Annotated in this window: 51 protein-coding genes and 1 pseudogene (2 of these 52 only partly in view); 20 read left to right on the top strand and 32 right to left on the bottom strand. The window is 62.7% G+C overall.

Annotation, left to right across the window (positions count from 1 at the left end; all coding sequences use genetic code 11):
* From HKK57_RS08645 to tssA, 13 genes are all read right to left on the bottom strand, one after another.
* A protein-coding gene (locus HKK57_RS08645) for an RHS repeat-associated core domain-containing protein (protein WP_169390029.1) crosses the window boundary here: on the bottom strand, nt 1-1,077 show its 5' portion. The gene continues 3,312 nt to the left of window position 1, outside the view; the window shows 1,077 of its 4,389 coding nt (coding positions 1-1,077); the start codon lies at nt 1,075-1,077; the stop codon falls past the left edge of the window.
* Between the two features lie 12 nt (nt 1,078-1,089).
* The gene (locus HKK57_RS08640) at nt 1,090-1,524 is read right to left on the bottom strand and encodes a DcrB-related protein (RefSeq protein ID WP_029289896.1); all 435 of its coding nucleotides are present in this window, start codon (nt 1,522-1,524) and stop codon (nt 1,090-1,092) included.
* A 15-nt stretch (nt 1,525-1,539) separates the two neighbouring features.
* Nucleotides 1,540-3,480 carry a type VI secretion system Vgr family protein gene (locus tag HKK57_RS08635; RefSeq protein ID WP_070994074.1) on the bottom strand — a complete coding sequence of 647 codons (1,941 nt, stop codon included), beginning with the start codon at nt 3,478-3,480 and terminating at the stop codon, nt 1,540-1,542.
* 156 nt (nt 3,481-3,636) lie between these two features.
* A complete protein-coding gene (gene tssH, locus HKK57_RS08630) occupies nt 3,637-6,300 on the bottom strand; it encodes a type VI secretion system ATPase TssH (RefSeq protein WP_169390028.1) in 2,664 nt (887 codons plus the stop codon).
* Entirely contained in the window at nt 6,293-7,336 is a 1,044-nt protein-coding gene (gene tssG / locus HKK57_RS08625; RefSeq protein ID WP_029289890.1) for a type VI secretion system baseplate subunit TssG, read from the bottom strand. Before tssG ends, tssH begins: the two co-directional genes overlap by 8 nt.
* Nucleotides 7,300-9,156: a type VI secretion system baseplate subunit TssF gene (tssF, locus tag HKK57_RS08620; protein WP_029289888.1), complete on the bottom strand. Its 1,857-nt coding sequence runs from the start codon at nt 9,154-9,156 to the stop codon at nt 7,300-7,302. The genes tssG and tssF overlap by 37 nt, the downstream gene beginning before the upstream one ends.
* Nucleotides 9,153-9,668, bottom strand: a complete 516-nt coding sequence (tssE, locus tag HKK57_RS08615) for a type VI secretion system baseplate subunit TssE (protein WP_029289885.1) — start codon at nt 9,666-9,668, stop codon at nt 9,153-9,155. Before tssE ends, tssF begins: the two co-directional genes overlap by 4 nt.
* Nucleotides 9,662-10,087: a hypothetical protein gene (locus HKK57_RS08610; RefSeq protein WP_029289883.1), complete on the bottom strand. Its 426-nt coding sequence runs from the start codon at nt 10,085-10,087 to the stop codon at nt 9,662-9,664. The genes tssE and HKK57_RS08610 overlap by 7 nt, the downstream gene beginning before the upstream one ends.
* Nucleotides 10,087-10,539, bottom strand: coding sequence for a type VI secretion system amidase effector protein Tae4 (locus HKK57_RS08605; RefSeq protein WP_104911204.1), 453 nt, complete (start codon nt 10,537-10,539; stop codon nt 10,087-10,089). The genes HKK57_RS08610 and HKK57_RS08605 overlap by 1 nt, the downstream gene beginning before the upstream one ends.
* An 80-nt stretch (nt 10,540-10,619) precedes the next feature.
* The gene (locus tag HKK57_RS08600; RefSeq protein ID WP_029289879.1) at nt 10,620-11,108 is read right to left on the bottom strand and encodes an Hcp family type VI secretion system effector; all 489 of its coding nucleotides are present in this window, start codon (nt 11,106-11,108) and stop codon (nt 10,620-10,622) included.
* A 175-nt stretch (nt 11,109-11,283) separates the two neighbouring features.
* Entirely contained in the window at nt 11,284-12,780 is a 1,497-nt protein-coding gene (gene tssC / locus HKK57_RS08595) for a type VI secretion system contractile sheath large subunit (protein ID WP_029289877.1), read from the bottom strand.
* A gap of 2 nt (nt 12,781-12,782) precedes the next feature.
* Entirely contained in the window at nt 12,783-13,289 is a 507-nt protein-coding gene (gene tssB / locus HKK57_RS08590) for a type VI secretion system contractile sheath small subunit (RefSeq protein ID WP_010207547.1), read from the bottom strand.
* A 54-nt stretch (nt 13,290-13,343) separates the two neighbouring features.
* Nucleotides 13,344-14,363: a type VI secretion system protein TssA gene (gene tssA, locus HKK57_RS08585; RefSeq protein ID WP_169390027.1), complete on the bottom strand. Its 1,020-nt coding sequence runs from the start codon at nt 14,361-14,363 to the stop codon at nt 13,344-13,346.
* Nucleotides 14,364-14,765: 402 nt separating this feature from the next.
* On the opposite strand from tssA, the gene tagH reads away from it, so the two are divergent.
* The 13 genes from tagH to HKK57_RS08520 all read left to right on the top strand — a co-directional run bounded on the left by tagH (nt 14,766) and on the right by HKK57_RS08520 (nt 32,235).
* Nucleotides 14,766-16,094 carry a type VI secretion system-associated FHA domain protein TagH gene (gene tagH, locus HKK57_RS08580; protein WP_070994067.1) on the top strand — a complete coding sequence of 443 codons (1,329 nt, stop codon included), beginning with the start codon at nt 14,766-14,768 and terminating at the stop codon, nt 16,092-16,094.
* A 43-nt stretch (nt 16,095-16,137) separates the two neighbouring features.
* Nucleotides 16,138-16,641, top strand: coding sequence for a type VI secretion system lipoprotein TssJ (gene tssJ / locus HKK57_RS08575; protein WP_029289868.1), 504 nt, complete (start codon nt 16,138-16,140; stop codon nt 16,639-16,641).
* A gap of 18 nt (nt 16,642-16,659) precedes the next feature.
* Entirely contained in the window at nt 16,660-17,994 is a 1,335-nt protein-coding gene (gene tssK / locus HKK57_RS08570; RefSeq protein WP_070994066.1) for a type VI secretion system baseplate subunit TssK, read from the top strand.
* A gap of 6 nt (nt 17,995-18,000) precedes the next feature.
* A complete protein-coding gene (locus HKK57_RS08565) occupies nt 18,001-19,290 on the top strand; it encodes a DotU family type VI secretion system protein (protein WP_032856783.1) in 1,290 nt (429 codons plus the stop codon).
* Nucleotides 19,287-22,787 (top strand): type VI secretion system membrane subunit TssM, encoded by a 3,501-nt coding sequence (gene tssM / locus HKK57_RS08560; RefSeq protein WP_169390026.1) that lies wholly within the window; start codon nt 19,287-19,289, stop codon nt 22,785-22,787. The genes HKK57_RS08565 and tssM overlap by 4 nt, the downstream gene beginning before the upstream one ends.
* Nucleotides 22,784-23,437 carry a type VI secretion system-associated protein TagF gene (gene tagF, locus HKK57_RS08555; protein ID WP_070994064.1) on the top strand — a complete coding sequence of 218 codons (654 nt, stop codon included), beginning with the start codon at nt 22,784-22,786 and terminating at the stop codon, nt 23,435-23,437. Before tssM ends, tagF begins: the two co-directional genes overlap by 4 nt.
* Nucleotides 23,438-24,157, top strand: coding sequence for a PP2C family protein-serine/threonine phosphatase (locus HKK57_RS08550; protein ID WP_029289857.1), 720 nt, complete (start codon nt 23,438-23,440; stop codon nt 24,155-24,157).
* On the top strand, nt 24,154-27,126 hold the full coding sequence (locus HKK57_RS08545) for a serine/threonine-protein kinase (RefSeq protein WP_169390025.1): 2,973 nt from the start codon (nt 24,154-24,156) through the stop codon (nt 27,124-27,126). Before HKK57_RS08550 ends, HKK57_RS08545 begins: the two co-directional genes overlap by 4 nt.
* A complete protein-coding gene (locus tag HKK57_RS08540; protein ID WP_169390024.1) occupies nt 27,126-27,830 on the top strand; it encodes an ABC transporter ATP-binding protein in 705 nt (234 codons plus the stop codon). Before HKK57_RS08545 ends, HKK57_RS08540 begins: the two co-directional genes overlap by 1 nt.
* Nucleotides 27,830-29,014, top strand: a complete 1,185-nt coding sequence (locus HKK57_RS08535) for an ABC transporter permease (protein ID WP_169390023.1) — start codon at nt 27,830-27,832, stop codon at nt 29,012-29,014. The genes HKK57_RS08540 and HKK57_RS08535 overlap by 1 nt, the downstream gene beginning before the upstream one ends.
* Nucleotides 29,007-30,719, top strand: coding sequence for a formylglycine-generating enzyme family protein (locus tag HKK57_RS08530; RefSeq protein WP_029289852.1), 1,713 nt, complete (start codon nt 29,007-29,009; stop codon nt 30,717-30,719). Before HKK57_RS08535 ends, HKK57_RS08530 begins: the two co-directional genes overlap by 8 nt.
* Nucleotides 30,720-30,802: 83 nt before the next feature.
* On the top strand, nt 30,803-31,732 hold the full coding sequence (gene tagQ / locus HKK57_RS08525) for a type VI secretion system-associated lipoprotein TagQ (protein WP_070994059.1): 930 nt from the start codon (nt 30,803-30,805) through the stop codon (nt 31,730-31,732).
* Between the two features lie 125 nt (nt 31,733-31,857).
* On the top strand, nt 31,858-32,235 hold the full coding sequence (locus HKK57_RS08520; RefSeq protein ID WP_029289848.1) for a hypothetical protein: 378 nt from the start codon (nt 31,858-31,860) through the stop codon (nt 32,233-32,235).
* Nucleotides 32,236-32,357: 122 nt separating this feature from the next.
* On the opposite strand, the gene HKK57_RS08515 is transcribed toward HKK57_RS08520, so the two are convergent.
* The 6 genes from HKK57_RS08515 to exbB all read right to left on the bottom strand — a co-directional run bounded on the left by HKK57_RS08515 (nt 32,358) and on the right by exbB (nt 39,348).
* The gene (locus HKK57_RS08515) at nt 32,358-33,758 is read right to left on the bottom strand and encodes an aminoacyl-tRNA deacylase and HDOD domain-containing protein (protein ID WP_070994058.1); all 1,401 of its coding nucleotides are present in this window, start codon (nt 33,756-33,758) and stop codon (nt 32,358-32,360) included.
* A 206-nt stretch (nt 33,759-33,964) separates the two neighbouring features.
* Complete coding sequence (recG, locus tag HKK57_RS08510) at nt 33,965-36,040, bottom strand: ATP-dependent DNA helicase RecG (protein ID WP_029289844.1); 2,076 nt, start codon at nt 36,038-36,040, stop codon at nt 33,965-33,967.
* An 8-nt stretch (nt 36,041-36,048) separates the two neighbouring features.
* The gene (locus HKK57_RS08505; protein WP_029289842.1) at nt 36,049-36,969 is read right to left on the bottom strand and encodes a hydrogen peroxide-inducible genes activator; all 921 of its coding nucleotides are present in this window, start codon (nt 36,967-36,969) and stop codon (nt 36,049-36,051) included.
* Between the two features lie 190 nt (nt 36,970-37,159).
* Complete coding sequence (locus HKK57_RS08500) at nt 37,160-37,906, bottom strand: TonB family protein (protein WP_029289840.1); 747 nt, start codon at nt 37,904-37,906, stop codon at nt 37,160-37,162.
* On the bottom strand, nt 37,903-38,328 hold the full coding sequence (exbD, locus tag HKK57_RS08495; RefSeq protein ID WP_029289838.1) for a TonB system transport protein ExbD: 426 nt from the start codon (nt 38,326-38,328) through the stop codon (nt 37,903-37,905). Before exbD ends, HKK57_RS08500 begins: the two co-directional genes overlap by 4 nt.
* A gap of 6 nt (nt 38,329-38,334) precedes the next feature.
* The gene (gene exbB / locus HKK57_RS08490) at nt 38,335-39,348 is read right to left on the bottom strand and encodes a tonB-system energizer ExbB (RefSeq protein ID WP_029289836.1); all 1,014 of its coding nucleotides are present in this window, start codon (nt 39,346-39,348) and stop codon (nt 38,335-38,337) included.
* A gap of 190 nt (nt 39,349-39,538) precedes the next feature.
* On the opposite strand from exbB, the gene HKK57_RS08485 reads away from it, so the two are divergent.
* Nucleotides 39,539-40,390: an NAD-dependent epimerase/dehydratase family protein gene (locus HKK57_RS08485; protein ID WP_169390022.1), complete on the top strand. Its 852-nt coding sequence runs from the start codon at nt 39,539-39,541 to the stop codon at nt 40,388-40,390.
* Between the two features lie 99 nt (nt 40,391-40,489).
* On the opposite strand, the gene HKK57_RS08480 is transcribed toward HKK57_RS08485, so the two are convergent.
* From HKK57_RS08480 to HKK57_RS08455, 6 genes are all read right to left on the bottom strand, one after another.
* Entirely contained in the window at nt 40,490-41,233 is a 744-nt protein-coding gene (locus HKK57_RS08480) for a hypothetical protein (RefSeq protein ID WP_092232125.1), read from the bottom strand.
* A 55-nt stretch (nt 41,234-41,288) separates the two neighbouring features.
* Entirely contained in the window at nt 41,289-41,669 is a 381-nt protein-coding gene (locus HKK57_RS08475; RefSeq protein ID WP_025130815.1) for a RidA family protein, read from the bottom strand.
* A 38-nt stretch (nt 41,670-41,707) separates the two neighbouring features.
* Nucleotides 41,708-43,813, bottom strand: coding sequence for a bifunctional GTP diphosphokinase/guanosine-3',5'-bis pyrophosphate 3'-pyrophosphohydrolase (spoT, locus tag HKK57_RS08470; RefSeq protein WP_029289828.1), 2,106 nt, complete (start codon nt 43,811-43,813; stop codon nt 41,708-41,710).
* A 60-nt stretch (nt 43,814-43,873) separates the two neighbouring features.
* Nucleotides 43,874-44,137, bottom strand: coding sequence for a DNA-directed RNA polymerase subunit omega (rpoZ, locus tag HKK57_RS08465; RefSeq protein WP_003176920.1), 264 nt, complete (start codon nt 44,135-44,137; stop codon nt 43,874-43,876).
* 167 nt (nt 44,138-44,304) lie between these two features.
* The gene (gmk, locus tag HKK57_RS08460) at nt 44,305-44,925 is read right to left on the bottom strand and encodes a guanylate kinase (protein WP_070994054.1); all 621 of its coding nucleotides are present in this window, start codon (nt 44,923-44,925) and stop codon (nt 44,305-44,307) included.
* 10 nt (nt 44,926-44,935) lie between these two features.
* Nucleotides 44,936-45,799: a YicC/YloC family endoribonuclease gene (locus HKK57_RS08455; RefSeq protein WP_029289822.1), complete on the bottom strand. Its 864-nt coding sequence runs from the start codon at nt 45,797-45,799 to the stop codon at nt 44,936-44,938.
* Between the two features lie 233 nt (nt 45,800-46,032).
* Here HKK57_RS08455 and rph point away from each other — a divergent pair, with 233 nt between their 5' ends.
* Together rph and HKK57_RS08445 are read left to right on the top strand one after the other, a co-directional pair.
* Nucleotides 46,033-46,755, top strand: coding sequence for a ribonuclease PH (rph, locus tag HKK57_RS08450; RefSeq protein WP_029289820.1), 723 nt, complete (start codon nt 46,033-46,035; stop codon nt 46,753-46,755).
* A gap of 23 nt (nt 46,756-46,778) precedes the next feature.
* Complete coding sequence (locus tag HKK57_RS08445) at nt 46,779-47,147, top strand: DUF4870 domain-containing protein (protein ID WP_029289818.1); 369 nt, start codon at nt 46,779-46,781, stop codon at nt 47,145-47,147.
* A 58-nt stretch (nt 47,148-47,205) separates the two neighbouring features.
* On the opposite strand, the gene HKK57_RS08440 is transcribed toward HKK57_RS08445, so the two are convergent.
* Nucleotides 47,206-47,985, bottom strand: coding sequence for an exodeoxyribonuclease III (locus HKK57_RS08440; RefSeq protein WP_029289816.1), 780 nt, complete (start codon nt 47,983-47,985; stop codon nt 47,206-47,208).
* A gap of 82 nt (nt 47,986-48,067) precedes the next feature.
* On the opposite strand from HKK57_RS08440, the gene pyrE reads away from it, so the two are divergent.
* Nucleotides 48,068-48,712 (top strand): orotate phosphoribosyltransferase, encoded by a 645-nt coding sequence (pyrE, locus tag HKK57_RS08435; protein ID WP_070994053.1) that lies wholly within the window; start codon nt 48,068-48,070, stop codon nt 48,710-48,712.
* Nucleotides 48,713-48,897: 185 nt separating this feature from the next.
* Here the strand turns inward: pyrE and argB are convergent, their stop codons facing one another.
* From argB to coaBC, 4 genes and pseudogenes are all read right to left on the bottom strand, one after another.
* Nucleotides 48,898-49,803 carry an acetylglutamate kinase gene (argB, locus tag HKK57_RS08430; protein WP_029289812.1) on the bottom strand — a complete coding sequence of 302 codons (906 nt, stop codon included), beginning with the start codon at nt 49,801-49,803 and terminating at the stop codon, nt 48,898-48,900.
* Between the two features lie 21 nt (nt 49,804-49,824).
* A pseudogene (locus tag HKK57_RS08425) lies at nt 49,825-51,231 on the bottom strand (phosphomannomutase/phosphoglucomutase); the annotation flags it as partial.
* 148 nt (nt 51,232-51,379) lie between these two features.
* Nucleotides 51,380-51,835 (bottom strand): dUTP diphosphatase, encoded by a 456-nt coding sequence (gene dut / locus HKK57_RS08420; protein WP_029289808.1) that lies wholly within the window; start codon nt 51,833-51,835, stop codon nt 51,380-51,382.
* A 5-nt stretch (nt 51,836-51,840) separates the two neighbouring features.
* A complete protein-coding gene (gene coaBC, locus HKK57_RS08415; RefSeq protein ID WP_169390020.1) occupies nt 51,841-53,049 on the bottom strand; it encodes a bifunctional phosphopantothenoylcysteine decarboxylase/phosphopantothenate--cysteine ligase CoaBC in 1,209 nt (402 codons plus the stop codon).
* A 131-nt stretch (nt 53,050-53,180) separates the two neighbouring features.
* Between coaBC and radC the strand changes: the two genes are divergently transcribed.
* Complete coding sequence (gene radC, locus HKK57_RS08410; RefSeq protein ID WP_029289803.1) at nt 53,181-53,855, top strand: RadC family protein; 675 nt, start codon at nt 53,181-53,183, stop codon at nt 53,853-53,855.
* 47 nt (nt 53,856-53,902) lie between these two features.
* On the opposite strand, the gene HKK57_RS08405 is transcribed toward radC, so the two are convergent.
* Entirely contained in the window at nt 53,903-55,495 is a 1,593-nt protein-coding gene (locus tag HKK57_RS08405; protein ID WP_169390019.1) for an ABC transporter substrate-binding protein, read from the bottom strand.
* A gap of 458 nt (nt 55,496-55,953) precedes the next feature.
* On the opposite strand from HKK57_RS08405, the gene rpmB reads away from it, so the two are divergent.
* On the top strand, nt 55,954-56,187 hold the full coding sequence (gene rpmB / locus HKK57_RS08400) for a 50S ribosomal protein L28 (protein ID WP_007920377.1): 234 nt from the start codon (nt 55,954-55,956) through the stop codon (nt 56,185-56,187).
* A gap of 11 nt (nt 56,188-56,198) precedes the next feature.
* The gene (gene rpmG / locus HKK57_RS08395) at nt 56,199-56,354 is read left to right on the top strand and encodes a 50S ribosomal protein L33 (RefSeq protein ID WP_003176906.1); all 156 of its coding nucleotides are present in this window, start codon (nt 56,199-56,201) and stop codon (nt 56,352-56,354) included.
* 80 nt (nt 56,355-56,434) lie between these two features.
* Here rpmG and HKK57_RS08390 read toward each other — a convergent pair whose 3' ends face one another.
* A protein-coding gene (locus HKK57_RS08390; protein WP_029289794.1) for a cupin domain-containing protein crosses the window boundary here: on the bottom strand, nt 56,435-56,709 show its 3' portion. The gene runs 88 nt beyond the window's last position; only the last 275 of its 363 coding nucleotides appear in the window; the start codon falls outside the window, past its right edge; its stop codon occupies nt 56,435-56,437.

Raw genomic sequence — 56,709 nt, 5'->3', positions numbered from 1 at the left:
GGGATGGGGCTGGATTTCGACGCACACTTCATACGGCACGCTCCAGCCGGTGCCGAACAGGCTGCCACGGCGTTCGTCGCGACTGTTGTAGAAGCGCTGCCAATCGATCGGCAACAGGCCGGGCAGGACGAAATCCAGTTCCTGGTCATCGCCCAGCACCTTGGCGCCGGTAGCCGCATGCACCGGGTTCGAGGAACCCATGGCCGCGTTGGCCGCTGCGCCCATGGCGCTGCTGACGGCCATCGACGCGGCACCGCCCGCCAGCATGCAAGGTAGTTTGCTGAAAAACTTGCCCTTGCCACCTTTGAGCATCAGCAGCACCGTCACTGCCAGCCCGACCCCCGGGGTCTTGCCGCTGCGAATCTCGCGTACCACCACCGAACCGCCGCCAATGGTGACGTTGGAGGAGATCAGCCCGGAGGACACCACCTTCGCATCGCAGGTGCTGCGGTCGCCGCTGCGCACGGCGGGCTGGCCGTTGATGGTCACCTTGTCCGAGCCTTCGGCCATGAACTGCGGCGGCATCGGTGGGTGCTTCATGCAAAGCACCAGGTCTTCCAGCTTGGTCTCCGTGCCTGGCGCAGGCGAAGCCACGGTGGGGCGCCACATCTGTGAGAAGAACTCGCCGGCCATGTCCAGGTAGCTGGCTTCTTCTTCAGGTGCCGGCATTTCCAGCTCGGTACCGGCCGGTGCCACATGGGAAACAACCGCCCCGGCCGCGCGGGCGGCGGGGATGTTATTGGTGAGCGTGTCGAAGGAGCCGGTGAGGATGTTAGCCTGCACCGTCGGTGGGAACAGCGCGTTGCCGATGCCCTCGCATAGATTGCTCAGGCCCTTGTCGGCCCCGCTCTTGCTCATCGCAAGGCCCACCACCACGCCGACCACCGCGCCCAGCAGGAAGCACCCCAACCCGCCCGTGACAACGGTGATCCCGGTGGCGGCCACCACCGCCGCCGTAGCCAGTGCGGTAATCGCGATGTTCGCCGCCACCTCCAGCACGCCGCCGAGAATGTCGGCCATCATCGAGGTGTGTTCCATCGCATCGCCCAGGCGTGCGGCCCATAACGCGTCAGACATGCAAGATGCCCATCACGCAGGCACGTCGAACGACAGCGAATTTTTGATAGTCGCCCAGTGCGCCGCTTCGGCATCGCCGAGCTTGTCGGCTTTCACATAGCTCAAGGCGAGCATCTTGCGCGTACCCGGCAACACCAGGGCGAGTTGATACTGGAACACCTTGTCATTGCCCTTGCTGAACTGGCTGCGCAACTCGATCCCTTCAACCTCCTGGGCAGCACCCAGGCGCACGGGCACGCTGGGCAGGCAGCGCAAGTCCTGCACCTGTTTTTCCAGGCGCTTGAGCTGGTCGTCGAAGTTGCTGTGCAAGGTTTCGCCTTGCGCCAGCAAGCTGCGGCTGACGATCAGTGAAGTCCCCAGCTCCGGGAACTTGAGGATATTGATCGTTGCGTCCTGCAGCTCGCCGGCGGGCAGTTGGAACTGGAATTCGTTGATGCGATACGTCATGGCAAACAGGTCTCGTCAGGAGCTTTTGGGCGTGGGGAACGCGGCTTTGATGTTGGCGTCGATGCTGGTTTTTATGCCCTGGCCATCCGGTGTGGCGCCAGGCCCGCCGCCGTTGTTGAGGTGCAGCACGCCGCCGGTGTTGAACTCGGCGTCGCCGCTGGCATAGAAGCTGATTTGCACGCCAGTGAGGTTGATCTGCCCGCTGGCGTTCAGCTCGAGGATGCTTTGCCCACACACCAGGCGCAGGTTTTCGCCGACCTCGATGACATAACTCTGGCTGATGCTGTCGGTCTTCTTCTGGCCCACCGAGAGCACGTCTTCCTGCTTGACGATGCGCAGGCGGTTGTTGCCAATGGTCACCGTCTCGTTGTGCCCGATGCTCTTGTTGCGGTCATGCCCCACCGAGTGGCTTTCATCCACCTCCACCACAATGTCCTGATTGCGCTCGGCATGGATGTACAACTGCTCCAGGCCCTTCTTGTCCTCCATGCGGATTTCATTGAAGTTCGCCGGGCTGCCGCCCTTGCTGGAGCGGCTTTTCATCCCGCTTTGGGTGGCGTTTTCCGGCAGGTCGTAGGGCACCGTCTGTTCGGCGTTGTACACCCGGCCGGTAATGATCGGGCGGTCCGGGTCGCCTTCGAGGAAGCTGACAATCACTTCCTGGCCGATGCGCGGGATCTGCATCGAACCCCAGTTTTTCCCGGCCCAGGATTGCGACACGCGAATCCAGCACGAGCTGTTTTCGTTGGACTGGTCGTGGCGGTCCCAATAGAAATGCACCTTCACCCGGCCATACTGGTCGGTCCAGATTTCCTCGCCCTTGGGCCCGACCACCAGCGCGGTCTGCGGGCCTTTGACGACAGGGCGATGGGTGTTGGCCAGTGGGCGGAAGCTCTGTTGGGCGTCGATGCAGGTCAGGCTGCTGTCGAACTGCGCCGACGCCGCGCCGCCGCCGGATTCCAGGCGTTCTTGGGTGATGTAGTAGCGCGCGGCAAGAATCAGGTATTCGCGGTTCTGGTCGCGGCGGCTGAAGCCGGTGAGGCTGAACAAATGACCAGAGCCCAGGCCCCGTGCATTGCCGCTGAACTCCACTTGTTCGTGCAGGGTTTGCAGGGCTTCGATGCGGGTACGTGCGTAGTGTTCGCCGTCTTCGCTTTTGACGTAGGTGCCGGGGTAGTCGTACAGCGGATAATCACCGGCGGTGTGCGGGCGGGGCATGGCCGAGCGCACGTCGATGCTGGCGCTGGGGCGCTGGAAGTCGTAGTCGTTGAGCTCAAGGGAACCCGGCTGGACTTGCTGCGCCAGGTGCCAGTTGTGCATATGGTCGCGTTCGCGCTGCTGCTCGTCCTTGGGGTAGTAGGGCACCGAGGTGTAGCCGGGCACCGTGGTGTGGGCGCCATAGGCATCGGCCAGCACCAGCACATGGCGATCCTGCTCGTGACGGAAGAAGTAGTAGATGCCTTCCTGTTCCATCAGGCGGCTGACGAAGTCGAAGCTGGTCTCGCGGTACTGCACGCAGTATTCCCACTCGCGATACGGCCGGCTCAGGGCGTCTTCGAAGTCGGAAAACCCGAGGTCGCGGAACACCTGCTTGATGATCTGCGGGATGCTCAGGTTCTGGAAAATCCGGCAGTCGGAGGTACGGCTCAGCAGCCACAGCCACGGGCGCAGCGTCACCTGGTAACTGGCGAACTGGCCTTGGTCGATGTTCTGGCTGCAGCGCGCGACGATCCCATGGAAATACCGCTCGCCACCGTCCGCCAGTTGCAGACCGACGCTCATCGGCTTGCCCAGCAACTGGTTGAGGTCGATGTTGGCGTCCAACGAGTTCAGTTGCAGCTCGTAGCTGAACAGCCGCCCCAGCTCTTCGCCGCCGCCCATTTCATTGAGCAGCAGCACATCCGGCCCCAGGGGGCTGGTGATCTTGGCCAGGCGTGAGGCTTGGTTGAAAAGCATGGGTTGTCCCGTAAATGTCTTAATAACTGAAGAAACCGAATCCAATGTGGGAGCGGGCTTGCTCGCGAATGCGGTGTATCAGTTGATACATCCGGTGACTGACTCACCGCATTCGCGAGCAAGCCCGCTCCCACATTTGGATAGCACTTCGTCAGGTTATTCGGTGTCGCTGAACTGGTAGTGCAATTCGTTATCCCGGCTGCCGATCCGCACCCCCGCCAGCGCCTTGCCTTCGAGCATGCGTGTGAGGAACTCGCGGCTCATGTCCGGCAGCAGGCTGTTGGTGAGGATGGTGTCGATCATCCGCCCGCCACTTTCGGTTTCGGTGCAGCGCGAGACAATCAGGTCGATCACCGTGTCGTCGTAATCGAACGCGACTTTGTGGGTGTTCTCCACGCGCTTCTTGATGCGGTCCAGCTGCAGGCGGGTAATCGCCTTGAGCATCACATCGCTGAGCGGGTAATACGGAATCGTCACCAGGCGCCCGAGCAGGGCCGGTGGGAAGATCTCCAGCAGAGGCTGGCGCAGGGCCTTGGCGATGTCTTCCGGGTCGGGCACGTTTGCCGGGTCTTTGCAGACGTGGGAAATCAGCTCGGTGCCGGCGTTGGTGGTGAGCAGGATCAAGGTGTTCTTGAAGTCGATCACCCGGCCTTCGCCGTCCTCCATCACGCCCTTGTCGAACACCTGGAAGAAAATCTCATGCACGTCCGGGTGGGCTTTTTCCACCTCATCCAGCAGCACCACACTGTAGGGTTTGCGCCGCACGGCTTCGGTCAGCACGCCGCCTTCGCCATAGCCGATATAGCCCGGTGGCGCGCCCTTGAGGGTGGACACGGTATGGGCTTCCTGGAACTCGCTCATGTTGATGGTGATCACGTTCTGCTCGCCGCCGTACATGGCTTCGGCCAGGGCCAGGGCGGTTTCGGTCTTGCCCACGCCCGAGGTGCCGGCCAGCATGAACACGCCAATCGGCTTGCTTGGGTTGTCGAGGCCGGCGCGGGAGGTCTGGATGCGCTTGGCGATCATCTGCAAGGCGTGGTCCTGGCCGATGATGCGTTTTTTCAGGTGCTGGTCGAGGTTTAGCACCGTCTCCAGTTCGTTGCGGGCCATGCGGCCTACCGGGATCCCGGTCCAGTCGGCGACCACCGAGGCTACGGCCTGGTAATCCACGGTCGGCAGAATCAACGGGGTTTCACCCTGCAGGGCACTGAGGCGCTGTTGCAGGTCCACCAGTTTTGCGCGCAACTCGTCGTTGCCGCTGTCGACAACGCCGGCTTTCTCGCGCAGGGTCGCGCGGGTAGCGAGCAACTCGTCCACCAGGGTTTTTTCTTCGGCCCAGCGGCTTTCCAGGCTAGCCAGGCGCTCGCGTTCGGCACTCAACAAGGCTTCGCTGTTGCTTTGGCGTGCGCCAATGGCGATGCCGATGGCATGCTCGCGGGCGATGATTTGCAGCTCGGTTTCCAGGGCTTCGATGCGGCGACGGCTGTCATCCACTTCTGCCGGCACCGCGTGCAGGCTGATGGCGACGCGGGCGCAAGCGGTGTCCAGCAGGCTCACGGATTTATCCGGCAACTGGCGCGCCGGGATATAGCGGTGGGACAGCTTGACCGAGGCTTCCAGGGCTTCATCGAGGATCTGCACCTGGTGGTGCTTTTCCATGGTCGAGGCCACGCCGCGCATCATCAGCAGCGCCTTGTCCTCCGACGGCTCGGCCACTTGCACCACCTGGAAGCGGCGGGTCAGCGCCGGGTCTTTCTCGATATGCTTCTTGTACTCGGCCCAGGTGGTGGCGGCCACGGTGCGCAAGGTGCCACGGGCCAGGGCCGGCTTGAGCAGGTTGGCCGCATCACCGGTGCCGGCGGCGCCCCCGGCACCTACCAGGGTGTGGGCTTCGTCGATAAACAGGATGATCGGTTTTGGCGACGCCTGGACGTCTTCGATGACCTGGCGCAGGCGCTGTTCGAATTCGCCTTTCATGCTGGCGCCGGCTTGCAGCAGGCCCACATCCAGGCTGCGCAGCTCCACGTCCTTGAGCGCTGGCGGCACGTCGCCGGCAACGATGCGCAGGGCAAAGCCTTCGACCACGGCGGTCTTGCCCACCCCGGCTTCACCGGTGAGGATCGGGTTGTTCTGGCGCCGACGCATCAGGATGTCCACCAGTTGGCGGATCTCTTCGTCACGCCCCACGATCGGGTCGAGCTTGCCGCTACGCGCCTGTTCGGTCAGGTCCACGGTGAAACGCTTGAGGGCTTCCTGCTTGCCCATGGCACTGGGGGCCATGGCGCCGCTGGCTTCGCCCGGCACGGCACCGGCATTGAAACCATCGCTGGCGCTCAGGGCGTTTTCCGGCGAATCACCGACATATTCATCAAAGCGCTCGCTCAGGGCCTCGGCCTTGATCTTGTCGAACTCGGACGACAAGCCCAGCAGTGCATGCCGCAGGCTCGGCGTTTTCAAAATGCCCAGCACCAGGTAGCCGGTGCGCACCTGGCTTTCGCCAAACATCAGGCTGCCGTATACCCAGCCGCGTTCCACGGCTTCTTCCACATGGGACGACAGGTCGGTGATCGACGTCGAGCCACGGGGCAGGCGGTCCAGGGCTTCGGTGAGGTCTCGGGCCAGCCGTGCCGGCTCGATGTTGAATTGGCGGATGATGCGATGCAGGTCAGAGTCCTGCAGTTGCAGCAACTGGTGAAACCAGTGGGCCAGTTCCACGTAGGGGTTACCGCGCAATTTGCAGAACACCGTGGCGGCTTCGATGGCCTTGTAGGCCACGCTGTTGAGTTTGCCGAACAGCGCGGCGCGACTGATTTCACCCATGCTCTGGATTCCTTGAGGTGGTGGCTTGATCGGCGTAATGCCGGGCCAGGATTAGGTCGTTGGCGTCTTGCCCGGGTTGGCCGAGCCAGGTGTTGAAACCCAACCGGAACTGCCCGTTGAGTTGCAACGGCGGCACTTGCGGTTGTTGAAGAATCAGGTTCAGGTCCCAGTCCAGTTCATGGCCCAGGTATTCGGTGACCCAGGCCACCAGCTCATTGAACGGCTGGCTGCCGGGCAACATGCCCATGTAGTCGTCGAGCGTCAGGGGGCCGAGGCGGATACGGAATTTGTGCTGGCGGTCCCACACATGGCTGCCCAGGCAAAAATCCACGCCCAATTGATTGGCACTCACGCTGACCCGGCTGCGCTCGGGCAGCTCCAGCCATTGGCCGACGTACTCTTCAATCTCCACCGGCAAGCCGAAATACTCGCTGAGAATTGCCTTCAAACCGTCCGGGTAGCGGGTTTGCGCCGAGAGGTGGCCGCTGTAGTGCAGTTTTGCGGTATCGGGGATCAGGCCCTGGTCGAGGAGGCTGGGCATACCGCGGCCGCTGAGCGCCGCCAGGCGTGCGGACCAGTAATCATCGTCGGGCCGGTCGTGGCTGACGGTCGGCCGCGCTTCGGCCCAGGCCCGATAAAACAGGGTCAACAGGCGGTGGTGGAATACATCCAGGAAGCGCTTGCTGGTGCTGTCGGCGTTGTTGCGCTGGCGTTCGCGCACGTATTCGGTGATGTGCAGCGGCAACGGCCCATTGGGGCCGCCGAGGCCGAAAAAGAACTGTTCCAGGCGCGCTGGCGTGCCGTCACCGCCGGGATTGACCGACGCCAGGGTGGCCGGGGCGAAGGTGCAGTCAGCCTGTTGCCCGAGGCGCAACGGGTCATCGGCCAGGCGCAGGGAATGCCCCAGGCGCGGCAGTTGGGGCGATTCGCACTCGATACGGCGCAGCGCCTGGAAGAAGTCATATTCCCAGGGCTCCTGATGCATCGCATCCAGGGTACTCACAGGGTCGGACGCCGTCCGGGCTTGGCTTTCCATCGCATGATCTCGCCGCGTTCGGTGGTACGAATCACCGTCTCGGTAAAACTGTTGATCGACACGTAACGCGCCAGGAATCGTTCCAACACTGCACCGAGCAGGAATACACCGGTGCCGCGGAACGCGTTTTCATCAAATTCCAGGGTGATTTCCAGGCCACGGCCAAACACGATCGGGCCGGGCATCGGCAGGCGCCGTGTCACCGCTTTGCTGCTGACCTCGCGCAGGCCCTCGATCTGCAATTGCAGGGCGGCGTCGTTGCTGTCGCCATACAGGCGCAGCAGTTCACGCAACGCCGCGGCACCCTGGCCTTCGCTCAGGGACAGGTAGTTGAGCGACAACTGGCTGATCAAGCGCCAGGCCTTGGCGTCATGGGCGTGGCTGGCGCGCGGGCGGCTGGGCCCGGCGACGCAGCGCACCGCCAGCACCGGGGCACTGTCGGCCAGGGTGAAGTCGGTCTTGCCGTTGCCCACGCTCATGAACAGTGGCAGATCGCGGTTGGTGCACAACGCGGTCACGCCCAATTGGCGCAGGTCGTGGCGGTAGGGCGCTTGCTGGCTGTCCACCAGGCTGACAAAGGTCTCGCTGCCCACATACGTGGAGCGCGGACCATTGCGCCGCTGGTCGCTGGACAGCACCCGCGGCTCGCGGCGCACGCTGTAGTAACTCTGGTCGCGGCCGTAGCGCGACGGATCACGCACGGCGTAGAACGGCAAAAAGGGTTGCTCCGGCCCGGTGCCGTGGCCGGTGATGGCGCTGAGGGAGTGGATCTCGAAGTCCATGGGCCGGGTGCGGTCGGCAATCACATGGTGTTCGTTGACCCGCTCGGACAAGTGAATCCGGTCCACCCGTTTGGGGAACAGGTTGATCGCCGGGGTGCAGAAGGGCACGAACTGCGCGGCGCCAACACTGCCTTCCAGGCTGGGATCGTGGCGGTCGAACAGCACGATCAGCTCCAGTTCCTGGCCATCGCAGCGTTGTACGGCGCGGCTCAGTTCGGCGAATTCGACGAACAGGTAGCGATGGGGCAGGGCGAAGTATTCCTGCAGCAAGCGGTAACCCTGGAAGGCTCGCGATACCACGGGCATCGCCGCATCGGCGTCGTCGAACCCGCGCGAACGCAGCGCGTCCTGTGGCAGGCGCTCCACCCAGTCACCGCCGGGTTGGCGCGCAAACACCGCGCACACATTACCCAGCAATTGCTCGTAGAGGCGGAACGGCTGCTCATCGGCGCCGCTCAGGTACAGCGGTAGATTGTCCAGGGCCAGGCTGTTGAATGGCAGCTCGGCGCCGGTGCGCAGGGTCAGGCGCAAACCGGCCTTGGCCTTGGGCTCACTGGCGGCCAGGCGCCCGAGCACGGCGGACGGGTTGCCAAAGTAATCGGCCTGGCTGACCTGCAACGGCCACAGCATCACCGGGTGGGCGGTGCGGTACTCGCAGCAGGTCTGGGTTTCGCGGCCCAGGGCTGCGCGCAGTACGGTATCGCGGGGTAATGGAAAACCGCTGGTCAGGGAGCCTTCATCGGGGTCGGCCTGCAACTGCACCACGGTCATCGATGGGGTCGGCGCCAGGTAGTGCGGGTAGGCGATTTCCAGCAGGTTATGGGTGAAGGTCGGGTACTCGGCGTCGAGTTTGAGCTGCACCCGGGCGGTGAGATACGCGAAGCCTTCGAGCAGGCGCTCGACGTACGGGTCGGCGCAGTCCATGCCGGACAGGGTCAGCCGACTGGCGATCTTCGGGTATTCCTTGGCGAACTCCGCGGCGCTCTCGCGCACGTGGTGCAGCTCCTGGTTGTACAGCTCCAGCAGGCGCGGGTTCATGGGCGCCTCCGCTGGTCGGCGTTGACCACGCGTACATGGCCAGACTCCAGGTCCAGGTCGGTTTGCAGCAGCAGACGCAAGGGCACCGGCTGGGCCCACAGGTCGCCTTCGATCTCGAAGCTCAAGGCGTTGTGGTTCATCTCGCCATGGGCCACACGCGCCTTGACCCGCAGGGTGTGGCGCAGGATGCGCGGCTCAAAGGTGGCAATTGCCTGGTAGATCAGGGCTTCCAGAGCATTGATATCGACGCTCGACGCACTGTTGCCCGCCAGCGCCGGCAGGCCGTAATTGATCACTGACGTTCCGGCCGGGGTGTGCAGCGTGGCATCGGCATTGAGCAGCGAGGTGGTATTGAGCAGCCACGCCAGGTCCCGCAGCACCGAGGCTTTGAGCTGGGTCAGGGACAGCACGCGCTTGTCGGCGCTTTCCTTGGGGTTGCTCGGCTCGTCGTCGGTCAACCGGTCCAGCAGGGACGGTTGCAGGCGGTCGCGGGTGGCGATTTCGGTTACCACGTAAAGGGCGCTACATACATTTTTTGGTCGCCACCCCAACCGCAGGATGCCGATAGGCTGACCGGTGCCACCTCCAGATGCCCTTGGATTTGGCGAATAGCCTGCATTTTGTTCAGGCAGTCGCGGCTCGGGGCAGGCATGTGCTCAACACGCCAGACTGAAAATATAGGGATACCGTTGAATGTCTCCACGCGCAATTTCTGATGCTCATCCAAGCTGAAGCTGCATGGCCATTCCATATCCAGTTTTGTACGGCTCTGATCAGGTTTGACTAACGTGCACTGACCCTGGTCATCGATCAGTTTGAGGGGCTGGCCAACAAATACAGCCTCGATCGTCGGCGGTTCGGTATGTTCGGCGCATGCGTTCAGACTGATCACGTTCATGGTCAGGCAGAGTGCGAGCAATGGTTTTTTCATTATGTGAGCTCCCAAAACCAGACAGCCCTGGAGCGGGAAAAGAGATCGCCGGTTTTGGTTATCCCTCGGTTCCATAGGTCAATATGATCGCCGGTACGGTTATCCAGGGACTCGCCGGATTGCTGGAAACAATCCTTGAAAAAGATAAGCCCGGTTTTGCCCATCAGCGTGCGACGGTCTTCGGCGGTGTTACCCAGGATGGCGGGTCGTCCTAGGTGCCGTTTCCACAGCCAATTAGCCAATGACTCGGCACCCCTGGCGTGTTCATGTGCACACTTGGGCTCGGTATAGGTGGATTTGTTGACCTTGACGGTCAGCTCGGCGTTGAGCACCAGACTCATGCGGATAGCACACTGATTGGCCCAAGGACCATTGCAAGGGGCTGCGTTTGGATGCGTTACCAAAAGATCGGAATACGCCTTCCACAAATTGATAAACGAAGGTTTGGCCATGACTCAGATACCGAAAAGAGGAAGGTCGAAATTCGAGCAAGCACCAAAACCCCCGGCGCGCTGCGCCAGGGGTCTTCGTATCAACGCTTGGTGTTGGAACGGATATTCCAGCCGAACTTGATCGGGCCGCCGTCCTTGGTGCCGTCGGCTTTCTGCGGCTGGTAGTCGACCATCACCTGGGCAAAGTTCAGGGTGACGTTTTCGGTCAGGCGATCATCGCTGCCCGAGCCGCCGGTGCTCAGGGACGTGATCAGCACTTCTTCAAGGTTGATGATCATGTACTCGACCTGGCTTTCGCCGCCGGCCTTGCGCACGGTCAGCTTGACCTTGTCGATGTGCTTGCCGCTGGCGCAATGCATCATCAGGTTAGGCGAAGCCTTGTCGACGTACTTGGTCAACGACAGGTCCTGGATATTCACCTTGCCCGCGCCGCCGCCACTGCCAACGTGCATGTTGCCGGACTGGGCCATGCCCCAGCTCCAGTTCAGTACGTCGATTTCGTCCTTGTGGGCCTTGTCCATGGACTCGCCCTTGATGTCGCCGATCTTGATGAAGATATCAACAGCCATGTTTTCTCCCTGTGTGGTCTGAGCCACGATATTTGTTTACGCCGCCGACCCCTGTAGGAGCGAGCTTGCTCGCGAAGGTCGTCAACGGTGACGCGGGCATCCTGAATGAACGCAGCGCCTTCAAGTTTTTCGCGAGCAAGCTCGCTCCTACAGGGAGCGAGCCAGTCCCGATTTTTTACGCGCTTTTTGCCGAAGGCAGTTTCGATACCAGGCGCAGCGACACGGTCAGCCCTTCGAGCTGGTAGTGCGGGCGCAGGTAGAACTTGGAGTTGTAGTACCCCGGGTTGCCCTCGACGTCTTCCACGATCACTTCGGCGGCAGCCAATGGGTGCTGGGCCTTGGTGGTTTCGGTGGAATGCGCAGGATCCCCGTCGACGTAGTTGAGGATCCAGTCCTGCAACCAGCGCTGCATCTCGTCCTTCTCTTTGAAGGAACCGATCTTGTCGCGCACGATGCACTTCAAGTAGTGGGCGAAACGGCAGGTGGCGAACAGGTACGGCAGGCGTGCAGCCAGGTTGGCGTTGGCGGTGGCGTCCGGGTCGTCGTATTCGGCCGGTTTCTGCAACGACTGGGCGCCGATGAACGCGGCGAAGTCGGTGTTTTTCTTGTGCAGCAGCGGCATGAAACCGTTCTTCGCCAGCTCCGCTTCACGGCGGTCGCTGATCGCGATTTCGGTCGGGCACTTCATGTCCACGCCACCGTCATCGGTGGGGAAGGTGTGAGCCGGCAAGTTTTCCACTTCACCGCCGGACTCCACGCCACGGATGCGCGAGCACCAGCCGAAATGCTTGAACGAGCGGTTGATGTTCACCGCCATCGCGTACGCGGCGTTGGCCCAGGTGTACTTGGAGCTGTCGGCGCCGTCGGTGTTTTCTTCGAAGGCGAAGGCTTCCACCGGGTCGGTCTTGGCACCATACGGCAGGCGCGCGAGGAAGCGCGGCATGGTCAGGCCGATGTAGCGCGAGTCTTCCGATTCGCGCAGCGAACGCCAGCCAGCGTATTCCGGGGTGGTGAAGATCTTGGTCAGGTCACGTGGGTTCGACAGTTCCTGCCAGGAGCCCATGCCCATCACGGTCGGCGATGCGGCAGCGATGAACGGCGAGTGCATGGCGGCGCAGACTTTCGACAGCTCGCCCAGCAACTCCACGTCAGGCGGCGACTGGTCGAAGTAGTAATCGCCCACCAGGCAACCGTAGGGTTCGCCACCGAACTGGCCGTATTCTTCCTCGTACATCTTCTTGAAGATCGGGCTCTGGTCCCACGCGGTGCCCTTGAATTTCTTCAGGGTCTTGTGCAGGTCAGTCTTGGAGATATTGAGCACGCGGATCTTCAGCTGCTCATCGCTCTCGGTGTTGTTGACCAGGTAGTGCAGGCCGCGCCAGGCGCTTTCCAGCTGCTGGAAATCCGGGTGATGGATAACCTGGTTGACCTGGGCGGTGAGCTTGGCGTCGATGGCGGCGATGATCGATTCGATCGACTTGATCGCGTCGTTGGATACCAGGTCCGTCTGCGCCAGGGCCTGCTCGGCCAGGGTGCGCACGGCGGTCTCGACGGCTTCGCGGGCACGCTCGGTCTTGGGCTTGAATTCTTGCAGCAGCAGGTTTGCAAACTCGCTGGCTTCTTGGGTGGTACCCAGGTTCTGGGCGCCTTCGCGGGCGGTATTGTCGGTCATGATTACTGGTCCCCAGCAGGTTTGGGCGCGCTCGCAAGGGCCTGCAGCAATGCCGGGTCCTTGATCGCTTTCATGATGATTTCTTCTGCGCCGGTCTTGCCGTCCATGTAGGTCAGCAGGTTGGCCAGTTGGGTACGGGCTTCCAGCAACTGGTTCAGCGAGTCGACCTTGCGCGCCACGGCGGCGGGGCTGAAGTCGTCCATGCTTTCGAAGGTGATATCCAGGCTCAGGTTGCCTTCGCCTGTCAGCTCGTTGGGTACGTGGAATGCCACCCGCGGCTGCATGGCCTTGAGCCGCGAGTCGAAGTTGTCGACGTCCACTTCAAGGAACTTGCGGTCCGCGACCGGCGCCAGAGGCTCGGCGGGCTTGCCGGCGAGGTCGGCCATCACACCCATCACGAAGGGCAGTTGGACCTTTTTCTCGGCGCCGTAAAGCTCGACGTCGTACTCGATCTGCACTCGAGGCGCACGGTTGCGCGCGATGAATTTCTGAGAACTTTGCTTCGCCACGTTGCTGCTCCTGGTCGCTTGAGCGACGGTGTTGTTACTGCAAAGCCTGGCGACTTACTCGCCGTCCGGGCCACGCAGGTTTTCAAATTGGGACATGCCGTCGGGAATCAGATTGCGCACGATGGCCGCAAAATCGGCGTGCACCAGGTTTTTCGCCCGGTTCAACAGCACCGGCAGCGGGCTGGAAGGCTCGTGCCGGGTGTAGTACGCAAGGATCCGGTCCAGGTCGCGCAGCACCTCGTCGCGGCTGGCGATCTCGCCAGCATTGCGGGGGGCTGCAGGGGCGCCAGCGTGTTCGACCGAGGCGTGGCTGTCGTCACTGACCACCTCGGGTTCACGGCTGTCGTCGCTCTGTGCAGTGAACTGGCTGAAAATCTGCAGGGCCTGCTTGAGCGGATGTTTCAGCGCGCCGAGGTCCACGCCCTGGGCGGAACCGACTTGCTCGCTGACGTATTTTTCGATGTTTTCACAGGCCGCACGGGCCTCGACCAGGGCGGCGTGGGTGGCTTGCAACGGCTCCGGGTCGCTGTCGAGGAAGGCGGCGGCCAGTTGCTCGGCACCGAGGTTCTCGCCGGGAAAACTTTGCAGGCCGCTGGCATTCAGGGCACCACGCAGGCTCACGGCGCCGAACGCTCGCGAGCGCGTAAGCACGCTTTCGCGCAGCAGGCGGATGTTCGTGTCGCAGGTCAATCCGGCGAGGGCATTGATGCGTACGGTGGGATCGTTGTCGTCATCGGCATCCAGGCGCGGATGCAGGTCGGCCCAGTACTGCTGGAGCAGTTCGCTGATCAGGGTGAGGGCGCTGGCCAGCCCGCCGACGCCTTGCAGGGCGAGGGAGCTTTGCAGCAAAAAATGGGTGATGCGCAGGTCTTTGCTGCGCTGCAGCAAGTCCAGGCTCCGTTGCTGGATGCTGCGCCAGTCTGGGGGCTCGGCGGGCAAAATAGCGTCGCCCATGCTGCGCTCGGGTTGACCCTGGGCAGCACGTTCCAAGTGCAGGAAGTCCGCGTCATATTCCAGGTCTTCGCCACACGGCAAAGTCGCGGAAACAGCGGTGAGCAGCAACGGCACATCCACTAAATTCGATCTCCATATCGGCCCTTTAGTCTCGGGCAGTGCATGCGTTAGTTGCGCGGTTTAGTTGCGCAATTTATCGGCATGTTTTCTTGGTCAGGCCAGCACATTGATTTCAATGTGCCACTACTTATCTTCAAGAAGTTGTGCATTTTTGGTGTAGTAGTTATGCGTTGTCAAGGTAAGCTATTCGCCCTGTGTGACAGATGTGCGGTGTTTAACATCCTATGCGACCCGTGGGTCAAAGTAGGCGCTGCCTGAGGATTTTTGTCACATTTGCCTGTTAAGATCAGCGATCATGCTGGTAAAAGCAGGCTTCTAAGGTTGTTTAAAGGATTTGTCGAGACGCGCTTGGGAAAGTATTTCCCTTGGCCGACCGCGCGTGAGGTTCAGCAAGGAGGCAAGATGTCACTGTGTTTGACTATCACTAGTTATCACAAGATCACCCCAGGTCAATGTCCGGAAAAGTCCATGGATAATGGAGTGATGGCTATTGGCCGCTCTAGTGAAAACGACTGGATATTGCCTGATCCAGAGCGTTTGGTCTCCGCGCAACATTGCGTTATTCAATACAAAGATGGCCGTTACTATCTAACCGATAACAGTACTAATGGTGTGGAATTGGTTAATGCCGGTATTCGTTTGCGCCGGGGGAACAGCGAGCCATTGCAAGATGGTGAGTTGATCCGGATCGGCGATTACGAGATCCAGGCACGGATTGATTGCGGGGTGAACGTGACAGGCTCCCAGCCTTTCGCCGCCGATGCCTCCAACAGTTTCGAAGCGCTCATGGGCCGCCAGGGTGCGGGGGTGGCCGCGCCGCTGCCAAGCACCCCGGTGATTGCGCCGCAGTTCCAGGGCGCGTCGTCGATGGATACGCTGCCGGACCTGTTCGATTTCCTCACACCAACGGCGGTGCCGCCGCCCAGCCAGCCTGACCATGTGCCGGCCGAGCAGCATGATTTTCGCCCGCCCGTCGCTGTTAACGTGCCTGTGCCCGAGAAGCCGGCGACCCCGGGCTCGGTGATTCCGGAAGACTGGGACCTGCTTGGCGAAACACCCGCGCCGCCGCTCAGCACGCCACCGCCCATCGCGCCGCCTGAACCTCCTGTGGTCGAGCGCCCGCTGCCGCTGGCAGACGCCACCCAGCCCGATTTGCTGCAAGCCTTCCTGCGCGGTGCCGGTCTTGATCACCTGCGCCTGGACAAGGCCCAGGCCGAGGCGCAGATGGAAAGTATCGGCCGCAGCTACCGGCTGATGGTCGAAGGCCTGATCGACGTATTACGTGCGCGCAGCAGCCTCAAGGGCGAGTTCCGCATGCAGCAGACGACGATCCAGCCGGTGGAAAACAATCCGTTGAAATTCGCCCCGAATGCCGACGAAGCGTTACTGCTGCTGCTTCGCCACGGCAACCAAGCGTTTATGGCGCCGGACCTGGCCGTGCGCGACAGTTTCGACGACCTGCGGGCCCACCAACTGGCGGTGATGGCCGGTGTCGAAGCGGCCATCAAACATCTGCTGACACGCTTCGAACCCGCTCAACTGGAAGAGCGCATGGGCAAGCCTGGCGGGCTGTCGAGCCTGTTCAACGGTTCGCGCCAGGCCCAGTACTGGCAACAGTTCACCGAGCTCTACAACAGTATTTCCCGTGAGGCCCAGGAGGATTTCCAGGACCTGTTCGGCCGTGAATTCAGCCGGGCCTATGAAGCACACAGCGCACGCCAGCGGCGCTGAAACTGGAACAACGGACAGCCACATACGTCATTGAGGACGCAGGATGATTTCCAGGTTTTTACTCGCGGCCGCCGGCCTGTTGCTGCTGACGGCCTGTGCCAAGGATGCTGCGCCGCCCGCGCCAGAGGCACAAATCGACACTGCCAGCGTCGAGCTGCACTTCCATGCCATCAGCGGCCTCAACCCCGGCACCACGGGCCAGCCAGCGCCGGTGCGGGTACGGATTTTCGAACTGAAAAACGCCGCGACCTTCAGTCGTGCCGATTACTTCGCCCTGGCGGATCGCGCCCAGCCGACCCTCGGCCTGGACCTGCTCGACCAGGATGAAGTGGTGATCCAGCCCGGCCAGCAATTGAGCCTGCAGCGCGACCTCGACCCGGCTACCCGGCAGATCGGCCTGCTGGTGGGCTATCGCGAACTGGACCGTGCGCAATGGCGCACGGTACTCAGCGTGCCGCCCCGCCAGGCCAGCGAATACCAGATCAGCCTTGATGTGCGCGCCGTACGTGCGCACCTCAGCGTTGCCCCATCCAGTCCTGCCCAATAAGAAGCAATCGGAGCCCCCATGTCCTGGAACAATCGCGTGGTCTGGTCGGAAGGCATGTTCATCGGAACGCAGCACTTCCAGCAGCATGACCGTTACCTGGAAAACCTGATCGATGCCCGCAGCCGTCCGCTGTCGGCCGGCGCCTGGGGGTTTTGCGAACTGCTGATCGACCAGGGCCTGCTGGCCCAGGGCAAGCTGGCGATTGTCTCGGCCCGTGGCCTGTTGCCCGATGGCACGCCGTTCAATATTCCCCAGGACGACCTGGCGCCGAGCCCGCTGAATATCGACGACAACCTGCGTGACGGCCTGGTGTACCTGGCCTTGCCCCTCAAGCGTGCCGGCGCCCGCGACACGGTAGATGAAGGCGAGCCCCTGGGCGCCGCGCGTTACCTGAGCCAGGTGCGCGAGGTGCGCGATGACAACGCACCCTTCGAAAACCGCGCACCGGTGGCCGTCGGTTCCCGTGCCTTGCGCTTGCTCACCGGCGCCGATGGCATCAGTGACTACGCCGCCATCGGCCTGGTGCGCATCAAGGAAAAGCGCGCCGACCGCGCCCTGGTGCTGGATGACAGCTACATCCCGCCGGTGCTCGATGTGGCGGCGAGCAAACCGCTGACGGCGTTTCGCAGTGAACTGCTGGGCCTGCTGCACCAGCGCGGCGAAGCCCTGGCTGGGCGCGTGGTGGCGTCGGGTGCCGGTGGCGCTTCAGAGATTGCCGACTTCATGCTGTTGCAACTGGTCAACCGCGCCCAGCCGCTGATCCAGCACCTGAGCCAGTTGAGCCCGCTGCACCCGGAGCGTTTCTTCAGTGAACTGGTAAGCCTGGCCGGCGAGTTCTCGACGTTCTCCACCTCGGGGCGGCGCCCTGAGGAATACCCGCGCTATCAGCATGACGACCTGGCCCTGAGCTTCGCCCCGGTGATGCAGGCCCTGCGCGAGGCGCTGTCGATGCTGATCGACAGCAAGGCCACGCCTATCCCGATTGTCGAGAAAGCCTACGGCGTGCACGTGGCAATGCTGGCGGATAAAACCCTGATCGACAGCGCCAGCTTCATCCTCGTGGTCCGTGCCGATGTGCCGGGCGAAACCCTGCGTGCGCGCTTCGGCCAGCAGAGCAAGGTCGGCTCGGTGGAACACATCCGCGACCTGGTCAACCTGCAACTGCCGGGCATCGGCCTGCTGCCGCTGCCGGTGGCGCCACGCCAGATCCCGTATCACGCGGGCTCCACCTACTACGAACTGGACCGCGGCAGCGAACACTGGCAGCAGTTGATCCACTCCGGCGGCTTTGCCTTCCATATCGCCGGGCAGTTCCCGGGCTTGAACCTGGCCTTCTGGGCGATCCGAGGATAATCCGCGATGCATCCCAATGATGACGACCGCACCCAGTTCATGCCGCGCCCGGGTGGCCGTGCGCCGGAGCCTGCACGCGCAGAACCGGCGCCTTTGTCGATGCCGGCGGCGCCGATCCTCACCGGCAAAAGCCAGGGCCTCAACCCCCTGGAAAGCGCCGCCGGCCCGTTGCTGGCGTTGCTGACACGCCTGCGCAACACCATCGCCCATCCCGCGCCATCGAGCCTGCGTGCGCAGTTGCTGGCCTACCTGCGCCAGTTCGAAGAACGCGCCGAGGCGGCCGGCGTGGCCCGTAACGAGGTACTGCTGGCGCGCTACGCGCTGTGCACCGCCCTCGATGAAGCGGTGCTGAGCACCCCCTGGGGCAGCGCCAGTGACTGGGGCAAGCAGAGCTTGTTGATTACCGTGCACAACGAAGCCTGGGGCGGCGAAAAGGTCTTTCAGTTGTTGGATCACTGCCTGCAAAGCCCGCGCGAGCGCCTGTATCTGCTGGAGCTGTTGTACCTGTGCATGTGCCTGGGTTTCGAAGGCCGCTACCGGGTGATGAACGACGGGCGCAGCCAGTTGGAAGCGTTGCGCGAACGCACGGCGGCGGCGATTCGCAGTGCCCGTGGCGAGCATGAGCGCGAGTTGTCGCCCCATTGGCGCGGCGTGACCGTGGCCCGTGATCGCCTGGCGCAATTCATGCCGCCGTGGATTGCAGTCGCCATCGGCCTGGCGTTGTTACTGGCGCTGTTGTTTGGCTTGCGCCTGAAGCTGGCGTCGGATGCCGAGCCGGTGTTCAAGAACATCCATGCCCTGGGGGAAATCCCGGTGCAGGCCATCGACCGCCCGGTGGCGCAGCCGAAAATCATCGAGCGCCCGCGCCTGGCGGGCTTTCTGGTGGAAGACATCAAGGCAGGCCGGGTCGCAGTGGAAGACGCCGTTGACCGCTCCGTGGTGACGATCCGTGGCGATGAGCTGTTCGCTTCGGCCAGCTCGAGCATTGTCGATGACTACCAGCCCCTGATGCTGCGCATCGCCGATGCCATCCGCAAGGTCAAGGGCCAGGTGCGCGTGACCGGGCATAGCGATAACCGCCCGATTGCCACCCTGCGTTTCCCGTCCAACTGGGCCTTGTCCGAAGCGCGGGCCAAGTCGGTACTGGAGATTCTCGCGGCCAAGACCGGCCAGGGCGAGCGTTTCAGCGCCGAGGGGCGCAGCGATACCGAGCCGGTGGCGACCAACGCCACAGCCGAAGGCCGTGCCCGCAATCGTCGGGTTGAAATCACCGTATTGGCGGAGGGCGTCGAGTGAAGGCGTTTTTCAGTTTCATGATTCGCTGGGTGATCCCTGTGCTGGGCCTGATTGCCCTGGGCCTGATCATCTGGTTTGTCGGGCCGTTGCTCGACGTGCTGGTCCCCGAAGGCCGGCGCTGGGCACTGATCATCCTGGTCTTCGCGGTGTGGATCGCCTACCGCGTGTTTCGCATCATCCAGGCCCGGCGCCAGGCTGGCGAAGTGATGCGCAGCCTGGCCGCCGAAACCCCGGTCGACCCCAACAGCGTTGCCACCGCAGAAGAACTGGCCACCCTGCGCCAGCGCATGGACGAAGCCCTGGCGTTGCTGAAAAAGGCCAAGTTGGGCGGTGACGAGCGGCGCAACCTCTACGAGTTGCCGTGGTACGTGATCATCGGCCCACCGGGCTCGGGCAAGACCACCGCGCTGGTCAACTCCGGGCTGCATTTCCCCCTGGCCGCCCAGTTGGGTGCCGGCGCGGTGCGGGGCGTGGGCGGTACGCGCAATTGCGATTGGTGGTTTACCGATCAAGCCGTGCTGCTGGACACCGCCGGGCGCTACACCACCCAGGACAGCAACTCCACGGTGGATAAAGCGGCCTGGCTGGGCTTTCTCGACCTGCTGAAAAAGCAGCGCGCCCGTCGCCCGATCGACGGCGCCTTTATCGCCATCAGCCTTTCGGACCTGCTGCTGGGCAGCGACGCCGAGCGCGCCGCCCATGCAGCAGCGATCCGCCTGCGCATCCAGGAGTTGTACACCCAGTTGGGTGTGCGCTTCCCGATCTACCTGATGCTGACCAAGCTCGACCTGGTGCCGGGCTTCATGGAGTTTTTCGACAACCTGAGCAAGGAAGACCGCGCCCAGGTGTGGGGCATGACCTTTGCCCTGGACGACGGCAAGCACAGCGACAGCCCGTTGGCCCATTTGCAAAGCGAATTCGCCGGCCTGGAGCAGCGCCTCAACGAGCGCTTGGTGGAGCGCCTGCAACAGGAGCGCGACCCGGCGCGGCGCGACCTGATCTACGGCTTCCCGCAGCAGTTCGGTGCCCTGAAGGATTGCCTGCAAGGCTTCCTCGAAGGCGTATTCAAGCCCAATGCGTTTGAAGAGCGCGTGCTGCTGCGCGGCGTCTATTTCACCAGCGGCACCCAGGAAGGCAGCCCGATCGATCGCCTGATCGGCGCCATGGCCCAGAGCATGAACCTCGACCGCCAGCACCTGGCGCGTCAGAGCGGCACCGGGCGCAGTTATTTCATCGAAAAACTGTTCAGCGCGGTGGCCTTTGCCGAGCGTGGTCTGGTGGGGGTCAACCCGAAGGTCGAGCGCCGTCGCAAATGGCTGGCCCGTGGCGTCCTGGCCGCCACCGTGGCGGTGGTGTTGGTGGTCAGTACGTTGTGGTGGGTGAGTTATCGCGCGAACCAGGCGTATATCGCCCAGGTCGACCACAAGGTCGCGCCACTGGGCCAGGCCGTGCAGACCCTGAGCCCGGCACAGCGCGAGGTGCTGGCCGTGTTGCCGCTGCTCAACGCGGTGAAGAACCTGGCGGGCGATTCGCCAAGCTGGTCCGAAGGCCTGGGCCTGTATCAGGGCGACATGCTCGAAGCCGAATCAGCCAGTGTCTATCGCAAGCTGCTGATCGCGGTGTTCGCCCCGCGGCTGGTAACGCGCATCGAAGAGCAACTGCACAGCGGCGGCAGTTCCGACTTCCTCTACGAAGGCTTGAAGGCCTACCTGATGCTGGCTGACAGCGAGCATTACGACCCGGACTTCATCAAGGCCTGGATCGCCCTGGACTGGGACCGCAACCTGCCACGCGACCTGCCCGCCGACCAGCGCCAGGCACTGACCGGGCACTTGCAGGCGTTGTTCGATCGTCACCCACCGAATGCGCGACTCGACCCACGGCTGATCGATGACTTGCGTCGGCAGTTGCAACAACTGCCGGTGGCCCAGCGTGTATACGACCGGGTCAAGCGCCACAAGCTGCCCGAAGGCGTGACGGATTTTCGCATCAACGAAGCTGCCGGCCGCGATGCCGCACTGGTATTCAGCCGCAAAAGTGGCAAGCCGCTGGGCGAGCCATTGAGTGGGTTCTTTACTGCCAAGGGCTATCGCCAGGGCTTTTTGCTGACCAGCCTGAACCAGGCTGGCACCCTGGCTGAAGAGCAGTGGGTATTGGGGAATGCACCGGCGGATCAACAGAACGTCGCCAGCCTTGCCGCCGATGTGCGGCGCCTGTATTTCCAGGACTATCAGCGCCAGTGGGACGCCTTGCTGGCCGATATCGACTTTGTGCCCATCACCAGCGTGGCCCAGGCGGCCGACGTATTGCGGGTGATTTCCGGCCCGACCTCGCCCCTGAAAAAGCTGCTGGTGGCGGTGGCCAAGGAAACCGACCTGCAGGCTGAAGAGCGCCAACTGGCTGCCAAGGGCGTGCCAGTGGAAGGGGGTGTCGACAAGCTCAAGGAGCGCCTCGGTAGCCTGCTCGGCGAGGCGCAACCGGCGGCCAGCGCGCCAGCCCTCAGCGAAGACCCGGTGACCGCGCACTTTGCCGAACTCAACAGCATCGTGGCCAAGAACGAAGGCGAGCCGGCGGCCATCGACGGCCTGTTGGCGGACATGAATGCGCTGTATGTGCAGGTCAGCGCCATGGTCGGTGCCAGTGGCGATGCCTTGCTCGGCGAAGCCAAGAACCAGGCTGCTGCCGCCGCCACGCGGGTCAGCCTGAATGCCGAGCGCCAGCCGCCGCTGGTACAGGGCATGGTCAAGTCGGTGGTCAACTCCACCACCAACAGCATGATGGGTGGGGTGCGCAATCAACTGAACGCGGCCTGGGTCAGCGAAGTGGTCAACGTTTACCGCCAGTCCCTGGCCGGCCGTTACCCGATGTCTCCTGGCAGCGCCCGCGATGCCACCCTGGACGACTTCGGTCAGTTCTTCGGGGTGGGCGGGGTGATGGACAACTACTTCCGCAAGTACCTGCAGCCCTACGTCGACACCTCCGCGCAGACCTGGCGCTGGCAGCCGGGGGCGGCGCAGAAACTCGGGATCGCGCCCGGTGTGCTGCAAACCTTCCAGCGTGCGGCGACCGTTCGTGATGCGTTCTTCCGTGCCGGTGGGACCCAGCCCATCGTGCGTTTCGAGCTCAAGCCTGTGGCGATGGACGCGACCATCACCCAGTTCCTGCTCGACCTCGACGGCCAGCAACTGAGCTACGACCACGGCCCGAGCCGGCCGGTGGCGATGCAGTGGCCGAACCCCGGCAGCAGCGGCGGGGTGCGGATCTCGATCATGCCGCCAGCCGCCAGCGGACGTTCGGGCGTGACCCTGGATGGCCCGTGGGCGTGGTTCCGCCTGCTGGAGCAATCGGAGCTTTCGGCGGGCAATTCGCCGGATCGCTTCAACCTGCGTCTGCGGGTCGATGGCGCCAGCATCGCTTATGAGTTGCGGGCCAACAGCGCCTTCAACCCGTTCAAGAGCCGTGTGCTGAGCGGGTTCAGCCTGCCGGAGCGGTTATGACCACCTTGGGGTTCTACGGCAAGTTGGCCAGTCGCGGGGACTTTGTCAGCCGCGCCTTGCCCCAGAGTTTTATCGGGCCTTGGGACAGTTGGCTGGCCGCCGGTTTGCTGGCCAGTCAACACAGCCTGGGCGGCGATTGGCTCAACGTGTACCTGGTCAGCCCGCTGTGGCGTTTTGTGCTGGCGCCGGGTGTATGCGGGCCGGATGCGGCGGCGGGGGTGGTGATGCCGAGCATTGATCGGGTCGGGCGGTATTTCCCGCTGGCGGTGGTCGCGTTGTTGGATCACGACGCCAATCCAGCGTCCCTGGTGGGCGGCCCGGATGCCTGGTTCGAGCAGGCCGAGGAGTTGTTGCTCAGCACCCTGGACCCCGGCGCCACGTTCGAAGGGTTCAGCGATGGCCTGGAGCGCCTGGGTTTGCCGGGCAGCGAGGCGCGCGCGTTGGACAGCCGCTTCGCCGGCCTGCAGCGGGTAGCCGCCACCGAGCCCCATGCTCGCATGACGGCCCTTGCCGAACAGGCCTGCGAAGGCGCCAGCCTGTGGTGGGGGCGTGGCTCGCAACGCATTTCCCCCGGTTTATTGCGGTGCCAGGGTTTGCCTGCCGCCGGCGATTTTGCGCAATTTCTGCTCGGACAAGAAGGTGTGGTGTAGATGGGGTCGACGTACAAATCCGCGAGCAAAAGCCATGTGGGCATGGTGCGCCAGGTCAATGAGGACGCGTGCCTGGACTTGCCGCAGAACCGCCTGTGGGTGGTGGCCGATGGCATGGGCGGGCATGCCGCAGGCGATTACGTCAGCAGCTTGATCGTCGACAGCCTGCGCAGCCTGCCCGTGGGCCGGTCACTGGACGAATACACCGCGGCGCTGCGCACCGAGTTGAACCGGGTCAACGCGGACGTGCGCGAAGAAACCGCCAATCGCGGCGTGACCATGATGGGCAGCACCGTGGTGCTGCTGGCCGCACGTGGCCTGCGCGGCGTGTGCCTGTGGGCCGGTGACAGCCGCTTGTATCGCCTGCGCGATGGCGAGCTGGAGCGCATCTCCCGCGACCACAGCTACGTGCAGGACCTGCAGGACAGCGGCCTGCTCAGCGAGGCCGATGCGCGAGTGCATCCACGGGCCAACATCGTCACCCGCGCCATTGGCGTGGAGGCGCGACTGGAGTTGTCGGTGGTCGACCTGTTGATCGCCCCCGGCGACAGTTACCTGTTGTGCAGCGATGGCCTGAACAAGACCGTCGAAGACCACGAGATCCGCGATGTACTGAGCCATGCCGAGCCCGACGAAATTGCCCGCAGCCTGGTGCACCTGGGGCTTAACCGCGGTGCGCCCGACAACATCACCACCCTCGTCGTGAAGGTGTCGCCATGACCCTGATCATCCCCGGCTACGACATCGACGGCGAAATCGGCGAAGGCGCCATGGCCAGCGTATACCTGGCGACCCAGCGGTCGCTGGAGCGCAAGGTGGCGTTGAAGGTCATGGCCGCCGCGCTGGCCGCCGACCCGAGCTTTTGCGAACGCTTCCTGCGCGAGGGCAAGACCCTGGCGCGGCTGTCGCACCCGCATACGGTGACGATCCACGACATCGGCAATGTCGGCGAGCTGTATTACATGGCCATGGAATACCTGCCCAACGGCACGCTCAAGGAGCGCATCGCCGCCGGCCTGACGCCGGAACAGGGGCTGGTGTATATCCGCCAGATCGCCTCGGCACTGGGTTACGCCCATGCCCAGGGCTTGGTGCACCGTGACGTCAAGCCGGCGAATATCCTGTTTCGCGCCGATGGCACGGCGGTGCTGTCGGACTTTGGTATCGCCAAGTCCCTGGATGACCGCACGCAGTTCACCCAGGCCGGGTTTGCCGTGGGCACCCCCAGCTACATGAGCCCGGAGCAGGCGCGCGGCCAGGAAATCGACGGCCGCGCCGACCTCTACGCCCTCGGGGTGGTGCTCTATGAAATCCTCGTCGGCCAGTTGCCTTACCGTGGCACCGATGCACTCTCCACGGCCCTGGCACACCTGACCGAGCCCTTGCCGGAGTTGCCGCTGCACCATGGTCGTTATCAAGAGGTGCTGAAAAAGCTCCTGGCCAAGGACCCGGCGCAACGTTTCCCGGATGCCACCGCGCTGCTGCTGGCGCTGGATCGACTGCCGCTGGAAGCACCGAAAGACGCGCTGGAGGCGACCTTGATTCGCCCGGTCAACGACTTGGCCGGGTTAACCCCGGTGTCCATCGAAGTGCCCAGCGCCACTGCGCAGCCGCAAGCGGTGCGCCAGCCGGTGGTGGCTCCCACGCCGCCGCGTGCGGTGTCCGAGCAGCGGCGCGGCCCGGTGCTGGCACTGGCCGCCGTGGCGGTGGCGGTTGCGCTGGCCATCGGTGGCGCCAGTTACGGGTGGCTGAGTGACGACGCCCCGCTGCCGCCGCCTGCTGCGCCAGGGCCCGTGACGCCTGCTGCCGTCACACCGGTGGCAGCCGATATCGACGGCGGCCAGCGCCCGTTGCTGATGGCCGGCAAGAAAACCCTGTTCCAGCGGGTCCTGAGCAAGCCCGGCGCCAAGCTCTCCAGCGCGGCGGGCGGCGCACCGGGCAAGGCTTTGCCGGCGTTTTCCGTGCTCTATGTGTACCAGCGCAAGGACATCGACGGCAGCCCGTGGCTGCGTGTGGGCGCCGCCACCGATGGGCGCAGCGACGGCTGGTTGCCGGCCGTGCACGTCAGCGACTGGAAGCAGAGCCTGGTACTCAAGTTCACCGAGCGTTCGGGGCGTGCGCCGGTGATGTTCCTGCGCCAGGCCGGCGAGGTGGAAAAACTCCTGGCGGATCCAGTCGCGGCGAAGAACCTGTTGCTCAAGGCGCAGAACAACCCCGGCGACAATCAGCAGGTCCTGGCCCTGGAGCCCGCCGCCAGCGCCGTGCCGCAGAATCAGTTCTACCTGTTGCCGATCTTCGATGCCAAAGAGAGCTTCGACGAGAATGGCCAGCCGGTGCAGTTACTCAATGTGGCGTCCATCGACCCCGGCAGTGCCGCTGCCAAGCCGGCGACCCCGGTGATCAGTGCGAATGCCGATGCGTTCCGCACCGCTGTGGTGCTGGTGGTGGACACCACCGTGTCAATGCAGCCCTACATCGACCAAGTGCGCGACGTCGTCCACGAGTTGCAGACCCGCATCGCCGAGCGTGGCGAGTTGGACAGCGTCAGTTTCGGCATGGTCGGCTTTCGCAGCAGCGTGAAGAAAACCCCGGGCCTGGAATACGTGGCCAAGACCCTGATCACCCTCGATCAGGGCCGCGACCCCCAGCGTTTTCTCGATATGGCGCGGCAGGTCAAGGCCTCGACCGTTTCCAGTCACGCCTTCAACGAAGACGCGTTCGCCGGGGTGATGCAGGCGGTGAACGGTATGGACTGGTCCGGCTATGGCGGGCGCCTGATCCTGCTGGTGACCGATGCCGGCGCCTTGCGCAAGAACGACCCGTTCGCCGCCACCCAGATGAACGAAGCCGAAGTGCGCCAGGCCGCGCTGGGCAAGCAGATCAAGATCTATGCCTTGCACCTGCGCACCGACGCCGGCAAGAAAACCCATGGCGGCGCCGAGTCCCAGTACCGCACCCTGACCGCCGACGCCAACCCGCAGATCGGCGACCTCTACACAGCGGTGCCGGGCGGCGATGTGCGCAAGCTGGGCGAGCGCGTCGATGAGATCGGCACGGTGTTCGCCAACCTGGTGCACCAAGTGCGCAGCAACACCCCGCAGCCGGTGCCGTTGCTCAGCAACGCGCCGAGCCTGGCGGACAAATCCGCGGCCGTCGGCTATGCCATGCACATGGACTTCCTCGGCCACAAAGGCGCGAGCCAAGCGCCGCAGCTGGTCAGCGCCTGGACCGCCGACCGCGACCTGACCAACCCCGCGCTGCCGGCGTTCCAGGTCTGCGTGATGCTCACCAAATTGCAGCTCAACGACTTGCAGCAGTCGCTCAAACTGATCGTCGATGCGGCGCGCAAGACCCAGACCTCGCCCAAGGATTTCTTCCAGGAAATCGCCAGCGCCTCGGCCTACATGAGCCGCGACCCGCAGGCCTTGCGCAAGGGCGGCAACCTCGCCGATGGCGGCATCCTCGGCGAATACCTGGAAGGCCTGCCGTACCGCAGCAAGTCCCTGAACATGACCCAGGACCTGTGGCTGTCGTTGAGCGTGGCCGAACAGGAAGACTTTATCGACGAGCTGGATTCGAAAATCCGCCTCTTTGAGACCTTCCATAACGACGTGGCCAACTGGGTCCGTTTCGGTGATGCCGAGCCGGGCGATGCGTTGTACCGCGTGCCGCTGTCGACGCTGCCTTGATGCTGAACCTGAGCGCGGTGCACAAGAGCCGGGGCGTCGGTAGCCAGCGCTATAGCCTGGTGATTCCAGGGTTGCACCTGTGCGTGGGGGAGCAATTGGCGATTGTCGGGCCCAGTGGCTGCGGCAAAAGCACCCTGCTGGATCTGTTGGCGTTGGTATTGGCACCGGATCAGGTGGGCCGGTTTGAATTCAACCAACTGGATATTGAGGGTCTATGGCGGGCCAATCAGCAATCCACGTTGGCCGGGTTGCGCAGCCGGCACCTCGGTTATGTGCTGCAGACCGGCGGCCTGCTGGGTTTTCTCGACGTGCGCAGCAATATTGCCCTGCCCCGGCTACTGTTGGGGCTCAAGGACGATGGCAGCGTGGCGCGCCTGGCGGCGCAGTTGCAGATCAGTGACCAGTTGGCCAAGAAACCTGGCGCGTTATCGGTGGGCCAGCGTCAGCGCGTGAGTTGCGCCCGTGCCCTGGCCCATGCTCCGCAACTGCTGTTGGCGGATGAGCCAACCGCGTCCCTTGACCCCCTTAATGCCGAGCGTGTCATGCAGGCGCTGCTGGCCCAGGCCAGCGAGCACCGTGCCGCCTGCGTGATCGCCACCCATGACGAGCCCCTGGCCCGCGCCAGTGGCTTGCAGGTGCGGCGCATCAGTTGCCAGCGCGATAGCGACGGTGGCGTCACCGCAACCCTTGGGGAGGCGTGCTGATGCGCATTCCTTTGGTAGCGTCCCTCGCTTGGCAGGATTACCGCGACGATGGCTGGTTGTCGGCCTGTTCGGTGCTGGCGCTGGTGGCCGTGATCGCGCCGCTGCTGGTGTTGTTCGGCCTCAAGTTCGGCCTGGTCAGCAGCCTGACCGAGCGTCTGGAGAATGACCCGGCGACCCGGGAAATCATTCCATTGGGCGGTGGTCGATTCAGCCACGCTTTTGTCGAGCAGCTTGCTCAGCGCAGCGATGTGGCGTTCGCCATCCCACGCACACGGCAGATCGCGGCCACGGCCCAGGTAGGCGCGCTGACCCTGGAAATGTTGCCGACCGCGCCGGGTGATCCGTTGCTGAGCGGGCTGCCCGTGCCCGCAGGCCTGGACCAGATCGTGCTGAGCCACACCGCCGCCGAGAAGCTCGCGGCGCGGCCGGGGGATTGGTTGCAAACCCGCTTTGCGCGGCAAGTGGCCGGGCGTGTCGAGGCCCAGGGCACGCGGCTGCAGGTGCTGGCGGTATTGCCCCTGGAGGCATTCGCCCGGGATGGATTGTTTGCCGGTTTGAGCCTGCTGGAAGCGGCGGAAGATTACCGTGATGGCCGGGCGGTACTGGCACTGGGTTGGCCCGGTGACGCGGCAGGCGAGGGCGCGCAGCGGGTGTATCCGGCGTTTCGTTTGTATGCGCGCAGCCTCAGTGATGTAGAGCCGCTGCGGGTGCATTTCGCCGCGCAGAACCTGTTGGTCTCGACCCAGGCGCTGAGCATCGCCCAGGTGCAGTCGTTGAGCCGCAACTTGTCCATCGTGTTCTGGATCATCGCCGGCCTGGCCTTGGCGGGAGCGTTTGCGGCGATCTTCGCCGGGGCGCTGGCCGCGGTGGCGCGCAAGCGTCGGGAGTTGTCGGTGTTGCGCCTGCTGGGGTTTTCCACGGGAGCGCTGTTGCTGTTCGTGACGTTGCAGGTGCTCTACGGCGCAGGGTTTGCCGCGCTGCTCAGTGCCGGCCTGTATGGCTTGGCCGAGGCCGGTTTGAATCGATTATTCGTGCAGGTGCCGGGCGAATACGCCAGCCATCTGCTGGTGCGGCATTACGCCCTGGCGCTGGTCGCGGTGCTCGGCGTCAGCGCCGTGGCGGCCGCGTGTGGTGGGTGGCGTGTGGCGCGTATCCAGGCTTGCGAGGGAATCAGAGATGTATAAGTTGTTGGGCGCCGCCGTGGCGCTGAGCCTGGCTGCTGGGGCGTGGGCCGATGAGGCCGGCGACAAGCTGGACAACCCCAAGCCTTTGGCCGATGACGTCAGCCTGCCGCTGCCGTGCGGGGGCAATATGGTGTTTCGCTACGCCTATGTCTTGGCCCAGGGCACCCTGGACGACCGTGAAGTCAGCCTCGGCTACCCGTTCAGCGAAGGCGAGGCGGGCTACAAGCAGTCGTTTATCTCCGGCTATCGCCGCGACTTCATCAACGGCCAATTCACCCTCAAGGATTTGCCCAAGGGCTGGAACAAGGTCATCGCGCCGCTGATGCCCAAGACCGACGCCAAGACCCCGCTCAAGCCGATGCTCTACTTTATCGGCAAGTACGAAGTGACCGCGCGCCAGTATGCCCAGGTCATGGCCCAGGCCCAGTCGTTGGCCAGCGGCGAGCCAGCCCCGGCGTGCGAGGTGCCTGAGGGCATGGCCGGGCGCCTGCCCAAGGTCAAGCTGTCGCGGTTTGAAGCCGAGCGCTTTGCGGCGGTGTACAGCGCCTGGTTGATGAAATATCACCGCGAGTTGTTGCCGGTCAGTGGTCGCGGATCTTCGGCAGAGGATGGTGGCCTGGGCTTTGTGCGGCTGCCCACCGAAGTGGAATGGGAGTTCGCCGCACGCGGCGGCCAGGCGGTGAGCCGCCAGGACCTCGAAGGCCGGCTGTTCCCACGGCGCATCGAGGGCAGCGACAGCGACGGCCCGCTGGGCGATTGGGCGGTGTTCAACCAGGTCGCCGGCGGCACCGGCCAGGCCGCGCGGCTGATGCCCATCGGCACCAGGTTGCCGAACCCTATCGGCATGTTCGACGTGATCGGCAACGCCGCCGAAATGGTCCAGGAGTCGTTCCAACTGGTCCATGCCGGCCGCCGCCAGGGCACGTATGGCGGCTTTATCGTCAAGGGTGGCAACTACCTGGAAGGCGAGGGCACGCTGTTCACCGGCATGCGCCGCGAGTACCCGCTGTTCGGCGCCGATGGCACCGAGCAAAGCAACGAGACCACCGGTTTTCGCGTAGCGATTGGTGCGCTGTCGGCACCGCGTTCACGCTACAACGAACTGTTTGCGCAGTGGCAGAAAGAGGGGCGCCTGGCCGCGCTGACCGATGCCATCGACGACGCCCAGGACCCGACCAAACGCCTGGACAGCATCATCGCCGCCAGCGTCGACCCGCGGCTGCAGGCCGAGTTGGGGCTGGTCAACGAAGAGCTCAAGCGCAATGTGTCGCTGATTGCCCAGCAACGTGAGGAAGCGGCCGGCAACCTGATCCAGTCTGCCGCCCTGGTGGCCGAGACCATCAATAACTACAACATCCGCCTGATCAATCTGCAGAAAAGTCGCCAGCAGTCCCTGGACGCCAAGGACGAGGCCAGCGCGCAGCTGTTCGCCACTGCCATCGCCAATGGCCGCAGCGCGCTGGACGGTGCGGTGGCGATCTATATCGACAACCTGGCCACCGGCACGCGCTACACCGATGCGGTGATCCAGGCGCAGTTTCAAAGGGTCAAGCAAGAGTTGGAGCGCAAGCCGGTATTGGGCAAGAGCCTGATGACGCGCGCGACGTTGTTCGTTCGCCATGTCGGTAACTATCGCAAACAACAGCGAGCCGACCCGGCAACGATTTTGAAGGAATTGCTCGCAGCGAGCGGTCAGCGGTCTTGATCGCTCGCAGGCTGGCGAGCTTGGAAGGGACTCAGGCGGCATGGGCCGTGCTGGGCAAGTCAAACTTAAAAGAGAACACACCTATGCTTTTTTCCCGTAAGGCGGTTTCCAAGCGTTACTTGCTGCTGATCGCGGCTGGTTTCAGCACCGTGTTGACTGGTTGCGCCACGTCGCCGGCCTCCAAGGTCGCGTCGAGCACCAAGGTCGAGTACTACCCCAATTGCTACGAGCCTGTGCAGCACTTGCGTGCCACCGATTCGGACATGACCAAGTCGGTCGTCACCGGCGCCGCCCTCGGCGCGGCGGGTGGTGCGCTGCTGGGCGCCTTGACCGGGGATTCGGACAAGCGCGGCCGCAACGCCGCCATTGGTGCAGCGGGCGGTGCCCTGGCAGGTGGCGCGGCGGGTTACTACACCGAGCGCCAGAAGCAGATCAGCGACGACAACCAGCGCATCGCGTCCTACGCCGCTGACTTCAACAAAAGCGCCTCCGACATCGATCGCAGCACCGCGTACGCCAAGGCGTCCCAGCAGTGCTACCAGAGCGCGTTCACCAAGCTTGTGGCCGACCGCAAGGCCAAGACCGTCAACGACACCGAAGGCCGCAAGCGCCTGGCGGAAATCGTCTCCGGCCTCAAGGAGTCCAATGACCTGATCGTCGCGGTCAATGGCAAGGCCAGCGAAGACCTGAACAACTACACCCAGGCCTACGAGAAAGACCTGCAACAGGTGGGTGTGCAGCGTAATGATGTGGTGACCGTGGCCACCGCCGATACCACCAAGACCGTGGTCCCGGCGAAGAAAGGCAAATCCACCGGCAAAGTCGTGACCAAGCGTCCGCCACTGCCAAAGGTGCCGACCGAAGCGGTGAGCACCGAGAAAAGCATCCTGACCGCCAAGGTCAAGCAGACTGAAAGCAAGCAGGTGGCCAGCGCCGGTAAAGCACAGATCGAAGGCACTTGCCGCGATCCGAACCTGGCCGACTGGGCGCCGGTACCTTGCCCTAACGTTTAAGCCAAGTTGTTGCTATAAGCGGTAAACGCCAGCCGATCTCCTGCTAACGCGGGAGATCGGTAGCGTTCCGCGCACAAATCGTTAAACTGCTGCGGCCACCCAATAATTACACTGAGGCCGTGTGCATGAAATTTCGTTTTCTCCTGTGGGTGCTGGGCCTGATGATGGCCAAAGCCAGCCGCAACAACCCCGCGTTCCAGCAGCAGTTGGGTGACAAGGACCTGGCGTTCCAGCTGCAGACCCTCGACGGCAAGGTTGCCCGTCACTTCATCGTCAAAGACCAGCGCATCACCAGCCGCTCGGGTGTCCACCCGGAGCCTGCGTTCGCCATTGCCTTCAAAGACGCCGCCTATGGCTTCGCCACCATGCAGGCGAAGAACAAGCAACTGGCGTTCATGACGGGGATTCAGGACAAGTCGATCCAGATCAAGGGCAACCCGGCGCTGGTGATGTGGTTCCAGGGGTTGACCAAGTACTTGAAGCCGAAGAAAAAGAAGGCCTGAGAGACCGAGTTGGATTCATCGCAGGCAAGCCAGCTCCCACATTTTGAGCGCATTCCAACGTTGGAACTCGGTCAAATGTGGGAGCTGGCTTGCCTGCGATAGCGGTTTGACAGACGCCCGTTTCAGCCCTGGCTGAACTGCGACGCCAACTCCCGCAGCAACACCTCGGCATCCAGCACCTTGCTCACCACATCCTCTGCCTTGCTGCGGTCCAGGCCCAGGCGCTCCAGCAGCTCGTCCGGAATCTCGGCTTCCGGCCCCGAGCCAATCCCACGCCCGCGCAGCAAGCGCACGGCCAGGCACACCAGGTTGGGGTATTCGGCGTACTGGCCGTCGTAGCTCGGGTCGTGCTGGAAGCGCAAGGCCGTGGACAGTTCTTGCGGCATGTCCCAGTAACGCATCAGCCAGGCGCCGATCTGCTCGCGGCTGATTCCCAGCAAGTGTTGCTCGACATAGCTGTGGCACAGGTGCGGGTTGACCTCCAGGTGCCGGCAGATCAGTGAGAAGTGCGGCGGGAACACGTGGGCCAGCAACAGATAGCCAAAGTTGTGCAGCAGGCCCGCCAGGTAGGTCAGGCCGGCTTCCGGGCGCTGGGCGCGGGGCATGGCGCGGGTCAGGCCTTCGATCACCGCCGCGGTGTAGATCGACTGGTGCCAGTAAGGCGTGGCCTGTTGCGGATGGTCCTTGGGCAGGCTCAGGGTCTTGCCCAGCGCCAGGCCCAGGGCGAGGTTGATCACCAGGTCGAAGCCCAGCACGCGGACAATGGCGTCCTCTACCGAGCGGATCTTGCCCGGCGAGGCGTAGTACGGCGATGCCGCCCAGCTCACTACTTGCGCGGCCAGGGCCGGGTCGGTTTCCACGACGCCAGTGATGTCATCGATGGTCGCGTTGGGATCGACCCGCAGCTTGATGATCTTCTGCGCGGTGTCGGCCAGCGGCGGGATCTCGATGGTGGCTTCCAGGCGTTGCTGGATACGCCGGGCGGTAAACGCCTGCATCGCTTGGGAGATCTCGTCGCGGTCGTCGTTGGGGCGGTCGAAGTTGGGCCGGATGCTGCTCAAGGGCTCGCCGAAGTTGGCCGCACTGGCCTTGCTCAGCATGCGCTTGAAGTCATCGCTGGCGATTTCCAGCAGCACCGTGGCTTCGCCCGAATGCACCAGTAAGGTCGGCTCGCGTAGCAGGCTTTCTTCGTACAGGCACGGCGAACTGGTCAGCGGTGGCAGGCCAGGCAGCAGGCTCAGGCTGTGTTTGCCGAGCATGCGCTCCAGGCGTTCCGGTGCCACGGCGGTGAGGTTGCGGCCGGTCAGTTCGGTAAGGCGATTGAGATCCAGCAGTTGGCTCTGGGGGAACAGCACCATCAGGGCGCCCACGGCATCGTCGAGCAGCACCGCTTGAACCTTGCGAGCGGGGTTCAGGCCTGGATGTTCGATGACTTCCTTGTAGCTGACGGCGAGTTTTGCGAGCAGGTCCCGAATGACCGAGGGTGCGGTCGGTGGGGCTGTGGCGTGGGCTACTTCTGACATGGCCGGATCCAATTTCCTACATTTGCTTGGAGTATAACCAGCTTGGTCCGGCTGAGGGGGGTCTAACTGTGGTTTGTGATGGTGGTCCCCATTCCTGTAGGAGCGAGCTTGCTCGCGAAGAACCTTGACGGTGACGCGGGGCACCGCCATATCCGTGGCGCCTGGGTGTTCTTCGCGAGCAAGCTCGCTCCTACAGGGGGGCTGGATCAGACCTGACCGTATTGCTGGCCGTGGCGCAGCCAGCGATCCAGCAGCGGGCTGACGTGGTGCGGCCAGCGTTCCAGCAGGGCCTGGGCGGCGTCGCGCACGGCGGGCAGTAGGTCGGCGTCGCGCATCAGGTCGGCCACCTTGAATTGCAGCAGCCCGGTCTGGCGGGTGCCGAGCATCTCGCCGGGGCCGCGCAGTTCCAGGTCCTTTTCGGCGATCACGAAGCCGTCGTTGGTCTCGCGCATGATCCCCAGGCGCTGGCGGCCAATCTGCGACAGCGGTGGATGGTAGAGCAGCACGCAGTGGCTGGCGGCACTGCCCCGGCCGACACGGCCGCGCAGTTGGTGCAGTTGCGCCAGGCCCAGGCGTTCGGGGTTTTCGATGATCATCAGGCTGGCGTTGGGTACATCCACGCCGACTTCAATCACGGTGGTGGCCACCAGCAGTTGCAGGTTGCCGGCCTTGAACTCGGCCATCACCGCGGCTTTTTCCGCAGGTTTCATGCGCCCATGGATCAGCCCGACCTTGAGCTCGCCCAAGGCGCTGGTGAGGTCTTCGTAGGTGGTTTCGGCAGCCTGGCAGGTCAGCTCTTCGGATTCTTCGATCAGCGTGCACACCCAATAGGCCTGGCGCCCTTCGGCGCAGGCGCCGCGCACGCGTTCGATCACTTCGACACGGCGGGTGTCGGTGACCAGCACCGTGTTGACAGGCGTTCGGCCCGGCGGCAGTTCGTCGAGGATCGAGGTGTCGAGGTCGGCATAGGCACTCATGGCCAGCGTGCGTGGGATCGGGGTGGCGGTCATGATCAACTGGTGAGGGTTCATTCGCCCGCCCACGCCTTTTTCACGCAGGGCCAGGCGTTGCTGCACGCCGAAACGGTGCTGCTCGTCGATGATCACCAGGGCCAGGTTCTTGAATTTAACCTCATCCTGGAACAGCGCGTGGGTGCCGACCACCATCGGCGCGCCGGCGGCGATCTGCTCCAGGGCGGCCGTGCGGTTCTTGCCTTTGAGCTTGCCCGCCAGCCACGCCACTTCCAGGCCCAGGGGTTCGAGCCAGCGCTTGAAGGTGATGAAGTGCTGTTCGGCGAGGATCTCGGTCGGCGCCATCAGCGCCACCTGGTAACCGGCCTCCAGGGCCTGCAGCGCAGCCAGGGCGGCGACCACGGTCTTGCCGGCCCCGACATCGCCCTGGATCAGGCGCAGCATGGGTTCTTTCTGACTCAGGTCGTAGGCGATTTCATTGCCTACGCGCTGCTGCGCACCGGTCGGCGCAAAACCGAGGTTGGCCAGGTATTGCGCGGGCAGGCGCGTGGCCTTGGGCATCGCTGGCGCACGCAGGGAACGCATGCTTTCGCGCAGGCGTTGCTGGGACAGTTGATGGGTCAGCAGCTCTTCGAAGGCCAGGCGATGTTGGGCCCAGTGATGACCCAGGGCCAACTCATCCACGTCCGCGTCGGCCGGTGGATGATGCAGGTAGCGGATCGCGTCAGCCAGGGGCGCCAACTGGTAATCGCGGGCCAGCTCTTGCGGCAGCCAGTCGGGCAGGCTTTGCGGGCCGAGCAGGGTCAGGGTTTGCATGCATAGCTGGCGCAGGCGCTGTTGCGTCAGGCCTTCGGTGAGCGGGTAGATGGGGGTGAGGGTGGTGTCTACCGGCGGCGGTTCGTCGCCGGTAATGGCGCGATATTCCGGATGGTAGATTTCCAGGCCCGATGCGCCCGGCCGGGCTTCGCCGTAGCAACGCACACGAGTGCCACGCTTGAGGCCTTCCTTTTGCGCGTTGCTGAAATGGTAGAAGCGCAGGCTCAGGCCACCGGTGCCGTCCTGCAGGCGCACCACCAGGCTGCGGCGCTTACCCATCACCACATCGGCACCGCTGACGGTGCCTTCGACCACGGCATCCTGCCCAGGGCGTAGATGGCCGATGGGCACTACGCGGGTGCGGTCCTGATAGCGCAAGGGCAGGTGAAACAGCACGTCCTGGAGGTTTTCCAGGCCAACCTTGGCCAGTTTCTCGGCCATGGCGTCACCGACACCCTTGAGTGCCGTCACCGACACCTGCGACAGCTCTGTCATACGCTTGCTTAGCTCGCAGCAGGCGGCTTGGCCACCGAACACAGGCGGATCGAGTCGGCGAGGATATCAATCGCTTTCGGGCGCGGGAAACTGGCACGCCAGGCAATCGCCACGGTACGGAACGGCACGGGCGGGGTGAGCGGACGCACTTCAATCACGCCGGCGGCGTAGTGATGGCTGTCCACGGCCGACAACGGCAGGATCGAAATACCCAGGCCGGACGCCACCATATGGCGAATAGTCTCCAGGGAGCTGGATTCGACCGTGGTGTGCTTGGCGCCGTCGTTGCCCTTGGTCAGGGTCGGGCAGGCTTCCAGGACCTGGTCGCGGAAGCAGTGACCCTCACCGAGCAGCAGCAGGCTCTTGTCGTTGAGCAGGCCAGCGTCGATCGTGTCTTTCTTCGTCCACGGGTGAGAGGCAGGCATCAGCACGTAGAACGGCTCGTCGTAGAGCGGCAACGTCAGCACGTCGGCTTCATTGAACGGCAGGGCGATGATGATCGCGTCCAACTCACCGTTGCGCAGCTTGTCGCGCAGTACGTGGGTGAAGTTTTCTTCGATATACAGCGGCATCTGCGGCGCGACGCGGTGCAGTTGCGGGATCAGGTGCGGGAACAGGTACGGGCCGACGGTGTAGATCGCGCCGACTTTGAGCGGGGCCGTCAGTTGGTTCTTGCCGGCTTGGGCCAGTTCACGAATGCTCTGGGCCTGCTCCAGCACCTTCTGGGCCTGGGCGACAATGCCTTCGCCGACCGGGGTGAGGCGCACGGCGCTTTTGCTGCGCTCGAAAATCAGCACACCGAGTTCGTCTTCAAGCTTTTTCACGCCCACCGACAGCGTCGGCTGGCTGACATGGCAACGTTCGGCGGCATGGCCGAAGTGTTGCTCTTGGGCGAGGGTCACGATGTAGCGTAATTCTGTAAGAGTCATAGCGGGCGTCCATGAGGTTGCGGGCCAAGCATACCGGCTGCAATCGATAGGCGCACGTTATCAGAACTAGAGTGGGGATTGAGCGGTTTGTGCGGGGGATTTTGCTTAACGCTCAAGCGGGTCCTAAATGTGAGAGGAGGCTTGTCGGATCGCCGCACCGCCGCGATCCGACAAGCCCGTTCCCACTGGGTCAGCGGCGGCGCTTCTCGATGTTGTAGACAAACGGCGCAACGATTTCGATGCTGCCGTTTTTCAACATATCGGCCGGTGGCTTGGGCAGCGGCTGGGCACGACGGATCATCTCCAGGGTAGCGCGGTCCAGATCGGCGTTGCCGGAGCGGCCCACCAGCTCATAGGACAGCACCTTGCCTTCGGCATCCACCACGAACCGCAAGCGGTTCAAGCCTTCCTTGCCACGGGCCTGGGCGCCTGGCGGGTACTTCTTGTACTTCGCCAAGTGACCGAGCAGCGTGCTTTCCCACGTTGCCTTGGCCGCGATCTGCGCCGGCGAAGGGCCGGGTTGCGGCTGCGCGGACTTTTCCGAAGGCGCATTATTCGCCGGGCTTTCGCTTGGCGGATCCTCGGAAGGTTTCTCCTTGGGCGGCTCGATCTTCTTCTCAGGCTTGGGCGGCTGTGGCTTGGGCTTGGGTTTGACCGGCTTGGGCACGGAAATCGTCGGCTTGGGGGCCTCTGCCAGTTTCGGCAATGGCAGCTCTTCCACCGGTGCTGGCGGTTGTGGAGGCGTCACCACCTTCGGCGGGGCCGGAGGCGGTGGTGCCGGCAGCGGCGCCAGGTCGATGACCATGGCTGCCGGTGGCAACTGCACCATATGTGGCGCCGACCACTGGTACGCGAGGATGATCGCGACGGCATGGACGCCCAGCACGACGGCGAGGCTGGTGCCATAACGCGTCAGTTTGTGGCGCGTCGTGATCATTTTTTGGCTGCCGTCTCAAGTCCGACCAGACCGACCTTGAGGTAGCCGGCTGCCCGCAGGGCATCCATCACGCTCATCAGGTCGCCGTAGTCCACGCCTTTGTCGGCCTGGAAGAAGATCGTCGTGTCTTTCTTGCCCTGGGTACGGGCGTCGAGCACCGCGCCGAGGGTTTCGGATTTGACTTCTTCTTCGCCCAGGAACAGGCGCTGGTCCGCCTTGACGCTGAGGAACACCGGTTTCTCCGGCCGGGGCGCGGGTTTCGCGCTGGAGGCAGGGAGGTCGACCTTGATGTCCACCGTAGCCAAGGGTGCTGCCACCATGAAGATGATCAGCAGCACCAGCATCACGTCGATAAACGGCGTGACGTTGATTTCGTGGTTCTCGACGAGCTCGTCGTCACCTTGATTCAAATGCAGGCCCATGGCCGATTACCCCACTTTCACCATGTGCGGTTGCGAGCTGCGCTCGGTAGGCAGGTGATCGAGGTCACGGCTGACCAGCAACAGGACTTCTGCCGAAGCGTCCGACACCTGGGCCTTGTAGCCGGCGATCGAACGGGCGAACACGTTGTAGATCACCACCGCAGGAATCGCGGCGACCAGGCCCAGCGCAGTTGCCAGCAGGGCTTCGGCGATGCCGGGGGCGACAACGGCGAGGTTGGTGGTCTGGGTCTTGGCGATGCCGATGAAGCTGTTCATGATGCCCCACACGGTACCGAACAGACCGACGAACGGCGCGGTGGAACCGATGGTTGCCAGCACGCCGGTGCCGTTGCTCATGTTGCGACCGCAGGCCGCTACCAGGCGCTCGAGGCGGAAGCTCACGCGTTCCTTGATGCCTTCTTTTTCGCGGGTGTTGGCCGACAGGCGCATTTCTTCCAGTGCGTCGTGCACCAGCAGGTGCGCCAGGGTGCCCTTGATGGCCGCGCTTTCGCTGGCTTCTTTAAGGGTGGTGGCTTTTTTCAGGTTGACGATTTCATTGCGCAGGCGGCGTTTGGCGCCCAGCAGTTCGAAGCCTTTGGCGATCCAGATGGTCCAGGTGATGATCGAGGCGATGGCCAGGCCAATCATCACGATCTTCACGATGATGTCAGCGTTCTGGTACATGCCCCACGGCGACAGGTCGTGTGCCATGCCCAGGGTGTTGTCTTCTTCCAGGACCACGCCGGTTTCATCTTCCGGGGTCACACCCTCGGCGGCGACCGGGTCGGTGGCGGCAGGTGCGGCAGCCGGGGCACCTGGTACGGCGGCATTTTGCTCAGGTGCGGCGGCCGCAGCCGGGGCTGGTGCCGTAGCGGCAGGCGGGGTTGCCGGCGCCGTGGCATCTGCAAACGCGGCGGTCGGTGCCAGCAGGGCGCTGAACAGCACCGCAGCAATCGCGCGCCAGGCGCGGGATGGGCTGTGAGGCTTGGTTGGCGAAGCGGGGAGGTTATTGCGTGTCATGCTGGCCGGACCTGAGAGTTGAAAATAAGTAGTTGTCCTGCCAGGCCGGAGGACGGCCGAGGACAAATGGGCGGTTATTATTGCAAGTAATTCTTGTTAACAGAAGTAATACAGTAACTTTATTTGTGCTTTTTCTGGCCGCTGGTCACCTGTGAGGGCTAATCTAGACCTTTGAGAACGGAGTTTTGTGATGTCTGCGCCTTCTGTGGTGATTGCCGGTTGTGGTGATGTAGGTAGTCGGCTGGCGAGTCAATTGCTGGCCGCGGGATGGGAGGTTCATGGCCTGCGGCGCAATGTCGCGCGCTTGCCGGAAGGGGTGATCGGCATTGCCGGCGACCTGTTCAATAAAGAGTGTCCCGACACGTGGCCGATCGGCGGCGTGGATTACCTGGTGTACTGCGCCGCTGCAACCGATCACGACGAGGCGGGCTACCGCAAGGCTTATGTCCAGGGCCTGCAGCATGTGCTGGAGTGGCTGGGCGACTATGGCCAGGAGCCCAAGCACCTTGTTTTCGTCTCCAGCAGCAGTGTCTACGGCCAGCAAAACGGTGAATGGGTCGATGAAACCTCGCCCACCCAGGCCGTCGGCTATTCCGGGCAGGTGATGCTGGAAGCCGAGCAAGTGGCGTTCGACAGCGGTATCCCGGCTACGACTGTGCGCTTGACCGGGATCTACGGGCCTGGACGTGAATGGTTGTTGAGCCAGGTGCGCCAAGGCTATCGTGTGGCGGTCGAGCCGCCTTTATATGGCAACCGCATACATGTCGATGACGCGGCAGGCTTGCTGGCTTATCTGCTGCTGCATGTAGGGCAGGGCGGGGCGTTGGAGAAGGTCTATATCGGTGTCGACAACGCGCCCGCACCGCTGGCCGAAGTCGTTGACTGGCTGCGTGGCTACCTTGGGGTGACCGAATGGGCCGAAGACGCCAGCGTGCGCCGCGCGGGCAGCAAGCAGTGCAGTAATGCGCGGGCTAAGGCACTGGGCTGGTCGCCCACCTATCCGAGTTACCGCGAAGGCTACGCGGCCATCCTCAAAGGCTGAGCACTACCGGCTTGAGTGGGAGCTGGCTTGTCGGGTCGCCGCATCGCTGCGATAGCATCACCTTGGTGTCACTGACACACCGAGGTGCCTGCAGTGACTTTACTGTTTATCCAGCAACCACTGGCGTGGCCCCGGGGTGAACGAAGGTACTTCGTCGGCCTGGGACGTATTGATCGCCTGGAAAATCTCCAGTTGCTTGTCATTGCGACTGAAGATCCACGGGTTGCCCTGGCCGCCTTGTTGCAGCCAGATGCTGTCGTAGCCACCGCTCATGGAGGCGCAATCGCCGGCCAGGCACAGTGAGTATTGGTCTACGCCGGGCAGGCCGGTGACTTGGCCGTTGGCCTGGAACTGCACCGTCGCGCCGACGCCATTGCCGCTGGTGATTTTCCAGCTGCCGCCCATATAGGCCGAATACAGCGCCCGCTCGAAGTTGGCACCCAGGGGCGCGCCTTCGGGAGCAGGGTCCTTGGGCCGGTCAAAGAGCTGTTCGGGCTCATTGTCGTTGGCCACTTGCAGCAACTGCTTGCCATCACGCTTGAGTTCGGTGGTTGAGCTACCGTAGAAATCGACATTCCAGGTGCCTGACTTTTCACCTTCCAGCGTGCCTTCAGGGCGTTCAAAACCGTTGAAGTAGCGCGCTTGGTTGGCCCGGGTATTGACCTCCCATTCGAGGTTCGGACCATAGGCCTGCAGGGCTTCACGCAAAGGGCCGCCCTTGGACGCCGCATCGATGGCGACCTGGTTGATCCAGGTGCCGCTCACATCCCGGGCGGCAGGATTGCTGGCGCAGCCGCCAAGGAACAGGGTGAGCAGCGTGGAGGCAACGAGCGCTTTGCGCATTACGAAATCCTTTTAAAACGAAGTCGGCGCAACCCCTGGGGTTGCGCCGAATGTATTACTCGATGACCAGAATCGCGTCCATCTCAACCTGCGAACCCTTTGGCAGGGCGGCAACGCCAATGGCGGCGCGGGCTGGGTAGGGTTGTTCGAAGTACTTGCCCATGATCTCGTTGACCTTGGCGAAGTGGCTCAGGTCGGTGAGGAAGATGTTCAACTTGACGATGTCCTTGAACGAACCGCCCGCTGCTTCGGCTACCGACTTGAGGTTTTCGAAGACTTGTACGGTCTGGGCTTCGAAGCCTTCAACCAGCTCCATGGTCTTTGGGTCCAGTGGGATCTGGCCGGACATGTAGACGGTGTTGCCCGCCTTGATCGCCTGGGAGTAAGTACCGATGGCAGCAGGTGCCTTGTCGCTGGTGATAACAGTCTTGGTCATGAATGACTCCTTGTAATGTCCGGGCTATAGGGGAGGCGTTATGCGCGCATGCGAGTGATGCGGATAACCCCGGTCAGGGCACGCAGTTTCTTGATCACACGGGCCAGGTGCACACGGTCGTGCACGCTGACCACCAGTTGGACCACGCTGATGCGACCATCGCGTTCGTCCATGCTGATTTTTTCGATATTGCCGTCGGCCGCGTTGACACTGCTGGCCAGCAAGGCGATCAGCCCGCGCTGGTGCTCCAGCTCCACTCGCAGCTCGACGTTGAATTCGCCGGTCACATCCTTGGCCCATGACAGCTGGATGCATTTTTCCGGGTTGTGGCGGATTTCACTGATATTGCGGCAGTTATCCAGGTGCACCACCATGCCTTTGCCGGCAGACAGGTGCCCGACAATCGGGTCGCCCGGGATCGGCGTGCAGCACTTGGCGTAGCTGAGGACCAGGCCTTCGGTGCCGCGAATGGCCAGCGGGCCTTCGGGGCTTGGCAACTGCTCGCCTTCGCCCAACAGGCGACGGGCGACGACATAGGCCATGCGGTTGCCCAGGCCGATATCTTCGAGCAGGTCTTCGATGGTTTCCTGGCGGTACTCGTGGAGGATCGCCTGCACGCGCTCGGCGGGGATCTTCTCCAGGGAGCTGTCAAAGCCGTTGAGTACCTTGTTCAGCAGGCGTTCACCCAGGCTGATGGACTCGGACCGGCGTTGCAGCTTCAGCGCGTGGCGGATGTGGGTGCGCGCCTTGCCGGTGACCACGAAGTTGAGCCACGCCGGATTCGGCCGGGCCCCCGGCGCGCTGACGATCTCCACGGTGGAGCCGCTTTGCAACGGTTCCGACAGCGGGGCCAGGCGACGATTGATCCGGCACGCGATGCAGCTGTTGCCGACGTCGGTGTGTACCGCGTAGGCAAAGTCGACCGCCGTGGAGCCCTTGGGCAGCTCCATGATCCGGCCTTTGGGCGTGAACACGTAGACCTCGTCCGGGAACAGGTCGATCTTCACGCTTTCGATGAATTCCAGCGAGTTGCCGGCACGTTGCTGCATTTCCAGCACGCCCTTGACCCACTGGCGGGCGCGGGCATGGGTGCCTTTGGGCTGCTCGTCGCCGGTGGATTTGTACAGCCAATGGGCGGCGATGCCGTTATTGGCCATCTCTTCCATTTCCCGGGTGCGGATCTGGATCTCGATCGGCACCCCATGCATGCCAAACAGCGTGGTGTGCAATGACTGATAGCCGTTTGCCTTGGGGATGGCGATGTAGTCCTTGAAGCGCCCCGGCAGGGGTTTGTACAAATTATGTACAGCACCCAACACGCGGTAACAGGTATCGACCTTGTCGACGATGATCCGGAACGCATACACGTCCATGATCTCGTTGAAGGCCCGGCGCTTGCCGCGCATCTTCTTGTAGATGCCGTAGATATGCTTTTGCCGCCCGCTGACTTCGCCTTCAATCTCGTCGATTGCCAGGCAATGGCTCAGGGACTCTTCGATCTTGTTGACGATTTCCTTGCGATTGCCCCGGGCGCGCTTGACCGCCTGGTAGATGCGCGCCGAACGCATCGGGTGCATGGCCTTGAAGCCGAGGTCTTCGAACTCGATACGAATGGCATGCATGCCCAGCCGGTTGGCGATGGGCGCGTAGATTTCCAGGGTTTCCTTGGCGATGCGCCGGCGTTTTTCACCGGACAGCACTTCCAGCGTGCGCATGTTGTGCAGCCGGTCGGCCAGCTTGACCAGGATTACCCGGATATCCCGGGCCATGGCCATGGCCATCTTCTGGAAGTTTTCCGCCTGGGCCTCGGCCTTGGTCTCGAAGTTCATCTGGGTCAGCTTGCTGACCCCGTCGACCAGGTCGGCCACGGTTTCGCCAAATTGTGCGCTGAGCGCTTCCTTGGCAATACCGGTGTCTTCGATCACGTCATGCAGCATCGCGGCCATCAGGCTTTGATGGTCCATGTGCATGTCGGCAAGAATATTGGCCACCGCAAGAGGGTGGGTGACGTACGCCTCGCCGCTACGGCGGCGTTGGCCGTCGTGGGCTTGTTCGGCGTAGAAGTACGCTCGGCGGACCAGGTTGACCTGGTCGGTGCCGAGGTAGGTCGATAAGCGATCGGCGAGGGCGTCTATACTCGGCAAAGTGTTAACTCCTGCCGAAGGCTGTGACCCCGCGCCGTGCTACGTCGACCAGGCATAGGCTTAGACGGCCTCGTTGGACTCGTCCTCGAACGCTGCAAACAGCGGTTCGTCTTCAACGATTTCGGCGTTGGCGATGAACTCGTAGCTCATCAGGCCTTCAGCGATTTCACGCAGGGCTACAACGGTAGGCTTGTCGTTTTCCCACTGGACCAGGGGCTCTTTGCCGCCAGTGGCCAATTGACGGGCACGCTTGGTAGAGAGCATGACCAGCTCAAAGCGGTTATCCACGTGTTCTAGGCAGTCTTCAACGGTTACGCGGGCCATGGTATTCCTCGGAGCGAATGCAAGATGCGCGCTGCCCGGTTGGGCGAGCGGACTCAACAGTTTAAAAAATCACCAGCGTTTAGGGAAGCGCTGATTTTCCGCAGGCCCCTGCAAACACGCTACAAGTGCCAATGTAAGGCCCTTGCAGCGGTTTTGGGAAGAGCCATTCAACCGAGCAGTTCGGCCAACAATTTGCCAAAACGCTGCTGCTGGCGTTTTTGCTGGAGCTGATTAGCGCGGAAAATCGCCTTCAGGTCGTCCAGGGCGTGGGCAAAATCGTCGTTGATGATCAGGTAGTCGTAATCCACATAGTGGCTCATTTCGCTGACAGCTTCGCGCATGCGCCCGGCGATGACCTCTTCGCTGTCCTGGCCGCGATTGTTCAGGCGCTGGTGCAAGGCTTCCAGTGAAGGCGGCAGGATAAAGATCGAACGGGCCTTGGGCATCAATTGGCGGACCTGTTCGGCGCCTTGCCAGTCGATTTCCAGGATCAGGTCGTGGCCTTCGTCCAGGGTCTGCTGCAGGTGGCTCTGGGACGTGCCATAGAGGTTGCCGAACACTTCGGCGCGCTCCAGGAAGTCACCGTGCTCGATCATCTTCACGAACTCGCTGCGCTCGACGAAGTGATAGTTCACACCGTTCACCTCACCGGGGCGCATGGCGCGGGTGGTGTGGGAGACCGATACGCGGATCTCCGGGTTGGTGTCGGTCAGGGCCTTGACCAAGCTGCTTTTGCCCGCGCCCGAGGGGGCGGAAATGATGTACAGGGTGCCGGTGCTGTGGGTCATGGGAGTTGCCTTACTCAATATTCTGTACTTGTTCGCGCATTTGCTCGATCAACACTTTGAGGTTGACCGCAGCCTGGGTGCTGCGCGGGTCGAAGGCTTTGGAGCCCAGTGTATTGGCTTCGCGGTTGAGTTCCTGCATCAGGAAGTCCAGGCGCCGACCAGCGGCACCGGCCGACTTGAGTACGCGACGCACCTCCAGGATGTGGGTGCTCAGGCGGTCGAGTTCTTCGGCGACGTCGCTTTTTTGCGCCAGCAGGACCATTTCCTGTTCCAGGCGTACCGGATCGAGGTCGGCCTTCATGTCGGTGAAGCGGTCGAGGACTTTCTGGCGCTGGGTGGCCAGCATTTGTGGCACCAGCTCGCGCAAGGTCACGACGTCTTCTTCGATGGCAGTCAGGCGCTCATTGATCAGGCGGGCCAGTTCGGCGCCTTCGCGCTCACGGCCGGCCTTGAGCTCCTTGAGGCCCTGGTTGAACAGGGCCAGGGCCTCGGCGTTCAGTGCCTGCGGGTCAGTGGCGTCAGCCACCAGTACGCCGGGCCAGGCCAGGACTTCCAGGGGGTTCAGTGCCGCCGGCTGCTTGATCAGGCTGGCAATGGTTTCAGCGGCAGCGACCAACTGTGCAGCGCGCTCGCGATCAACCTGCAGTGGCTTGCCGGTGGTTTCCTCGGTAAAGCGTAGGGTGCATTCCAGTTTGCCGCGTGAGATGCCCGCGCGCAGGGCTTCGCGCACGACGCCTTCAAGGTCGCGAAAGGACTCGGGCAGGCGCAGGTGCGGCTCCAGGTAGCGGCTGTTGACCGAGCGCAACTCCCAGCTCAGGGTGCCTTGGGCGCCGGCTTTTTCGACGCGGGCGAAGGCGGTCATGCTATGCACCATGGAGGTACCTCGCGATACAGTCCCGCAAACGGGCGGGCTGGTAGGTAGATTGAAGCCGACTGGCTGCGAAGGCGCAGGATTGTAGCGCAACGGGGCAAGCGCCCCCAAATGCTGGCTGTGACAAAGGGTGCCCAGGGCCGCCCTTTGGTAACCGAATTTATTAGCAGTGCCGCGAAGCGGCCTGCGGCTCTATAATGCTCGGCAGTTTTTCGTCCTCAGTACAGGTATCCCCTATGAAACGTCCAAGTGGTCGCGCTGCCGATCAGCTCCGCTCGATCCGCATCACCCGCAACTACACCAAACACGCCGAGGGATCTGTACTGGTCGAGTTCGGCGATACCAAGGTCATCTGCACCGTCAGCGTTGAAAACGGCGTGCCGCGTTTCCTCAAGGGCCAGGGCCAGGGTTGGTTGACCGCCGAATACGGCATGTTGCCGCGCGCCACCGGCGAGCGTAACCAGCGTGAAGCCAGCCGTGGCAAGCAGGGCGGTCGCACCCTGGAGATCCAGCGCCTGATCGGCCGTTCCCTGCGCGCTGCGCTGGACATGTCCAAGCTGGGCGACGTCACCCTGTACGTCGACTGCGATGTGATCCAGGCCGACGGCGGCACCCGCACCGCGTCCATCACTGGCGCCATGGTCGCGCTGGTCGATGCGCTGAAAGTGATCAAGAAGCGCGGCGGCCTGAAAGGCGGCGACCCGCTCAAGCAGATGATTGCAGCTGTATCGGTGGGCATGTATCAGGGCGAGCCTGTGTTGGACCTGGACTACCTGGAAGATTCGGCGGCCGAGACCGACCTGAATGTGGTCATGACCAGCACCGGTGGGTTCATCGAAGTGCAGGGCACCGCCGAAGGCGCGCCGTTCCAGCCAGCAGACCTGAACGCCATGCTGGCCCTGGCCCAGAAAGGCATGAGCGAAATCTTCGAACTACAGACCGCCGCACTGGCTGACTGAAACCCGCCTCAAGGAGCAACGCCATGAGTGACAACCAGCTTCCTGTGCCAGCCCAGACCAAGGAAGTGCGCCAGTGGGCCATGCTCTGTCACTTCGCGGCGTTCCTTGGCCTGGTGTTCCCCTTCGGCAGTGTGCTGGGGCCTTTGATCCTGTGGCAGGTGAAGAAGGACATGGATCCGCTGATCGATGATCAGGGCAAGGAAGCGCTGAACTTCCAGCTGACCGTGGCCATTGCCTGGCTGGTCTGCTTTGTCCTGGGTTTTGTGATCATTGGTTTCCTGATGATGGCGGTGCTGGTGATTGCCGCGTTGGTGCTGACCATCATTGGGGGCATCAAGGCCAATAAAGGCATTGCCTACCGTTACCCGTGCACATGGCGATTGATCAAATAATGATCGCCCACAAAAAAACCGACAGCGATGTCGGTTTTTTTGTACCTGGAACATGACCTCAGATGGTCAAGGTCCAGTCGTAATCCACGATCAACGGCGCGTGTTGCGAGAAGCGCGGTTGACGCGGCAGGCGTGCGCTGCGGACAAACCGGCGCAGGCCGGGGGTCAGCAGTTGGTAGTCAAAACGCCAGCCCAGGTTGAGCATCTCGGCCTGTTCGTTGTCCGGCCACCAGCTGTACTGGTCACCTTCACGGCTGACTTCACGCAGGGCATCTACATAGCCCATGTTGCCGACAATCTCGTCCATCCAGGCCCGTTCCGGCGCCAGGAAGCCCGGGGATTGCTGGCTGTCGCGCCAGTTCTTGATATCCAGCTTCTGTTGCGCCACGTACAGCGAGCCACAATAAATGTACTCGCGGCGTTTGCGTCGCTGTTTATCCAGATAACGGGCGAAATCGTCCATTAGCTTGAACTTCTGGTTCAAGTCTTCATCGCCGTTCATCCCCGAAGGGAGCAGCAAGGTAGCAATACTGACTTTGTCGAAATCGGCTTGCAGGTAGCGCCCGTAGCGATCGGCTGTCTCGAAGCCGAGGCCGCTGATGACCGCCTTGGGTTGCAACCGTGAATACAGAGCCACGCCACCTTGGGCAGGGACTTCGGCATCACAGGCATAAAGGAAGTAGCCATCCAGTTGGAAGGCTGGGTCGTCCAGTTCAAAGGCGGAGGCGCGCGTGTCCTGCAGGCAGATGACGTCGGCATTCTGGGCTTGCAGCCAACTGAGCAAACCACGCTCGACTGCAGCCTGAATACCATTAACGTTCACACTGATGATCCGCATAAATGGCCCCAAAAATCGCGTGCGTGTATGATACACGCCGTCTACCTATTTAGCTAAATCCGTGGTATCTGAGGCTTTTTTCATGCAGGCGTATCAACGCGATTTCATTCGTTTTGCCATCGATCGCGGGGTTTTGCGCTTCGGTGAGTTCACCCTCAAGTCCGGGCGCACCAGCCCATACTTCTTCAATGCCGGCCTGTTCAACTCGGGTTCTGCCCTGGCGCAGCTGGGGCGTTTCTACGCTGCCGCCATCGTTGAAAGCGGCATTTCCTTCGACGTGCTGTTTGGCCCGGCCTACAAAGGCATTCCGTTGGCTGCCGCGACCGCGGTGGCCCTGGCTGAACATCACGACCGGGATCTGCCATGGTGCTTCAACCGCAAGGAAGCCAAGGCCCACGGCGAAGGCGGCAGCCTGGTCGGCGCTCCGTTGACCGGTGATGTGCTGATCATCGACGACGTGATCACCGCCGGCACCGCGATCCGCGAAGTGATGCAGATCATTGCGTCCCAGGATGGCGCCAAGGCCGCTGGCGTGTTGATCGCGCTGAACCGCCAGGAGCGTGGCAACGGTGAGTTGTCGGCGATCCAGGAAGTGGAACGTGACTTCGCAATCCCGGTGGTGAGCATTGTCTCGCTGAACCAGGTATTGCAGTTCCTCGAAGACGACCCCCAGCTCAAGCAGCACCTGCCGGCTGTACGGGCGTACCGCGAGCAGTTTGGCGTCTGACACAACCCCCTTGTAGCTGATGAGCTCGTGTAGGAGCGAGCTTGCTCCCGATAGCGGTAGTACATTCAACACTGATGTTGACTGACAAGCCCGCTCCTACAGGGGATCTCCACAAGGCTGCAGGTCGGCGCACATAAAAAAGCCCCCGTTCAACCAGGTTGAACGGGGGCTTTTTGTTTCAGCGGTCAGGGACGCTTGCGATTGCTGATCAGCGTGCCCATGCCGGTATCAGTGAAGATTTCCAGCAACACCGCGTTCGGCACCCGGCCATCGATGATCAGCGAGCTGCCTACGCCACCTTGCACGGCTTCCAGTGCGCAGCGGATCTTCGGCAGCATGCCGCCGTAGATGGTGCCGTCGGCGATCAAATCGTCGACCTGCTGGGTAGTCAGGCCGGTCAGGACCTTGCCTTCCTTGTCCATCAGGCCGGCAATGTTGGTCAGCAGCATCAGCTTCTCGGCCTTCAGGGCCTCGGCTACTTTACCGGCGACCAGGTCGGCGTTGATGTTGTAGGACTCACCATTGGCACCCACGCCGATCGGCGCGATCACCGGAATGAAGTCACCCTTGACCAGCAGGTTCAGCAAGTCGGTGTTGATGCCGATCACTTCGCCTACCTGGCCAATGTCGATGATTTCCGGCTGGGTCATCTCCGGGGTCTTGCGGGTCACGGTGAGTTTCTTCGCCCGGATCAGCTCGGCGTCCTTGCCGGTCAGGCCGATGGCGCTGCCGCCATGACGGTTGATCAGGTTGACGATGTCTTTGTTCACCTGGCCGCCAAGGACCATCTCCACCACGTCCATGGTCTGCGCATCGGTGACGCGCATACCGTCGATGAAGTGACTCTCGATGGACAAGCGCTTGAGCAGGTCACCGATCTGCGGGCCGCCGCCGTGGACCACCACCGGGTTGATCCCGACGGCTTTCATCAGCACGATGTCGCGGGCAAAGCCGGTTTTCAGCTCGTCGCTTTCCATGGCATTGCCGCCGTACTTGATCACCAGCGTCTTGCCGACGTAGCGTCGAATGTAAGGCAGCGCTTCGGAAAGGACCTTGGCGGTGTTGGCGGCGGCTTCGCGTTCGAGGGTCATTCAGGGCTCCGGGGCAAATAATCAGAACGGTAGTTGGAGATCAGGGGCAACACGTTTCAACTGGGCGTGGAACACGTCCTTGATGCGCTGCAACTCGGCCTTGGTATCCGCCTCGAAACGCAGGACCAGCACCGGTGTGGTGTTGGACGCGCGAACCAGGCCCCAGCCTTCGGCATAATCGACTCGCACACCATCAATGGTGGTCAGGTTGGCGCCTTCACCCCATTGCGCATCGTGCAGTGCGTCAATGATGCTGAATTTGCTCTCTTCGGTCACATGGATATTGATTTCCGGCGTAGAAATATCGTTCGGGAAGGTCTCGAACAGATCCTCGGCGCTGGATTTCTCCTTGCTGAGGATCTCCAGCAGACGTGCGGCACTGTAGATGCCGTCGTCGAAACCGAACCAGCGCTCCTTGAAGAACACATGGCCGCTCATTTCGCCCGCCAGCAGGGCGCCGGTTTCCTTCATTTTCTTTTTGATCAGCGAGTGACCGGTCTTCCACATCAGTGGGCGGCCACCGTATTCCTTGATCAGCGGTGTGAGGCGACGGGTGCACTTCACGTCGAAAATAATCTCGGCGCCTGGGTTGCGCGCCACCACGTCGCGTGCGAACAGCATCAGCAGGCGATCGGGGAACACGATGCTGCCGGTGTTGGTCACCACGCCCACGCGGTCGCCATCGCCATCGAAGGCCAGGCCGACATCGGCGCCCACTTCTTCGACCTTGGCGATCAGGTCCACCAGGTTTTCAGGCTTGCCCGGGTCCGGGTGATGGTTGGGGAAGTGGCCGTCGACGTCGCAGAACAGCGGGATCACTTCGCAGTTCAGGGCTTCGAGCAGTTGCGGGGCGATTACGCCTGCAGCGCCGTTACCGCAGTCCACCACGACCTTCAGGCGACGCTCAAGCTTGACGTCCCGGGTGATTTCGTCGGAATAGCGCTGGAGGATATCGACCTTGGTGATGCTGCCTTTGCCGCTGGTCAGGTCATTGGTTTTCAGGCGCGTGTGCAGGGCCTGGATCTGTTCGTTGGCCAGGGTGTCGCCCGCAATCACGATCTTGAAGCCGTTGTAGTCCGACGGGTTGTGGCTGCCGGTGAGCATGACGCCCGACTTGCCGGCCAGCACGTTGGCGGCGTAGTACAGCGCCGGTGTCGGCACCAGGCCGACGTCGCTGACATGGCAGCCGCTGTCGGCCAGGCCCTGGATCAGGCGTTCCACCAGCTCGGGGCCGGACAGGCGGCCATCACGGCCTACCGAGACGTTGGGTTCGCCCTGGGCCAGGCTTTGGGAGCCGATGGCGCGGCCGATCCAGTAGGCGGTTTCGGCGGTCAGGGTTTTCGGGACGACGCCACGGATGTCGTAGGCGCGGAAAATACTGTCGGGAAACGTCGGGGCGACTGGGGCTGCGTTGCTCATCACTGGGGAAACTCCATCGATACGGGGCGGACAGGCCTGAATATGGCGACCGGCAGGCTCAAACTGAAGGGTAAGACGGCGTTTTTGGCCTAGAGTTCGTGGTGCGAAAATGCCATCGGGGCATGCCGGGCGCGGAGCCCGGCATGCCTGAGCGTAGTCAGTGGCTGCCGGAATGCCCGAAACCGCCTGCGCCACGCTGGGTTTCGTCGAACTCGGTCACCAGTTCGAAATGCGCCTGCACCACCGGTACCAGCACCAGTTGGGCGATACGTTCGCCAACGGCGATATTGAAGGCGGTCTGGCCACGGTTCCAGCACGAGACCATCAGTTCGCCCTGGTAATCGGAGTCGATCAGGCCAACGAGGTTGCCCAGGACGATCCCGTGTTTGTGGCCCAGGCCCGAGCGCGGCAGGATCAGCGCGGCCAGGCCGGGATCGCCGACGTAGATCGACAGGCCGGTGGGGATCAGCAGGGTCTGGCCCGGCTCAAGCACGGTGTCCTGCTTGAGCATGGCGCGCAGGTCCAGGCCGGCGGAGCCCGGTGTGGCGTAGGCCGGCAGTGGGAATTCGCTGCCGATGCGGGGGTCGAGGATCTTGGCTTGCAAAGCGTGCATGGAAATTAAACCTGGTTCAGCCGTTGGGCGATAAAAGAGATCAGTTGGCGGGCAATCTTGCCCTTGCTGGTCTGGGCGAAAAGGGTCGCGTGCAGTTCGCGGTCGATCACGCTGCAGGCGTTTTCCTCGCTGTTGAAACCGATGCTCGGGTTGGCGACATCATTGGCAACGATCAGGTCGAGGTTTTTGTCTTTCAGTTTGCGTGCGGCGTAGTCCAGCAGGTTTTCGGTTTCGGCGGCGAAACCGACGCTGAACGGACGATCTTCGCGGGTGGCGATGGTGGCCAAAATATCCGGGTTGCGGACCATTTGCAGGAGCAGGCCGTCGCCGCTTGTAGGGTCTTTCTTGAGTTTTTGCGGCGCAACTACTTCCGGACGGTAGTCTGCGACCGCTGCCGAGGCGATAAACACATCGCAGGGAATCGCCGCCTCACAGGCCGCAAGCATGTCACGGGCGCTGACTACGTCGATGCGGGTGACCCGATCCGGGGTCGGCAGGTGCACCGGGCCGGTGATCAGGGTCACGCGTGCGCCTGCCTCAACCGCCGCTTCAGCCAGGGCAAAGCCCATTTTCCCTGAGCTATGGTTGGTGATGTAGCGCACCGGGTCGATGTTTTCCTGGGTCGGGCCGGCAGTGATCAGCACGTGCTTGCCGGTCAGGGCCAGGTGCTGGAAACACTCGGCGGCGCACAGCGCCAGGTCGGTGGCTTCGAGCATGCGGCCCAGGCCGACGTCGCCACAGGCCTGGCTGCCGGAGGCCGGGCCGAAGACCTTGAGGCCACGGCTTTGCAGCAATTGGGTGTTGGCCTGGGTGGCGGGGTCGCGCCACATGGCCTGGTTCATCGCCGGGGCGATGGCGACAGTGGCGTCGGTGGCCAGTACCAGCGTGGTCAGCAAGTCGTCGGCAATGCCTTGGGCGAGGCGCGCAATCAGGTCGGCGGTGGCGGGTGCGATCAGCACCAGGTCGGCCCATTTGGCCAGCTCGATATGGCCCATGGCAGCTTCGGCCGCCGGGTCCAGCAGGTCCAGGTGAACCGGGTGGCCGGACAGCGCCTGCATGGTCAGCGGGGTAATGAACTCACTGCCGCCACGGGTCATGACCACGCGTACTTCGGCGCCTTGGTCCAGGAGCCTGCGAACCAGCTCTGCGCTCTTGTAGGCGGCAATGCCGCCGCCGACGCCGAGAACGATGCGTTTCCGATACAGACGCTGCATTGGTTTGCCTTTCCAGTTCAGTGATGGCGTTGCGATCCCCCCTCCCCAGGAGAAATCGCGCGCAAAAAAGAGGGGCTAAGATAACACAGCGTCCGCCATGCAACAGCGGCGCACATGCACAGGGAGGTGGCATGAGTATTCGCAATTGGCCTGCGGCGGAGCGTCCGCGGGAGAGGCTTTTGGAGTTGGGCGCGGCGAGTCTTTCGGATGCCGAGTTGCTGGCGATATTCCTGCGCACCGGCGTCTCGGGTAAAAGTGCAGTGGATCTGGCGCGTCATCTGCTGGAGCAATTTGGCAGCCTGCGCGCACTGCTGGAGGCCCGGCAGGCCTTATTCATCCAGCATCTGGGGCTGGGGCCGGCTAAATTCGCCCAGTTGCAGGCGGTGCTGGAAATGGGCCGGCGCCATCTGGCCGAGCATGTGCGTAATGAGTCGGTGCTGGAAAGCCCGGTGGCGGTGCGTGATTACCTCAAGGCACTGCTGCGCCATCAACCCCATGAGATCTTTGGTTGCCTGTTTCTCGATTCAAGGCATCGGGTGCTGGGCTTCGAAGCGTTGTTCCAGGGCTCCATCGACAACGCCACGGTTTACCCACGACAAGTGGTCAAGCGCGCCCTGGACTACAACGCTGCGGCGTTGATCCTGTGCCACAACCACCCCTCCGGGAATGCCGAGCCGAGCATCGCTGATCGAAAATTGACCAAAGTGCTGCAAAAAGCCCTGGATCTGGTGGATGTGCGGGTACTCGACCACATTATCGTCGGCGACGGCGATCCGCTGTCGATGGCCGAATATGGCTGGATATAACGCAACCCCGTGTAGGAGCCGGCAAGCCGGCTCATACACACGAAGGGTCAGGGGGTGACGCTGACTTTGGAGAAGTCCTGGCGCCCAAACGGGCTGACCTGATACCCCTCGACATTCTTGCGTGTCAGGGCAAAGGCCGTCGGATGGGCCAGTGGCAACCACAGCGCCTGCTGCTGGATCTGCGCCTGCGCCTGTTGGTAGAGCTTGCTGCGCACGCCTTGCTCGTTGGTGGTCTTGCCGGCACTGATCAGCTTGTCCAGCGCCGGGTCGCAGTAACGGGCGAAGTTGGTGCCGGATTTGACCGCCGCGCAGGAAAACTGCGGGGTCAGGAAGTTATCCGGGTCGCCGTTGTCGCCGGCCCAGCCCATGAACAACAGATCGTGCTCGCCGGCCTTGGCGCGGCGGATCAGCTCGCCCCATTCGATCACGCGGATCTCTGCCTGGATGCCGATCTTGGCCAGGTCTGCCTGCAACAGCTGGGCGCCCAGGCTGGGGTTGGGATTGAGCAGGCTGCCGGATGGCCGGGTCCAGATAGTGGTCTTGAAACCGTCCTTGAGCCCGGCGCGATCCAGCAGCCCCTTGGCCTTGGCAATGTCCTGTGGATAACCCGGCAACTCCTTGGCAAAGCTCCAGGTATTGGGCGGGTAAGGCCCATTGGCAGCTTCGGCGGTGCCTTCAAACACGGCCTTGAGGTAGCTGGCCTTGTCGAAGGCCAGGTTGATTGCCTGGCGCACTTCGGGTTTGTCCAGTGGCGGGTGCTGGCTATTGATGGCGACGAAAGCCGTCATGAAGGCAGCAGTTTTTTCCACCTTGAGTGCAGGATCCTTTTGCGCTTCACCGATATCCAGGGGCTTGGGTGACAAGGCGATCTGACATTCGTCCCGGCGCAGTTTCTGCAGGCGCACATTGGCGTCCGTGGTGATAGCAAAGATCAAGTTATCCACAGCCGGCTTGCCGGCAAAATAATCCGGGTTGGCCTTGTAGCGGATGGCCGCATCTTTCTGGAAGCGCCCGAACACGAACGGCCCGGTGCCGATGGGTTGGCTATTGAGCTTTTCCGGGGTACCGGCCTTGAGCAGCTTGTCGGCGTATTCGGCGGGGTAGATCGAGGCAAAGCCCATGCTCAGCGCGGCGAGGAAGGTGGAATCGGCGTGATCCAGGGTAAAACGCACGGTCAGCGGGTCAAGGGCGTCGATCTTCTTGATCAGCGCTGGCAGTTGCAGCGACTGGGCGTGGGGGAAGCCGCTCTGGGCGATCTTGTGCCAGGGGTTGGCCGGGTCGAGCATGCGCTCGAAGCTGAAACGCACGTCTTCAGCCGTGAGGCTGCGGCTTGGGTTGAAATACGCAGTGCGGTGGAATTTGACGTCCGGGTGCAATTTAAAGGTATAGGTCAGGCCGTCCGGGGAGACTTCCCAGCTGTCGGCCAGGCTCGGTACCAGCTTGCCGCTCTCGGCATCGAAGTCCACCAGGCGGTTCATCAGCACATCCGCCGAGGCGTTGGTGGTGGTCAGCGAGTTGTATTGCACCACGTCAAACCCTTCGGGGCTGGCCTCGGTGCAGACGCTCAGCGTAGAGGCTGCCTGGGCCAGTGGGGCGAGGAAGAACGGGGCGAGCAATAAGGGTAGGGCAGCGAGACGCATGGTCGGTTTCCTTTGCAGATCGGAGGCCCATCTGCGAGTGCAGTCTGGAAAAGTCCTACCGTAGTGGGCTCATTCATAAATGACTAGCCCATTTTTGCCTGTGCATTTACGGCAAATACTGTTTTGATGGCGCTTCAGGTCATTTTGCCCAGGGCCTTGGCCTGCAAGCAGCGGCGACAAATCATTCGGTGCGACGAGCGGTTCTGCAGCACGGCGCCCCACCCTGGCAGCGCTTGAGGCCTGTTCGGGCGAGATTTACAGCGGGAAAAACACACCGGCTGTTGTTGCACTGGGGTCTTTCTGGTATAAAGCAGCGCTCTTTTCTAGGGGCCCGGTTCCTTCACTGTAGGTGTAGCCGGTAAGACCCTTAAAGAAACGCGGCGCCTGGCGCCAAATGACTGAGAGATTAAGCGGCCAACCCATGCCGGGTTGGGCATGTGGTTTTAGAGGGCTGAGGCATGTCGAGAGTCTGTCAAGTTACCGGTAAGGGTCCGGTGACTGGGAATAACATTTCCCACGCAAACAACAAAACCCGTCGTCGTTTCCTGCCAAACCTGCAGCATCACCGCTTCTGGGTTGAAGAAGAGAAACGTTTTGTCCGTCTGCGCGTATCTGCCAAAGGCATGCGCATCATCGACAAGCGTGGCATCACTGTCGTGCTCGCTGAACTGCGCCGCGACGGCAAAATCTAAGGAGCTATATCATGCGTGAATTGATTCGAATGATCTCTAGCGCCGGTACTGGTCACTTCTACACTACCGACAAGAACAAGCGTACTACCCCGGACAAGCTCGAAAAGAAAATGTTCGACCCGCGCGTTCGCAAGCACGTGATCTACAAAGAAGGCAAAATCAAGTAATTGGTTTTCTTTCTTGTGAAAAAAACCCGCATCTCACGATGCGGGTTTTTTTTCGTCTTTGAAAAGTCGCGATCGACCGATCAGGCCTTTTCTTCGAACACCACGTAGATCTTGCGGCACGGCTCCAGCACTTCCCAGGTGCCCCTGAAACCGGCCGGGATGACGAAGCGATCACCGGCGCGCAAGGTCTTGGCGTTGCCGTCGCCATCGCGAAGTACCGAAACTCCCTGCACGATCTCGCAATATTCGTGTTCGGTGTAGTTCACCGTCCATTGCCCGACTTCACCCTCCCACACCCCGGCGTTCATCTGGCCGCACGGGCTGTTGTAGTGGTTGAAGAGCGTCTGCTCGGGGT

This window comes from Pseudomonas sp. ADAK21 (genome assembly GCF_012935735.1).
GTDB lineage: Bacteria > Pseudomonadota > Gammaproteobacteria > Pseudomonadales > Pseudomonadaceae > Aquipseudomonas > Aquipseudomonas proteolytica.
Note: the sequence above shows the minus strand (reverse complement) of the source record. Positions and strands in the feature narration are given on the sequence as shown.

What these genes read in the sequence shown, in the direction of transcription:
- gmk (WP_070994054.1), bottom strand. Translation starts at nt 44,925, where the DNA reads ATGACCCACAGCACCGGCACCCTGTACATCATTTCCGCCCCCTCGGGC.
- tssH (WP_169390028.1), bottom strand. Translation starts at nt 6,300, where the DNA reads ATGGGTGAAATCAGTCGCGCCGCGCTGTTCGGCAAACTCAACAGCGTG.
- tssF (WP_029289888.1), bottom strand. Translation starts at nt 9,156, where the DNA reads ATGAACCCGCGCCTGCTGGAGCTGTACAACCAGGAGCTGCACCACGTG.
- HKK57_RS08445 (WP_029289818.1), top strand. Translation starts at nt 46,779, where the DNA reads ATGAGTGACAACCAGCTTCCTGTGCCAGCCCAGACCAAGGAAGTGCGC.
- HKK57_RS08485 (WP_169390022.1), top strand. Translation starts at nt 39,539, where the DNA reads ATGTCTGCGCCTTCTGTGGTGATTGCCGGTTGTGGTGATGTAGGTAGT.
- HKK57_RS08550 (WP_029289857.1), top strand. Translation starts at nt 23,438, where the DNA reads ATGGGGTCGACGTACAAATCCGCGAGCAAAAGCCATGTGGGCATGGTG.
- pyrE (WP_070994053.1), top strand. Translation starts at nt 48,068, where the DNA reads ATGCAGGCGTATCAACGCGATTTCATTCGTTTTGCCATCGATCGCGGG.
- tagH (WP_070994067.1), top strand. Translation starts at nt 14,766, where the DNA reads ATGTCACTGTGTTTGACTATCACTAGTTATCACAAGATCACCCCAGGT.
- tssK (WP_070994066.1), top strand. Translation starts at nt 16,660, where the DNA reads ATGTCCTGGAACAATCGCGTGGTCTGGTCGGAAGGCATGTTCATCGGA.
- tssJ (WP_029289868.1), top strand. Translation starts at nt 16,138, where the DNA reads ATGATTTCCAGGTTTTTACTCGCGGCCGCCGGCCTGTTGCTGCTGACG.
- argB (WP_029289812.1), bottom strand. Translation starts at nt 49,803, where the DNA reads ATGACCCTCGAACGCGAAGCCGCCGCCAACACCGCCAAGGTCCTTTCC.
- tssC (WP_029289877.1), bottom strand. Translation starts at nt 12,780, where the DNA reads ATGACCGACAATACCGCCCGCGAAGGCGCCCAGAACCTGGGTACCACC.
- HKK57_RS08505 (WP_029289842.1), bottom strand. Translation starts at nt 36,969, where the DNA reads ATGACTCTTACAGAATTACGCTACATCGTGACCCTCGCCCAAGAGCAA.
- HKK57_RS08440 (WP_029289816.1), bottom strand. Translation starts at nt 47,985, where the DNA reads ATGCGGATCATCAGTGTGAACGTTAATGGTATTCAGGCTGCAGTCGAG.
- radC (WP_029289803.1), top strand. Translation starts at nt 53,181, where the DNA reads ATGAGTATTCGCAATTGGCCTGCGGCGGAGCGTCCGCGGGAGAGGCTT.
- HKK57_RS08535 (WP_169390023.1), top strand. Translation starts at nt 27,830, where the DNA reads ATGCGCATTCCTTTGGTAGCGTCCCTCGCTTGGCAGGATTACCGCGAC.
- rpmG (WP_003176906.1), top strand. Translation starts at nt 56,199, where the DNA reads ATGCGTGAATTGATTCGAATGATCTCTAGCGCCGGTACTGGTCACTTC.
- tssG (WP_029289890.1), bottom strand. Translation starts at nt 7,336, where the DNA reads ATGGAAAGCCAAGCCCGGACGGCGTCCGACCCTGTGAGTACCCTGGAT.
- HKK57_RS08610 (WP_029289883.1), bottom strand. Translation starts at nt 10,087, where the DNA reads ATGAAAAAACCATTGCTCGCACTCTGCCTGACCATGAACGTGATCAGT.
- HKK57_RS08455 (WP_029289822.1), bottom strand. Translation starts at nt 45,799, where the DNA reads ATGGTGCATAGCATGACCGCCTTCGCCCGCGTCGAAAAAGCCGGCGCC.
- tagF (WP_070994064.1), top strand. Translation starts at nt 22,784, where the DNA reads ATGACCACCTTGGGGTTCTACGGCAAGTTGGCCAGTCGCGGGGACTTT.
- HKK57_RS08515 (WP_070994058.1), bottom strand. Translation starts at nt 33,758, where the DNA reads ATGTCAGAAGTAGCCCACGCCACAGCCCCACCGACCGCACCCTCGGTC.
- HKK57_RS08520 (WP_029289848.1), top strand. Translation starts at nt 31,858, where the DNA reads ATGAAATTTCGTTTTCTCCTGTGGGTGCTGGGCCTGATGATGGCCAAA.
- coaBC (WP_169390020.1), bottom strand. Translation starts at nt 53,049, where the DNA reads ATGCAGCGTCTGTATCGGAAACGCATCGTTCTCGGCGTCGGCGGCGGC.
- HKK57_RS08605 (WP_104911204.1), bottom strand. Translation starts at nt 10,539, where the DNA reads ATGGCCAAACCTTCGTTTATCAATTTGTGGAAGGCGTATTCCGATCTT.
- dut (WP_029289808.1), bottom strand. Translation starts at nt 51,835, where the DNA reads ATGCACGCTTTGCAAGCCAAGATCCTCGACCCCCGCATCGGCAGCGAA.
- recG (WP_029289844.1), bottom strand. Translation starts at nt 36,040, where the DNA reads ATGACAGAGCTGTCGCAGGTGTCGGTGACGGCACTCAAGGGTGTCGGT.
- rpmB (WP_007920377.1), top strand. Translation starts at nt 55,954, where the DNA reads ATGTCGAGAGTCTGTCAAGTTACCGGTAAGGGTCCGGTGACTGGGAAT.
- HKK57_RS08405 (WP_169390019.1), bottom strand. Translation starts at nt 55,495, where the DNA reads ATGCGTCTCGCTGCCCTACCCTTATTGCTCGCCCCGTTCTTCCTCGCC.
- exbD (WP_029289838.1), bottom strand. Translation starts at nt 38,328, where the DNA reads ATGGGCCTGCATTTGAATCAAGGTGACGACGAGCTCGTCGAGAACCAC.
- HKK57_RS08475 (WP_025130815.1), bottom strand. Translation starts at nt 41,669, where the DNA reads ATGACCAAGACTGTTATCACCAGCGACAAGGCACCTGCTGCCATCGGT.
- HKK57_RS08545 (WP_169390025.1), top strand. Translation starts at nt 24,154, where the DNA reads ATGACCCTGATCATCCCCGGCTACGACATCGACGGCGAAATCGGCGAA.
- tagQ (WP_070994059.1), top strand. Translation starts at nt 30,803, where the DNA reads ATGCTTTTTTCCCGTAAGGCGGTTTCCAAGCGTTACTTGCTGCTGATC.
- HKK57_RS08540 (WP_169390024.1), top strand. Translation starts at nt 27,126, where the DNA reads ATGCTGAACCTGAGCGCGGTGCACAAGAGCCGGGGCGTCGGTAGCCAG.
- HKK57_RS08640 (WP_029289896.1), bottom strand. Translation starts at nt 1,524, where the DNA reads ATGACGTATCGCATCAACGAATTCCAGTTCCAACTGCCCGCCGGCGAG.
- HKK57_RS08480 (WP_092232125.1), bottom strand. Translation starts at nt 41,233, where the DNA reads ATGCGCAAAGCGCTCGTTGCCTCCACGCTGCTCACCCTGTTCCTTGGC.
- HKK57_RS08635 (WP_070994074.1), bottom strand. Translation starts at nt 3,480, where the DNA reads ATGCTTTTCAACCAAGCCTCACGCCTGGCCAAGATCACCAGCCCCCTG.
- HKK57_RS08530 (WP_029289852.1), top strand. Translation starts at nt 29,007, where the DNA reads ATGTATAAGTTGTTGGGCGCCGCCGTGGCGCTGAGCCTGGCTGCTGGG.
- HKK57_RS08600 (WP_029289879.1), bottom strand. Translation starts at nt 11,108, where the DNA reads ATGGCTGTTGATATCTTCATCAAGATCGGCGACATCAAGGGCGAGTCC.
- rpoZ (WP_003176920.1), bottom strand. Translation starts at nt 44,137, where the DNA reads ATGGCCCGCGTAACCGTTGAAGACTGCCTAGAACACGTGGATAACCGC.
- HKK57_RS08500 (WP_029289840.1), bottom strand. Translation starts at nt 37,906, where the DNA reads ATGATCACGACGCGCCACAAACTGACGCGTTATGGCACCAGCCTCGCC.
- exbB (WP_029289836.1), bottom strand. Translation starts at nt 39,348, where the DNA reads ATGACACGCAATAACCTCCCCGCTTCGCCAACCAAGCCTCACAGCCCA.
- rph (WP_029289820.1), top strand. Translation starts at nt 46,033, where the DNA reads ATGAAACGTCCAAGTGGTCGCGCTGCCGATCAGCTCCGCTCGATCCGC.
- HKK57_RS08565 (WP_032856783.1), top strand. Translation starts at nt 18,001, where the DNA reads ATGCATCCCAATGATGACGACCGCACCCAGTTCATGCCGCGCCCGGGT.